Below are 57,671 nucleotides of genomic sequence, written 5' to 3' on the forward strand. Positions count from 1 at the left end.
GTCAATATTCATTTCTCGAATAGGTTTAATGACTGGAACATGATCCAGTTCTAAAAAGATTTGTTCCTCTCTCGGCTTAACCGCTTTAGGTTCTGTAAAACCTGTGGGAATTAATTCTTGTGCCTTAAATGCATTCTTAATTGCACCCGTCACAAGTTCATTTAATTCCTGTTCTTTACTCAGGCGCACTTCCATTTTAGATGGATGGACATTGACATCTACAAGAAGCGGGTCCATCTCAATATTCAAAAGGACAATTGGGTAGCGCCCAATTGGCAGCAATGTATGATACCCCTCTTGAATCGCCTTAGCGAGCGGATAATTTTTGATAAAGCGTCCATTGATCATTGTGGAAATATAATTCCGTGAAGCTCTAGTAATTTCAGGTAACGCCGCATACCCGCTAATATGAAAATCGAGGGAAGTGGCTTTGACCGGCACCATTTTTTTTACGATATTCATTCCGTATATAGCTGCTAATACTTGCCTTACATCCCCGTTCCCGTTCGTATGCAGAAGTTTCCGTTCATTATGGATGAGGCGAAAGGAAACTTCCGGATGAGCAAGAGCCAACCGATTGACCACATCGGTAATATTTCCAAGTTCTGTATGAATCGTCTTCATATATTTAAGCCGTGCTGGTGTATTGAAGAATAAATCGGACACAGTTAAATCTGTTCCTTTTCGTCCAGGAGCTTTTTCAACAGCTTCCACTTTTCCACCCTCAACCTGTAAACGCGTCCCTATCTCACCTGTCGATGTTTTCATTTCAATTCTTGAAACAGAAGCGATACTTGGCAAGGCTTCACCACGGAACCCTAACGTTCGAATTCGAAAAAGGTCTGTTTCATCTTTAATTTTACTAGTTGCATGGCGTTGGAATGCTGTCATTACATCGTCTTCCTCAATTCCATCTCCATTGTCAATGATGCGAATTTTTGCTAATCCCGCTTCTTCCGTCTCAATTTCAATGATTGTGCTGCCGGCATCAATTGAATTTTCCACTAGTTCTTTTACGACGGAGGCTGGCCTTTCGACTACTTCCCCAGCAGCGATTTTATTTGAGAGTGCATCATCTAGCTGAATAATTTTGGACATTGCCTACACCTCCATATTCAAACAGGTTTACCCTTTTAATTTTTTGTGTAATTCATATAGCGTATTTAGTGCTTCCATTGGTGTCATATCTAAAATATCAATATCTTTGACTTTTTCAATAATCCGTTTTTCTTTCGTACTTAATACAGCAGTTTTCTTTTCAGTTGGTTCATCAAAGAAGGAAAGCTGGGCCTCATTTTTTTCTGCTATTTTATTCTGATTCTTCACAGTGGAAGGCTGCTTTATCTGTTCATCTGTCTGTTCAAGTTTAGCTAAAATTTCATTCGCCCTTGTAATCAGCTCTTCAGGAAGCTCAGCAAGCTGTGCTACGTGAATTCCATAGCTTCTGTCTGCTGCTCCTTCTTTTATTTTATGAAGAAAAACAACTTTTCCATTTTGCTCGATTGCACTGACATGTACATTTTTGACCATTGGAAGTTCTTCCTCTAAGACAGTCAATTCGTGATAATGAGTAGAAAATAAAGTTTTTGCACCTAGACGATTATGAATATATTCGATAATTGCTTGTGCTAACGCCATGCCATCATAGGTTGATGTTCCACGGCCTATTTCATCAAAAAGAATAAGGCTGTCCTGAGTAGCATTAACAATCGCATTACGCGCTTCGAGCATCTCTACCATAAATGTACTTTGACCGGAGATGAGATCATCTGCTGCGCCAATTCTTGTAAATACTTGATCAAATATAGGCAGTATGGCTTCTGATGCAGGGACGAAGCAGCCAATTTGTCCTAAAATAGCAGTTAAAGCAATTTGTCTCATATACGTACTTTTACCAGACATATTCGGTCCCGTTATAAGCAGCATTTCACGATCTGCATCCATATAACAATCATTAGGCACATACTCTTGCGCGTTCATAACCTTCTCAACAACTGCGTGTCTGCCATCCTTAATTACAATTTTTCTTTCCTTAGTGAATGAAGGCTTCACATAATGTCTCTCTTCACTTACTGTTGCAAAGCATTGCATGACATCGAGTTCACTTATTGATTTTGCCAGAGCTTGCAATCTTGGGATAAATTCCTTCACATGCTCACGGACTGAGGTAAATAATTGGTATTCCAACTCCACACTTTTTTCTTCCGCTTGCAAAATAAGTGCTTCTTTTTCTTTTAAATCAGGGGTTATAAAACGTTCCGCATTAGTTAATGTTTGCTTCCGCTCATATTGCCCTTCCTTTAAAAGGTGCAAATTTGCTTTCGTGACTTCAATATAATAACCAAACACACGATTATAACCGACCTTCAAAGATTTGATGCCTGTTTTTTCCCGCTCCTGTTTTTCAAGCTGAGCGATCCAAGTTTTCCCATTTCTTGTAGCATCACGATATTGGTCCAATTGCTCATGGTATCCATCCTTGATCATGTTCCCGTCTTTAATCGACAGTGGCGGATTTTCTACAATTGCACGTTCTAGGAGATCGACAACCTCTTCACAGGCATCTAGCCGTTCTGCAAGCATTTCCGCTTCATGATTAGAAAGCTTTCTGAGTACTTCTTTCAAATTAGGAATCTGGAGCAATGAACGTCTTAATTGAACTAAATCACGCGCATTTACATTGCCGAATGCTACTCTGCCAGCAAGGCGTTCAAGATCATAGACTTCTTTCAGCTTCTCTCTTAATTCTTCACGTTCAAAAAAGGCTGCTATTAAGGTTTCAACAAGTGTTTGTCTGCGAATGATTTCCTGCTCATTCACAAGAGGACGGTCAACCCATTGCTTTAAAAGCCGACCACCCATGGCCGTTTTTGTTTCATCAAGCAGCCATAGCAAAGATCCCTTTTTCCCTTTAGAACGAATTGTTTCTGTTAACTCCAAGTTCCTCTTGGAAAAATAATCAATTTTCATGTATTGATTTGTTTGATAGGTAGAAACCTTCTGTAAGTGATCTAAACTTCTTTTTTGTGTACGGTATAAATAGTTAAATAGTCTAGCTGTTGTTTGATGAAGCTTGTCCTGACTAATCTCCTCAAGTAAAGGCTGATAGCTATCTTTACCCGTGCAATCTTCTTCGAACGAGATGGTTAGAATAGACCTTTCTTTCATTTTCCGCTGCCAATCTCCATTGAAATCCCGGGCAATAATTAGTTCTTTCGCACCTGAAATGGATAGTTCATTCAATACTTCATCAAAACCTGAGCTAAGCATGGTGACCTTCGTTTCTCCAGTCGAGAGGTCATTGTAAGCAAATCCAAAGGTGTTATCAGCAAAATAACTGATTGTCGCAATAAAATTATTTTCCTTCTCATGAAGGCCCTTGCCTTCCATCATTGTTCCCGGCGTTATTAACTGAACGACTTCCCTTTTTACGACACCCTTTGCCTGTTTCGGATCCTCCGTTTGTTCACAAATGGCTACTTTATATCCACGATCAACTAATTGTTCAATGTATTGTGGTGCAGAGTGATACGGAACTCCGCACATCGGAATTCGGTCTTCTGAGCCGCCTTCTCTGCTCGTTAATGTAATTTCTAGCTCTTGTGATGCTTTAATGGCATCATCGAAAAACATCTCGTAAAAATCTCCAAGACGAAAAAATAAAAAGGCATCCTCGTAATCTGCCTTTACTCTCAAGTATTGCTGTATCATAGGCGTATAAGCTGCCATAGTGTCCTCCAAATGTTCAAATGTAACTTTTTTTATAATCCTATTATAGCATAAGTATTATTTAATTTTGTTTCTCAAAACAAAGAAAAGCAGGATCTTAAAAAATAGACCGCTGCTTTGTTCAAATCAATTATTAATATACTTTTCAAATACAAACCCGAAATCTTTTACATTGTATTTCTTTCTGCTATTCATAAGCCAATTAAATGCTGTTTCGTTTAATACTCTGAAGTTATCTACGAAATTATTATCCTGAGGAACTGCTGAACGGCTGAATGTATTTGAAGTTAATTCCAAGCTCTTCTCTGCGTAAGACATGGATACTTCATTATCATGGCAAATTTCCGATATACGAATGAGTGCTTTATATAAATCTTTCAATTCTTCAATATGTTTCTTATGAACATCAATAGAAAAATGGACAGAACCGATCACAAATTTAATCTCTACATCCAAATCGACCGTGCCTGCAGTCTCAAGCATCACATCTGAAATCGTGTATTCTTTGTATGTGTAGCGTTTTAAAGTCCGTTTTTTACTCATTGCGCTCGTGCCATCTAAATGAATTAACGCTTTATTTGTAAAGCAGTATTCATCAGATTTCGATTTAATTAAGAAGTAAATCTTTTCATTGTCCTCGTGAAGAACGTAATCATCTGCATCTACTTTGTCATAATCAACAGGCTTAATTACACTTCCAACATCACTTAACCCTAATACGTCTGATGCAACTTTCTTGAACATAAACCTACCCCCTAGACTTCTTTCACTTAAATATTTTAGCATGTGAAGGAAGATAATGGGATACATAGATTTCAAATGAGGACTTTTTAACTATACACTAGTTTTTTTCCAAAGCTAATTTTAACCCAAATAGAATTAATACAGCTCCTGTTAGCCCTTCTACAGCCTTCATCGTAGTAGGCTTCTTCATAAAATCACTTACAAAATGAATTAAGTATATATAGAAGAAAAACCAGATCAATGTTAATAAGGTGTAAGTCAATCCTAGTGCTAAAAATTCAAAAAATGCATGATCTCCTTTTCCTGCAAATTGAGGCAAAAAGGTGAGGAAGAAAACTGCTACTTTTGGATTTAGTAAATTCGTTAAAAATCCTTGCCTGAAGTTTGATTCTTTTGCAAATTTATTGACTTGTTCTGGATCTGAAGGAGCTTGCGGCTGTTTTTTTATAATAAAAAGGATGGATTTGCAGCCAAGATAAATAAGGTATACAGCACCTGCATATTTAAGAATAGAAAAGAGAAAAGCTGATTTAACAATAAGAGCGGATAATCCAAACACAGCTGCCATTGTATGAATGAGCAATGCTATCAGTGTACCCGCTGTTGTTTGTAGCCCTGCAGCTTTACGTTTAGAGATAGTATTCTTTGTGATAATGGCAGTGTCTGGCCCAGGCAGTATAATCAGCATAAATGCCATGAATATAAATAGAAAATAATTCTCCATGATAATGACCTCCATTATTGAATTTTCCATCTATTATAATTTAAATTTACAGAAAATTAAATACAAAAAAGAAAAAACTAGGAAGCAACACCTCCTAGTTATTACTCTTCTTCATCTCCAACTAAAAAGTCGGGGTTTAAATCTTCAAATGCCTCATCTTCAACTTCATCAAAGCCCCATTCCTCGTCATCACAATCACATTGATCATGATGAACAGCTACACATACTTTCGTTTCACCAATCACTTCAACGAGAAATTCTCTTTCTACGTGAACGATAATTTTATTTCCATTTGGTGAAATCACACATTCACAGCAGTTAGGCTGCTGCAATACGCGTGCTACTACTTCGTGGTCATCAAGGCAATCAGGATCACGGTATTTTAATTTAATGACATCTTTATAATCAACACGTTCAGTAACAACCTCTGTTTTCGTATTATTATCAAAGGAATACCAAACGTTAATGTCATAGTAGCCGCGAACCTCGACTGTTTTTCCGACCTTTTTCGCCTCGTACGTATGGTTTATAATCCAGCAGCCAAGGATGCTTGACGGATGGTGTTTAGGGCATATCGTATGATTGGACTGGGTAAACTTTCGTCCCTTTGCAACGACCGCCTTTGTTATTATCTCTCTGTATTCTCCCATTGCGAGCGAACCTCCTCATTCATTTTCAATTCATCCTATGCGGGATATTAGACTAGTGTGCGATATTTCTTGATGAATGTTAGGTAAATGTATTGGCATAATCCATAGTATGCTTTTTCAGGGCGAATGTGCCATATTACTAAATTAGTGAACACATATCTTAAGGTAATTTCTTGGAGTAAATTACTATAAAATTGTCCATTTCTTAAAATTTTGCCCTCAAGGCTGTCTAACATATTTTATACCTTCGTCAGTTTCTCCCAGCTAACATTTCAAAAAATTATATGTTTGTCCTAATTAAAACGCGGATACAGCTTGGCTTTTTCACCAATATAATACATTAACGAGAAGGAGGTGATCAGGATGACCAACTTAGATAATTCCAACTTCAAAATAAATTTTAATGGCAAAGAAATAAATGGAGAAAATGCCAGAGAATTTGCGGATAAAATTTCGAAAAATTTAGGGGAGACACTAAACGGACTTGTTTCTAATAAACTTAGTAACTTATCAGCAAATCCAATGAGCGGAAACTTATTCAACGCGGCTAACCCGCTAAAAAACTTAAACGGGATTTTCAACCAAAATCCTTTAGGTTCAAACGGAGTTCAGAATATGATCCCTGCTCTAAGCAAATTGCTGCCAGTATTTGAAACATCTGATGATAATAAGAAAATAAAACTTTCACTAAATGGTGTATCGTTACTTGACTTAGATCTTACTGATCTTACAAGTAGTAATTCTACTGAAGAAAAATAAGGAAAAAATAATGCTTTGGAGGAGGTGAGAAATATGTTGTCAAATAGATGCTATGAAGAAAATCATACTAGCCCTGTTCAGAATCGTCCTGAAGCAGTAAACGGCGTCAGCAGCAACGGAGATGCCTTCAAGGCCTTTACTTTCGCAGCACAAGGAAATAGCCCACAGGTAAACATCCCTGTACAAATACCAGTTTCACTTGGTGGTTTTGCAGTTAATGCATCACTAATCAATATTCCAATCCTATCTGCTCAATTCAACGTAGCAAATGGCGGTGATTCACAAGCAATTTCAGTGAACAACGCAAATCAAGTAGAAAGCAACCACTCATAGAAAAGCCAAGGCACCTTGTTCGCACTGCCAAGCACAAGACAAATCTTGCTATATGGTGTTCTATGCCTTTCTTGAAGATTGGCTTATGACCTAGAGTGGCTAGAAGCTGCAGCAAGACTAATAGAAATGCAGAGGCGACTAGTTTAGCCTCTACCCAAACTAAGTAAAATAGAACCACAGATTGTCCAAGAGAAGGGAGGTATGGAAAATGATTGATAGAAGTAAAAAGAAAGAGAAGTTACAATTAGATCCTGAAGTGCTCAAACAACTTGGGGTTCCTGAAGAACTGCTTGAAATGGCTGCGGAAGCTGGTATCCCCTCTATTAATAACCATGCTGCAGGCGGTATGGGTGGCCGTGCCATCAATTTAACTTACGTTGATAATTACTCAACCTTGCTTCTCGTATATACCTTCCTTCTCAACTATTTGGGCAATGATTCAAATCAAAATGGTACGAGAATTTTAAATGAGTCTCTACTTTCAACTCTTAATGCTGCGTTACAAGAACAGCAAGAGTACCGGAAAGAGTTTTTAAGGGCAGTTGAACTGCTTAGAAATAATTAGCCTCCACAACCCAAACCAGGCCGATTATACCTCCTTTTTTATATAGAGAAACCCCCTGACATAATGTCAGGGGGTTTTCCGGCTAGAAAGGCGGTTTCACACTTCTAATTCTGTCTTGCTACAGCGCCTATCGCCTATCGTACTTCAGATCCCCTCCCTACGATAAGTCAACATCGATTCGCCTACTGGCTTATCGTGTTTCCTTTATCTCAGTCAGGGCTCTTCCAGTCCGTACGGCGATGAGCAAGGCGCTTCCGCATTTCTAATTCTGTCTTGCTACAGCGCCTATCGCCTATCGTACTTCAGATCCCCTCCCTACGATAAGTCAACATCGATTCGCCTACCGGCTTATCGTGTTTCCTTTATCTCAGTCAGGGCTCTTCCAGTCCGTACGGCGATGAGCAAGGCACTTCCGCATTTCTATTGATGATGTGAGCAATCGCTATTTTTTATTTGTGAGCCTGTTTCACCGCTTAACAAGTCTCCACCTGTTGAAAGGATCACTTCGTCGGTCACGGTGTTGGAAATAGTGTTAGCAACCATTTGCAGCAATTCATTCACTTCAATTTGAGATTGCTTAAATTCCTGAACAACTGGAATTTCATCTAATTCATTTTGAAGGGCTTCTAGCTTATCTTCTGTTTTTTTCAATGCTTCTTTCTTACCAAAGTGCTGAAGGTTTACCGCTTGTTTTTGCAACCCTTTAATATTCGAAATCGTCGCACGTACTTTTTCATTTTCGTTGATTTGTGCTTCCGCACGCTTGAAAAAATCTACTTCTTCAGTTTCTGCAATCATTCGTGCAAGCTCTCTTGCTCGGGCAATAATGTCATCTTTAGTATACTTCGCCATTTTACTCCACCTCTACCGCATTAAGTTCTTCTATCATTTCTCCGTTTAAGGACCATGTTTTCGCATCAGTAACTTTTACCTTAACCATTTTACCAATAGCTGATTTTGGTCCAATAAAGTTGACTAGTTTATTTTTTCTTGTATATCCTGCGAGTACATCCGGATTATTCTTGCTTTCACCTTCGACTAGAACTTCGACGATCTGGTCTTGATATTTTTTCATCGCTTCAGCAGAAAGCTCATTTACAAGTGCATTTAAACGCTGTAGACGCTCTTTTTTCACTTCCATCGGAACATTATCCTGCATTTTTGCAGCAGGTGTTCCTTCCCGTGGGGAATAGATGAACGTATAAGCAGCTTCATAGCCAACTTCACGATAGAGTGAAAGTGTTTCTTCAAACTGCTCATCCGTTTCATTTGGATAGCCAACAATAATATCAGTCGTAAATGTTGCCCCTGGAACAGCGGCTTTGATTTTACGAATAAGCTCTAAATAATGTTCTCTCGTATATTTACGTGCCATGATTTTAAGAACTTCATTTGATCCAGATTGAACTGGCAGATGAATATGTTCAACGAGATTTCCGCCTTTTGCCAATACTTCAATTAATTGATCATCAAAATCGCGAGGATGACTGGTTGTAAAACGGATACGTGGAATATCAATTTTACGAATTTCATCCATTAGATCCCCTAGACCATATTGAATATCTTCAAAGTCTTTCCCGTATGCATTCACATTTTGTCCAAGAAGGGTTATCTCTTGATATCCTTGTGCAGCTAATTGTCTAACCTCTTGAATGATATCTTCGGGACGGCGACTGCGCTCTTTCCCACGTGTATAAGGAACAATACAATACGTACAGAACTTATCACAGCCGTACATAATATTAACCCATGCTTTAATATTTCCTTGACGAACCTTCGGAAGGTTTTCAATAACATCTCCTTCTTTAGACCATACTTCTACAACCATTTCCTTTGACATATATGCTTCATGCAATATGTTTGGCAGGCGATGAATATTATGTGTTCCAAAGATAATATCTACTTGATTATACGTTTTCAAAATTTTGTTAACTACTGACTCTTCCTGGGACATACATCCACATACACCTAGAAGCAAGTCTGGTTTTTCTTTTTTCAAGTGCTTTAAGTGACCAAGCTCACCAAAGACTTTATTCTCTGCATTTTCACGGATTGCACATGTATTTAATAATATTACATTAGCATCCTCTACAGTATCCGTCGGTTCATAGCCTAGTCCTAGGAAAATCCCCGCCATAACTTCCGTATCATGCTCGTTCATTTGACAGCCATACGTACGGATATAGAACTTTCGTCCATTCCCCATCCCATGAAATTCTTGTGGAATATCAAAATCCTTATGATAGGCTACTTCTTCTTTTCCGCGCTTCTTCGCTTCCTTTAATGATGGAGGAGTATACACCGCTTCAAAATATTTGCTATAATCCTTTTCGGATTTTTTGTCCGATGGATTAGGTGTTTGCACTTGTTGACCTTCTAGTCGTTGTTTTTCATTCATTTTTTTGTCCCCTTTCTCTCTTTTGTACCTGCGAGAAAATCTATTGGAATACCTAAGCTTTTATAATAAAAAATATTATCGTAATTAAGATTAACTACACACATTATTATAGTATAAAGCCTTTATGCATTGAAAACAATAGAAATCCTCCTATGGGACTAGTGATCACTCGCTGCTGTAAACTCAATTCAAACAAATGGTATGTACCTATTCACAAATAATAATATTATACGAATTCATCTAATTTGAACGTGACGATTATCACATATAATAAAAGTTATTAAAGAACAGTCTTAGTAAGCGTTCATAAAAAAATAACCCAGGAATTTACCCTGGGCTATCTTCATTTTCTTACATAAATTCGTCAACAAGTTTATCAAAATGTGCTTGATCTAGAGTTAAGTCCGCGTCAACTAACGGAGCTTCTGAATAGCCATTTAGCAGCTCTTGATAAGATTTACGCTCTGTATCTTGATAAATGAGTCCAGTTACTAAGCCATTATGCTTCATTAAAGTTTGCATAGCCATTGATTTATTAGAAGAATCATAGCCTTCAACATCGCTTAATTTTGTTAAATTCTCTTTAAACCAGTCATAAGTGTTCACTTTATTATAAGTAACACAAGGGCTAAACACGTTAATTAAAGAGAAGCCTTCATGTTTAATACCAGCTTCGATTAATGCCGTCAGATCCTTAAGGTCAGTAGAGAAGCTTTGGGCAACAAATGTCGCACCAGCAGTTAATGCCATTTCCATTGGAGCAATTGCTTGTTCAATGGAACCTTCAGGTGTTGACTTCGTTTTGAAGCCTGTAGCTGACCTTGGTGATGTTTGTCCTTTTGTTAAACCATAGATTTGGTTATCCATAACAATATATGTGATATTTACATTTCGGCGAATCGCATGGATTGTGTGGCTCATACCGATTGCATATCCATCGCCATCACCGCCAGAAGCGATAACCGTTAAGTCTCGGTTAGCCATTTTCACACCCGTTGCGATTGGGAGTGAACGTCCGTGGATACCATGTAATCCATAAGAATTAATATATCCTGAAATACGGCCTGAACATCCAATTCCAGAAATAACAGCTAAGTTTTCAGGTTCTAGTCCTACATTTGCTGCAGCACGCTGGATCGCAGCTTGAACGGAGAAGTCTCCACAGCCGGGACACCAGTTTGGTTTTATACTATTACGAAAATCTTTAAATGTTGCCATTTAGACCAACTCCTTGCATCTTGTATGAATTTCATGCGGCAAGAATGGATTTCCGTCGTACTTTAACATCTTTGTAATTTTTTCAGCATTTCCGACGTTCATCTTAATCATATTTGCCAATTGCCCAGTCGCATTATTTTCAACAACCACGATCTTTTTCGCTGAATTTACGAGGGGCAGTAATTCATTAGATGGGAATGGATAAATTAAACGGATATGTGCATGATTCACCTTTAATCCGTCTTTTTCCAAACGGCCCATTGCTTCTTCAATTGCTCCGCGAGTTGAATTGAAGCCAACAATCAAAATGTCTGCTTCTTCATGTGGAGCGTTTTTATAAACAGGAGTATCGAATTTAATATTTTCAATTTTACGGAAGCGCTTGTCCATTTGTGCATTTCGATTGGCTGCAGATTCGGACGGCTTGCCCTGTTCATCATGTTCAACACCAGTTACATGGTGTATACCATTTTTCATTCCAGGTATCGTTCTTGGAGAAACGCCATCCTCTGTTACTTCATAACGTTTAAAGTAACCTTTATTTTCAATTTCAGGCAATTCTTCTGTCACTAACTTTCCGCGGCGAATTTCTACTTTATCATATTCAAGAGGTTCTACAGTTTGTTTACCTAAAGATAATTGAAGGTCAGATAAAACAATGACTGGACATTGGTATTCTTCAGCAAGATTAAATGCTTCTGCTGTATCATAGAATGCTTCTTGAACAGTACTTGGTGCCATAACAATCTTCGGAATCTCACCATGTGTACCATAAATCATAGCCATTAAATCGGATTGCTCCTGCTTTGTTGGCAGACCTGTTGATGGCCCCCCACGCTGTGTATCAACAATGACAAGCGGAGTTTCCGTAATACCAGATAAGCCGATCGCTTCCATTTTTAATGAAAGTCCAGGGCCTGATGATGCAGTTAGTGCACGTACTCCACCATAGTTAGCTCCAATAGTCATTGTTACTGCAGCAATTTCATCTTCAGTCTGAATCACTGCTCCGCCAACTGGAGGAAGCTTTTTAATTAAATATTCCATAATATCGGAAGCAGGAGTAATTGGATAAGCAGCCATGAAGCGGCACCCGCCTGCCAATGCGCCAAGCGCAATCGCATCGTTACCAATCATAAACATACGTTTCTTCCCGTCTGCTTTCTCAAGTTCCATTAATTCTGCCGTATTTTCTAGATGTTCTTGCATATTATCAAAGCCTGACTTAATGGCTTCCATATTTTTTTCAACTACTTGCTGACCCTTACGTCCAAAAATTTCTTGCACAACTTCCTTAAAAACGTTAATATCTAAATTTAAGACTGCACATGTTGCACCAACAGCAACCATGTTTTTCATAAGGGATGTACCTAATTCCGTCGCTAATTCCGTAAATGGAACCGCAAACATCGATGCTTTAGTATCTTCTGGCTTTATTGGGTTGAACTTTGCATCCGCAATAATAACACCTTTTTCATGGAGCTCTTTGTAGTTCAAATCGATTGTTTCTTGGTCGAATGCTACCAAAATATCAAGATCGTCTGAAATGGAACGAACTTGTGTTGTGCTTACACGAATCTTATTGTTCGTATGACCGCCTTTAATACGAGATGAGAAATGGCGGTAACCATACAAGTAGTAGCCTAATCGGTTCAATGCAATGGCAAAAATTTCACCAGTACTTTCAATACCTTCCCCTTGTTGCCCGCCAACTTTCCACGAAAGTTGATTGATCATGACTTACACCCCTTTAGATACGTTAGAAAAATATGTAAAAACAATATAATAATTAAAGTGTAGCACTCTTTCAGAAACCTTATTTACGATATAAAGAACAACCTTTTATTAAGGATTTTGAATGGGTACTAAACGCTTTCAATTCTAGACCTAAGTCTAAAAAAAAGCAACCCTTTCATACTAATTATTGTCGAAAATATGAATATTTTACAACTAATTAAACAATAATAGATTTATGCCATTTTGATTGCCAAATGATCGATTAAACTTCCTACTTTTTCGTAATGATAAATCTATTAGCTATCTATTCATTTTCATTTTCTCGGATATCTTCTAATAAAGTTTCTATACATAAAATTCTCCACTTGTATACTAGAATAATATTTTACCAACTCATTCATTAATTGGTGAAAGTCCTTCACATTCATTAAGCCTTTTGGCAGCTTTCCATTGGTTCCATCAAAATCTGATCCGAAGCCGACATGCTCTTCTCCTCCAAGTGAACAGACATATTCAAGATGTCTTAATACATCAGTCACTGTTGCCGTTTTTCTGCTTGTTAAAAATTCAGGGACAAACGTAATCCCTATTACACTGTCACGATCAATAAGTGCTTCAATCTGATCATTCATTAAATTACGGGGATTTGGACAAAGCGAATAACAATTCGAATGGGAAGCAAATGGATAGTCACTGTATTCGATCACATCCCAGAATCCACGTTCAGAGAGGTGGGAAACATCACACCATGTTTGGGTCGTATTCAAAATGCTGACTACTTTTTTCCCAAAGGTTGATAATCCTGCACCTCTTTCTTCAAGGATCCCATCAGAAACATAATTGCTATAATTCCATGTTAGCCCAATTGAAGTAACACCTAATCTGAGTAGCGTTTTTAATTTGACTAAATCATAGCCAATGGCATCGCATCCTTCTAAAGTTAATATAGCACCTATTTCATCCGCTGCAAGATTTTCGAGATCTATCCGATTCGAAATCACACGTATTTGTGAGAAAGGCTTAATTATCTTTTCATAAAAGAGCTCAATCATATATAGTGCTGCATTAAATCGCATATCGGGATGGACAGAATCAGGTATAAATATAGCAAAACATTGCACTTTTACCCCCCCTGATTTCATCCCATTTAAATTGACTTCAAGTTTTTCAGAATCGTTAAAATTAATAGTTGAGTCTAAAAACATTTTGTAAAGGACGTCACAATGGGCATCAAATATTTTCATCTATATTTTCATCCTTTCATCTATGTTAAGACCTGATTATGAAAAAAAGAACCCGCTTGCTTTTATGGCAAACAGGTCATCTATAGTTGATTACAATATATTTCTCTATTTTGAAAAAAGAATAGATCATTTCCGAGAAACATCTCCTGCTGCCTTACGTAATTACCTAGGTTCAACGATTAGTTTTATTGCGGTTCGTTCTTCCCCATCAATTTTAATATCTGTAAATGCAGGGATACAAATCAAATCCACTCCGCTAGGCGCTACAAATCCTCTTGCAATTGCTACTGCCTTTACCGCCTGGTTTAATGCACCTGCACCAATCGCTTGGATCTCGGCACCGCCTCTTTCACGCAGAACACCTGCAAGAGCACCTGCTACAGAATTAGGATTAGATTTTGCTGAAACTTTTAATATTTCCATTCCTAGCTCCTCCTTGTTTTCCCCTCCCGCGTGCCCATAACCTCTTCTTAAAGACAGCTATAATCCCATTTCAGTGATATTCTTTCACTTAGAATAGGGCGTGTTTTTAGATAATGCCTTATCGGAAATGAACACGTCAGTATAAATCATTCCATTGCTACTATATTCAGTTCTTAAATCACATATTCCGGCTTGGACAAAATAAAGTGAAACTCGGTCAGTGTGGGTTATCCTTCAACCCATACTGATTGTTAGTTGTACCAATCGGGCTATTACGAGCTGTTAAATTCTCCACTTAGAATGTTTATTCCTATAACTCCTGAAAGTTGAAACTTGCAGCCCGTTAATCTGCGTTATTGACTTAATTCATTGCTTAAACGAAGTCCGAAAGTACGAGAAACTAATTTACCCATAGTTATTCACAATATTGGGATATAAAAAAAGACTGAATCCGATTGCCTAAATTGCTATCGGATCCAGTCTTGCTATTATGAAAAAAACGGATGATCATCATTAATTAATATACGATTAATTTTTTTTGCTTTTCCGCTGGCTTTGTCAATTTCGATTAACACTGCACTTAACTGCTTACGTCCTTCTTTTGGAACTTCAAATCGCACAGGCAAGTTTGTTAAAAACCTTTTTAACACTGCATCCCTTTCAACGCCTAAGATCCCGTCATATGGTCCAGTCATACCTACATCTGTTAAATAGGCTGTTCCTTGTGGTAAGATCCGATTATCAGCTGTTTGTACATGTGTATGTGTGCCTACAACTGCAGACACTCTCCCATCTAAATACCAGCCCATCGCTTGCTTCTCGCTCGTTGCTTCAGCATGAAAGTCTACAAAGATTATCGACGTTCTCTTTTTTGCTTCTTGAATTAATTCATCCGCCTTTTTGAATGGACAATCAATAGAAGGCATGAACGTTCTTCCTTGCAAACTTATTACTGCAATTTCCTCTGTATTAAATTTAAGATAAACAATTCCCTTTCCAGGATTCTCAGCTGGAAAGTTTGCTGGTCTTACTAAATATTTTGCCTCATCGATAAATTCGAAGATTTCTCTATTATCCCATGTATGGTTCCCAAGAGTCACTGCTTGTGCTCCAGCCTCTAAAAATCCACGATAAATTTTTTCCGTTATTCCTTTGCCGCCTGCCGCATTTTCGCCATTAATAATCGTAATTTGAGGACGGTATTTCTCTTTAAGCTTCGGGACATATTCTGTAATCATCTCACGACCTTGTGAACCGACAACATCCCCTACAAACAAAATATTCATTGTACTGCCCTTTCTTTATATGTATTTCTTCTATTTATTGTATCACATTCTCTATCTTCCCACTCCAGTCAACAAAAAAAGTAAAGCGATGCAATTAGCATCGCCTTACTTCGCATATTCCACGGCCCGTGTTTCACGAATAACCGTTACTTTAATATGTCCTGGATAATCAAGCTCTTCTTCAATTTTTTTGCGGATATCTCTAGCTAGTCGATGAGCTTCAAGATCGTCGATTTGCTCAGGTTTTACTAAAATTCGAATTTCACGCCCTGCTTGAATAGCAAAAGACTTTTCAACACCATCATAAGATTCAGAAATCTCTTCAAGCTTCTCAAGACGGCGAATGTAATTTTCGAGAGTCTCTCTTCTTGCTCCAGGCCGTGCGGCTGATAGCGCATCTGCTGCAGCAACAAGTACAGCAATAATTGATGTAGGTTCAGTGTCTCCATGATGGGAAGCGATACTGTTAATCACAATTGGATGTTCTTTATACTTCGTAGCTAATTCTACTCCAATTTCAACATGGCTTCCTTCTACCTCATGATCTATCGCCTTACCTATATCGTGCAGTAAACCTGCTCGACGAGCTAATACTTCATCTTGACCAAGTTCTGCTGCTAGTAAACCTGACAGCTGTGCGACTTCCATTGAGTGCTTAAGTACATTTTGACCATAGCTTGTCCGGAATTTAAGGCGGCCAAGGATTTTAATAAGATCTGGATGGAGGCCATGAACACCAACTTCAAAAGTCGTCTGTTCTCCAATTTCGCGGATATGCTCATCCACTTCACGGCGAGCTTTATCAACCATTTCTTCAATCCGTGCAGGATGAATGCGTCCGTCCTGTACAAGTTTGTCTAAAGCTAAACGAGCGGTTTCTCGGCGAATTGGATCAAAACCAGATAAGATGACTGCTTCTGGCGTATCATCAATAATGAGATCAATACCTGTTAAGGTTTCAAGTGTTCGAATATTTCGACCCTCACGTCCAATAATTCGTCCCTTCATCTCATCATTCGGAAGGTTTACCACAGATACTGTTGTTTCCGCCACATGATCAGCAGCACAGCGTTGGATCGCTAGTGACAAGATATCCTTCGCCTTCTTATCTGCTTCCTCTTTCGCACGAATTTCGCCCTCTTTTATCATTATCGCGACATCATGAGCTACTTCCTGCTCGACTCGCTCCAAAATGATGGACTTCGCCTCTTCACGAGTTAAGCCCGAGATGCGTTCCAGCTCAGCTTTTTGTGCACGTACCATCTCGTCCACTTTGCTTTCCATCTCTTCAATATGCTGTTGTCTTTTGTTAAGAGAATCGTCCCTCTTCTCTAAAAGTGTTTCACGTTTATCTAACGTTTCATCTTTGCGATCAAGATTTTCTTCCTTTTGCAGTAAACGATTTTCTTGTTTTTGCAATTCATTTCTTCGATCACGAATCTCACGCTCTGCCTCTGTTCGAAGCTTATGAATTTCATCCTTCGCCTCAATCAGAGCTTCTTTCTTTATTGCATCCGCTTCTCGCTTTGATTCTTCTAAAATCTGCTCTGCAGCATCTTTAGCTCCTGCAACTTTTGCCTGAGCAATGGACTTACAAACAAAATAACTAACAACCGCACCAACGAATAGGCCAAGCAAACTGGAGATGATGATTGCTGTTAAAAGTTCCATCATTTCACCTCCTCTTGCTATGAACTTTTTGTGTTACGTCTTTAAAGTGTCGGCATGTATATTGAAATACAACATACAGCACTAAGGCTTTTCAACGTTTTTCATATCATCATAAAATGTAAAATATACATTTTTAATTGTAAAGCTGTGGTATTTCATTGTCAAGGCTTACTCTGATAGACATACATGTTATTTATCCTCATAGAGAAAAAAAAAGCAAAGCACGCAGCTTTGCTTTTTTCACCACTATATTAATCAATTAGCTGTAATTCCTCTTGTTCATCATCACCGCTTACAACATGTTCCCCATCGAGTCCATAATGATCACGGATTTGTGTTTGAATTTGCTTACGGATTTCAGGGTTTTCTTTCAAGAATAGCTTAGCATTTTCTCGACCTTGACCGACACGCTCATCATTGAAGGAATACCATGAACCACTTTTTTGAACAATGTCCAGTTCAGAGCCTATATCAATAATTTCGCCTTCTCTTGAAATACCTTCTCCATACATAATATCAACCTCCGCTACACGGAATGGAGGTGCAACTTTATTTTTAACAACTTTAATTTTTGTTTTGTTACCTACAATATCTTGACCTTGCTTTATTGCTTCAGCACGGCGCACTTCAAGACGGACTGTTGAGTAAAACTTCAACGCGCGTCCTCCTGGAGTTGTCTCTGGATTTCCAAACATAACTCCAACTTTTTCACGGATTTGGTTTATGAAAATAGCAATTGTTTTTGATTTATTGATTGCGCCTGATAGTTTACGAAGGGCTTGAGACATTAGACGTGCTTGTAATCCGACATGCGAGTCTCCCATTTCTCCTTCAATTTCCGCCTTAGGTACGAGTGCTGCAACAGAGTCAATGACAAGGATATCAACTGCACCACTTCTTACAAGCGCTTCAGCAATCTCCAATGCTTGCTCTCCCGTATCTGGCTGTGAAAGCAATAATTCATCAATATTAACTCCCAGTTTTTGCGCATAAACTGGATCGAGTGCGTGTTCTGCATCGATAAATGCTGCCTGTCCGCCAGCGGCTTGTACCTCTGCGATTGCATGAAGGGCAACCGTTGTTTTACCTGAGCTTTCTGGTCCATATGTTTCAATAATACGTCCTCTTGGATATCCGCCTACCCCAAGTGCTATATCGAGGGCAAGTGATCCGCTTGGAATTGTTGAAATTTTCCGGTCTGTTTGCTCTCCAAGCTTCATAATTGAACCTTTACCAAATTGTTTTTCTATTTGTTTTAACGCCATCTCCAGTGCTGCTTGACGATCACTCATTCATACTTCCTCCTCTTCAACATTCAAAAAATCTAAGTTTTGCTCTCGTTCAAAACCTAACTCTACTATAACTGTTTTCTTATCGTTTGTCGAGAAAAAAAGCGAACATCTATTCTTCTTTTTTCAATGCCTATTCTTTCATAAAATGAAAGAATAGAATGAGAGAAATGATATTTTTAAAGAATTTTCCTTTAAGAAAAGAGCAAACTTACTATAATTAAAAAATCAGAATGCACTATTTGGCATTCTGACTTCCATTTAATCTCTTTATTAAAAAATGACATCCATACTTTACACTTCTTACCCGGATGGCTTCTCTTGTTCCGCCAAAATTTAGCTTTTCAACTTGAACAGGCTCATTCTTTATTGAAATACCAATGTATACAGTTCCAACTGGTTTGCCTTCTAATTCATCAGGACCCGCAACGCCTGTAAAGCTAATGCCAATATCCGCGTTCATAAGGGAGGCAACGTTTTTTGCTAACTCACGTGCACATTGCTCACTTACGACACCATTTTCAGCAATTGTTGATTTCTGGACGTTTAGCACATTTGTTTTAACTTCATTTGTATAACAAACAACACCGCCTTTAAGAAGGTCTCCTGCCCCAGGAATTGCTGTAAACTCCTGCTGGAACATACCTCCTGTCAGACTCTCAGCGCAAGCAATTGTCAGCTTTTTTTCCTTAATATGTTTAATTAACTCACGCATTAAGGAAGTTTCATCATATCCATAGAAATATTCTCCGACTCGAGAGAGAATGTTATTTTCAGTCTCATCTAGAAGTCTTAAAGCTGTATCCATTTGCTCATACTTGGCTGTTAAACGAAGAGTTACTTCCCCATCCGATGCAAGTGGCGCTATCGTCGGATTCGTCTGTGCATCAATTAAATCTTCAATTTCTGTTTCGAGCATCGCTTCTCCAATCCCAAAAAATCTTAATACACGGGAAAGGATCACATCTTCCTCTAGTAGCAAGGAACGAAGAGCTGGGTAGCCATATTTCAAAAACATTGGTTCCATTTCTTTCGGTGGTCCGGGTAGAAGCATATAGGTATGGTTTCCACCATCAAGCAACATTCCAGGAGCCATCCCATGATCATTCGGCAAAATATGTGAATCCTCTAAAACAATTGCCTGCTTCTTATTATTTTCCGTCATCTGTCGATTCGTGCGCTCGAAATAAAGTTCAATCGACTGAAGAGCCTCATTATTCATAATCAGTTTTTTATTTACATGCTTTGCGATCGTTTCCTTTGTTAAGTCATCTTTTGTTGGTCCTAATCCTCCAGTAAATATAAGAAGATTCGAACGCTCCTCTGCCATTTTAATCACTGCTTTAAGGCGATCAGGGTTATCACCAACACATGTATGATAAAAAACATTAATCCCTAAATCGGCAAGCTGCCTGGACAAAAAGCGCGCATTTGTATTAACAATTTGACCAAGCAATAATTCAGAACCAACTGCGATTATTTCTGCATTCATGCAAACGCCCCCTCGTTTGTATAGGATGAAACAAGAAATTCATTATTTTGAATTGACAAAGGCATCCTTATTCTTAGCAAAATAATCCCAGCCAGACCAGATCGTAAAGACAAGTGCTACCCAAAGAGCAATATCAGCAAATGGAATCGAAATCATTTCAAAAATAATGTTATGCAGTAATAGAGCAGAAATAGCGACAATTTGCGTCCATGTTTTGATTTTCCCTAATTGATTGGCTGCTACAACTTCTCCCCCACCTGCAAGAATAAGCCGTAAACCTGTTACCGCAAATTCTCTGCTAATAATAATAATAACAATCCAAGAGGGAGCGTAGCCAAGCTCTACTAAAACAATTAATGCTGCAGAAACGAGGAGCTTGTCCGCAAGCGGGTCAAGAAACTTTCCTAAGTTCGTAACCAGGTTATATTTCCTTGCAAAATGCCCATCCACCCAGTCAGTTGCTGAAGCGATAATAAAAATGAGTGCACCAACTAAATGTGTAACAGGAAGGGTAGCTCCTAGGATTGAAAGCTCTCCCCACGAAAAAGGGACAAGCATAATAATTAAAAATAATGGGATTAAAAAAATTCGAGAAATAGTAATTTTATTTGGCAAATTCATGATTTTACCTCCAATATAGTAATAACGCGAAAAATAGTCATCAGACGATGACTATTCGTTGTTCGGTAAGTAGCGAATGGTTATATTCTGCGTAACCGATTGAGTCGGAGGAATAGCATACTCAACTTTTTCATCATTTACATAAATCTCAGTTTCAGTTGATTTACCAATGACAATAACAGCCTCAATTTCCTTAGAAAAATCAATTACCTGACTTTCATTTTCGCCCTTTTTCAACGTACCAGAAAAAAAGGAAGTTCCTTTTCCATTTAAAATATTGACCCATGTTTCTCCAGTAGAAACTACCTTCAATTCAAACCGGTCTGTATTTTTCAATTCATATACAGTTTTTTTGCCACTTGACTGGGCAACAGTGACCTCTTGCTTAGGAGCTTCAATCTCTTCCTCATCGGTCTCTTCTTCATTCGTCTGATCTTCTTGCTTTACTGAATCTTCACTAGAATCTTTCTCTTTTTCTTTATCAGTATCCTTCGCAAAATCGTCTGATTCCTCAATACGTACGGGTTCCTTTCCGCTGTTATCAACGGATTCCTTTGTATTTTCTCCACCATTGGCCTTTTGAAAAAATACATAAGCGGCAGCCAATGCACCAATAACAAAAATAGCAATTAATACTTTCGGAAGAATATCAAAAGCTTTGGATCTTCCTGGAGAAACATTTTGCCTAGATTGAACACGTGAAAGCTTTTCTGGAATATCTTCATTTATTGTGGAAGGAATATCACTTTTAAACTCTTCAAAGATTTCTTCCGGTTCCATTCCTACTGCTTCTGCGTATTGCTTAATAAACGCCCTTACATAAAACTTTCCGGGCATCATACTATAATTTCCTTCTTCAATTCCAATTAAATATCGCTTTTGAATCTTTGTTACTGCCTGCAGGTCATCAAGACTCATGTTTTTAGCCAATCGAGCTTCTTTTAGTCGATTCCCGAGTTCTGTCAATTTACAACACCTTCCAACTCACTTAAAAATCAAATCCGCCAAATTCAGAATCAGTAAACATCTTGTTTTCATTTACAATGTCATATTTTATTTCTTCTTCTGGGTCATGGCGAAGCTCAATAATATAATCGAAGTCATCGATAGAATATTGAGTGTTTTCCACAAAAATATCTGGATGCTCCACCACTTTTATTGCGGGGAGGCTCATTATTTCACGGACAAGCTGCCAATGCTTTTCATTTGCTCTTCTAGATGAAACAATCCCATCGATAATGAATAGATTGTTTTCATTATATTCATCATGAATGAGCTGATTGCGAATCGTTTGTTTCAAAAGAGTTGAAGAAACAAATAACCATCGCTTATTTGCACATACACTTGATGCAACAATTGATTCTGTTTTTCCTACTCGCGGCATTCCCCGTATTCCTATTAGCTTGTGCCCTTCCTGCTTAAATAATTCTGCCATAAAGTCAACTAATAATCCAAGCTCGTCCCTTACAAACCTAAAAGTCTTCTTATCATCTGCATCTTGTTGTATGTATCTCCCATGACGGACAGCTAGCCGGTCCCTTAATTTCGGAACACGCAATTTAATTAGTTTTATTGTATCCATCGTATGTAAAATTGACTCTAACCGAACAATTTGTTCATAGTTTTTCGCTAAAATTAACAAGCCTCTTCGGCCCTGTTCCACACCATTAATCGTTACAATATTAATCGAAAGCATTCCGAGAAGGGAAGAAATATCACCAAGCAACCCGGGACGGTTCTTTGTTATTTCATATTCTAAATACCATTCTGTTTTACTCATAAAAACCTCCTTTTAACCGTTGCTAAACGATTTTTCTTACCTCCTATATCATAAATGATTTCACTGAAAGATGAAAGGATAAACCTATGCAAAAAATGTCATTACCCATTTTTCGAAAAATTAAAAAAGAGAGGAGCTTGCCTCTCTTTTTTAAACGATTTATTTTTGTGTACCATTATCCTCTACAAGCTTTACCATCATGCTTGCAATGGCTTCCTGCTCCTCCTTACTCGCAACGGACCAAAGATCTGAGAGGATTTTTTCCTGTTCATTTTTTGGCTCTACTTGTTTTGCTAAGTAATCACCAATCTGGTAAGCAAAATTATTAACCGTGTCTTTATTCATTCCCTGCTGCTGTCCCTGATCGAGACGATCACCAAGAAAGTCTTTCCACTGCTGCCAATTATCAAGTACAGACATGATATTATCCTCCTTCATTAACAATGTTGTACACCATAGTACATTGTTATTTTGGATGTTGGAAAGATAAAATATGCATGTTATTTATTGACTGTTCGTTGAACATTTTATGTATGCCAGCCGCCGTTTACAGCAAGTACTTGACCAGTAATATATGAAGCTTGTGAGGATAAAAGAAAAGACACCGCATCAGCAATATTTTCTGGGGACGCAAGCCTTCCCATTGGTATTTCGTGTTTTAACTCCTCAAGCTCTTCAAAGGAAAAGCCATCAAGCATAGCTGTCTGTACGGCCCCAGGAGCAACCGCATTCACTCGAATCCCGTTAAATGCCACTTCCTTGCTTAACGCTTTTACAAACGCAATTTGCGCCCCTTTAACAGTGGAATAGGCTACTTCACATGCAGCACCAGTCTGTCCCCAAATAGAGGAAATCACAACAACATTCCCTCCTCCTTTAGAAAGAAGCTTAGGTAAGAGATCCTTAGTTAGTAAAAGTGGTGTTCTTACATGAATATTTATCAATGTATCCGCCTGTTCCTCGTCTAACTCATAAAGAAGACCATAATGACTAGTTCCACTATTATGAATGATTGCATCAAGTGAAAAAATGTTTTCCACTATTTTTTTATAGCCTTTATTTGTTGTGAGATCTGCTTGTATCGGGATATATTCTCCGTCAAAGAACTGTAATTGCGCTAAGAGCTGTTCGATTGCCTTTTTATTTTCATTATAGTGCAAATATAAGGAATATCCTTCCTCTGCTAATTTAATAGCCATTGCTCCCCCAATTCCCCCGCTTGCCCCTGTTATTAATGCAAACTTTTTCATTTTTCTACACCCATTTCCACGAACAGAAGAAAGCGCCACAATACCGGCGCTTCTTCATTCTTATCATCTTATTTATTTTTTTGGCACAACTAGACAAACAGTAAATTGTTCTTCAGAAATAAGCTCATCAGCAGCCCGTTCTATATCTGCTATTGTTATGCCTTCAAGTGTCGGCACCACTTCAAATAAATCCATGTCATTAAACGCATATCTAGTAAATTGATTGGCAATATATTCTGGTGAATTAACCGCTCGTAAAAAGGCACCAATCTTCTTCTTTTTCGTTCGCTCTAAACTTTCATCAGAAATCGTTCCCTTAGCTTCCAACAGAATTCTTTTTATTGTGTCTGCAAGCCTATCTGGATCACTTGTGTCTCCTCCAACCATCGCAAATCCGAAACCTTTCTCCTCCGTGTAATCAAAAGAAAACGTTTCATCAATTAATCCTTCATTATATAATGAACTGTAATGATCCGAACTCTTTCCAAATAAAATGTCGAGCATCACATTTAAACTTAATTCTTTCTTTAGCATTTCTTTTCCAGATTGATTGGCATTTGGTGCTTTAATTCCTACTAAACATTTAGATGTTTGTACATTCATCTCTAGTACCAGTTTTTTCTCAGCAACCGCCACAGGCTCCTCTTCAAATTTCCGTTTGATTTCTGGCAGCTCTTTGTAATCCTTACGATCTTGATTATCCCTTACCATCTTCATCATTTGATCCTGATTGACGGGCCCAACTATAAATAACAGCATATTACTCGGATGGTAAAACGTTTTATAACATTCATAAAGCATATCTTTTGTAATATGAGAAATGGATTCAATTGTTCCAGCAATATCAATCTTTACTGGGTGGTTTTTATACATGTTTTGGATTAGTCCAAAATACAAGCGCCAATCTGGATTGTCATCATACATTGTAATTTCCTGCCCAATAATGCCTTTTTCCTTTTCGACCGTTTTCTCTGTAAAATATGGCGCTTGAACAAAATCAATTAACGTTTCAAGATTTTTTTCCACATTAGATGTACTTGAAAATAAATATGCCGTTCTTGTAAAAGAGGTGAATGCATTTGCCGAAGCTCCCTGCTTGCTAAATTGCTGGAATACATCGCCATCTTCTTTTTCAAATAGCTTATGCTCTAAAAAGTGGGCAATCCCGTCGGGAACCTTTACAAAATCCTCTTTTCCTGGTGGCAGAAAATGATTGTCTATCGATCCATACTTCGTGGTAAATGTTGCATAAGTTTTATTAAAACCGTGCTTCGGAAGGATATATACATCAAGTCCATTATTCAGCTTTTCATAATATAATTCTTCCTGCAGTTGATCAAATATGATTTTTTCCATTATTTTGTATCCCCCTTTCCTGTTAAAAAGTAAACAGTATCTAAATGTATCTTATTTGCAACGGCAATAATATCTTTTTTTGTCACAAGATCCATTTTCTCCATCCATTCATCAAGAGAGATATCTTTTTTGGAAACAACATTATGATAGAGGATTTCAACCATCCCTCTTGAAGTATCTATCGTTTCAAGAAGCTGATTTTTAATAACTGCTTTCGTTTGCTCCATTTCCTCCTCTGTAAAATCCCCTCTTTTCATTGCGTCCATTTGCTCGTTAATAATCTGTATAGCCTGATCATAATTTTTATTATCTATCCCTGACATAACCATCATTAATCCCTTATGACTTTCAAGCCTGCTCGTTACATAATAAGCAAGACTGGCTTTTTCCCTTACATTAAGAAATAACTTGGAATGCGAAAATCCTCCAAAAACCCCATTAAAAATCTGAAGTGCGTAATAATCTTCATCCCCATATTTGATATTTGTCCGGTAGCCAATATTTAATTTCCCTTGTTTTACCTCTTGCTCTTCGATAACTTCATGAACATTGTTTTTCGAAACATAATTTGAAGAATGAATAATTTTAGGGGTGCGTTCTGAAAATTGTAATTGCTCGCTTCCAAATACTTCTTCTTCACTTACATCGCCAATTATATATAAATCAAGTTCATCCTGCTTCAAAGCGTTTTGATAATAATCGTATAAGATTTCAGGTGTGATAGAATCAACTGCGTCCATGTCTCCATGAACATGAAGGGAATATGGCTCCTCTTTGCACATTTCTTGTATTAGACGGTAATTGGAATAACGCATTTTATCACCATAAACGGACTGTATTCTTTGTTTCAAAGTTCGTTTTTCATTTGCTACCGTTTCCTTATGAAAAGCACTTTCATCAGCATTTGGTTTCATTAATAAACCTGCTAAAAACTCAATTGCCTTTTTCAAAAGGGGCGTCGGGTCTGATAAAAACTTTTCATTGGCCATTTCCAACGAAAAACTAATAATGTGGAACTCACCTTTTTTGGCCAAGTCCACGTATAAACTAGCTCCGTAAAGTTCATCTAAATAAGATCGTAGTGTTCCCGTTGTCGGAAATTCTTTATTGCTGCTCTGCAAAACATACGGCAAAAGTGCCCGTAGGGTTGCTTCTTCCTTTCTTAATGGCGCTTTCATTTTCCAAACGATCGTGTTGGTTTTATACTTATCGGTTTTTACAATATGAATGTTATAGCCAGTCATTGCTTTAACCGTTTCTGAAATTATATTCATTTGATATCCTCCTAATCGTTTTTATGTATCTCATCCAAGATTATTTTCTGCAAACACCTTTAAATTAAATCATATTCTAACTATAACTTGCCCTATTTCTTATTTTCAAGTTATTGCCATCAACAGTATGTTTACAAACTGCTAATCAAATTTAATAGTGATTAAATTTGCTCCAGGTTAGGCAGCGAATCGGAGTGGGCAGTGAGCCTCCTCAGTAATGAATTTTTTCATTCAAAATACATAGTGGTGTTTGCAAGTAGGTAGTCTTACTTATAATTGGATCTAAAATCAAACCTCATATAGAACTTAAAGATTACTAAATATTTTATTGGAATAATATATTGTGTTCATTATCCTGATATGTTATTTTATTAAAGCAATATATCAATACGGTTCGAAAGGTGGCAGAATTTTTAAAAAGTTATTTTTAAATAATAATTTTCAGAATAATTGATTATATCAAGGGGAAATTAGTAGAAGGGGGTAGTGGTTGTGAATCAAAAGATTTCAACTTCTTATATTATTGTTTTAGGGTTAATGCTTTTTGCACTATTTTTTGGAGCAGGCAATTTAATATTCCCAATCATGATGGGCCAGGAAGCAGGAGTAAATATCTGGGTAGCTATGGCTGGATTTGTTATTACTGGTATTGGACTACCAATATTAACTGTTATCTCTCTAGGTTACTCCAGGGAAAGTGATATTCAATCGTTAGCAACTAGAGTACATCCCATGTTCGGGTTAATATTCTCTATTATTTTATACTTAGCTATCGGACCTTTATTTGCGATACCAAGAGCAGGAACGGTATCCTTTGAAATTGGTATTCGTCCATTAATCCCAGAATCTTGGGATACGATTGGGTTATTTATTTTCTCAATCCTTTTCTTTGCAGTTGCAACATTACTTTCACTTAATTCTTCAAAAATTGTTGATATCTTAGGTAAATATTTAACACCAATTAAAATAAGCTTTTTGTCTCTCTTAGTTATTGTGGCAATTTTTAAACCACTTGGCGCTCTTCAAAAACCTATTGGTAAATATACAGAAAATTCATTCTTCAGCGGTTTTTCAGAAGGATATTTAACGATGGATGTTTTAGCAGCTTTCGTATTTGGAATTATTATTATCAATTCCCTTCGCTCTAAAGGTGTGGAATCAGGTAAAGTGATTATGGTATCTACGATGAAGGCTGGTTTAATCGCTGCAGTTCTTTTAGCTTTCTTTTATAGTGCTTTGGCATTTATGGGAGCAAGTAGTGTTTCGGAATTAGGTATTTTAGATAATGGTGGCTCAGTTTTAGCTGGGGTAGCCAATCTCTACTTTGGATCATTTGGTGGAGTAATACTTGGCGCTCTCATTACTGCGGCTTGTATGACTACTAGCGTCGGTCTGATCAGCTCTTGTGCTTCCTATTTTAATAAAATTTTGCCTAAAGTTTCTTATCGTAGTTTTGTTATCATTTTTGCTATCTTTAGTACGGCTGTTGCAAACTTCGGATTAAGTCATTTGATTTCGATTTCAACACCAGTGTTAACAACCATTTATCCTTTAGCAATCGTTTTATTAATATTAACCTTCTTCCATAATGCATTTAAGGGTAAGAAGATAGTGTATCAATTGGCTATGTTATTCACATTTATCGTAAGTGTATTTGACGGATTAAATGCAGCTGGATTGGGAGTAAAACCAGTTGATCAATTATTTTCTTCTATCCTTCCATTATATGAAGTTGGATTAGGCTGGCTATTACCTGCGTTTATAGGTGTAATTCTGGGGATTATAATTGGCTTTTTTAAGCTAAGCAGTAAAGAAAAAGAGGAAGAACAATTAATATAATATCGATTAAAAAGAACCACCAATTATTAAAGAGTTTTCTTTAATGATTGGTGGTTTTTTCATTTAGAATAACTGGGAAAAATTCTATCATTTTTATAAAACTACAAATCACTTAATTCTTTAAAATAAAATAATATAACATCCACAGATAGGACAAGGTTTTAAAATTAGCAACCAGAGGTTGTACCTTGATGCAGCTACAATTATCTTTACTTAAACTATACACTCCACCAATACTGGAAACAAACTTTATATAACCCAAAGAAAAAGACCCCACTCTTCATCTAAGAGTAAGGTCTTTCAACTACTTTATCGATTTCCCTTAATATAAGGTACCCCAGATGCTTTCGGTGCGTCAGCACGGCCGATAAAGCCTGTTAACGCAAGGATCGTCAGTACATATGGAGCAATTAATAAATACACATTTGGAATGTTTTCAAGGAACGGCAAGCTTGAACCAATAATACTTAAGCTTTGGGCAAAACCAAAGAATAACGCTGCGCCCATTGCACCAAGCGGATGCCATTTACCAAAGATCATTGCTGCTAGTGCCATGAACCCTTGTCCACTAATCGTTGCATGGCTGAAATCAGATGTAATCGATTGTGCATAAATTCCACCGCCAATTCCTCCAAGTGCTCCAGATAGAATAACAGCAATATAACGAATTTTTGTTACATTGATCCCCATAGTATCAGCAGCCATCGGATGTTCACCGACAGAACGAAGTCTTAAACCAAATGGTGTTTTGAAAATAACATACCATGCAATAAATGCAATTATTATTGCCACGTAAGATGTATAGTATGTGTTAGAGAAAAATATCTTTCCTAAAATCGGTATATCACTCAGGATTGGAATATCCACTTTACTGAAGCCTTTTTGAATGATATCTGTTTGACCTTTATCGTACATAAATTTCACAAGAAACAATGATACACCTACTGCTAATAAGTTAATAGCTACCCCAGAAACCGTTTGGTCTGCTCTAAATGTAATAGAGGCAACCGCATGAATAACAGAGAAAAGTCCGCCTACAACCATTGCTGCCACTAGGGACACCCAAGGAGTCATATCCCCAAACACATCAGCAAATGTTAAGTTAAAGACAATTGCGGTGAATGCGCCAATAACCATTAAACCTTCGAGACCGATGTTAACAACACCTGAACGCTCTGAAAAGGTACCGCCAAGTGCGGTAAAAATAAGCGGAGCAGCCCATAGCATAGTTGAAGGGATAACAATTGATAGTATATCCATTAAGCTCACTTACTTCGCCCCCTTTTTGCCGATACGATCAATAAAGATTCGGATCATATAACTTGCAGCTACAAAGAAAACGATTAATGCAATAATAATATCAACAAGTTCATTTGGTACACCTGCTTCAAGCGGCATGTTCAGCGCTCCTACTTTTAAAGAACCGAACAAAATCGCAGCTAAAATGATGCCAATTGGTGTATTTCCACCAAGTAATGCAACGGCGATTCCATCAAAGCCGACACCTGTAAAGCCGCCTCTTATAGATGCGTAGCCAAATGTACCTAGACCTTCCATCGCACCAGCAAGACCAGCAAATGCTCCAGAAATAACCATTGATAAAATAATGTTTGATTTTACACTCATACCCGCATATTCCGATGCATGCTGATTAAAACCAACTGCTTTCAACTCATAGCCTCTGGAAGTTTTTTCTAAAATAAACCACATAATAAATACACATATAAGTGCAACAATAATTCCCCAATGCAGTCGAGAATAGTCTGTTAGACCTTCAAGAAACGGGGAGCGTAGAGAAGCTGACGGGAAAACATCCGCTGTCCGGTCACTCTTTTCTGAAAGTACAGTACGGATAATATAGTTTGCTACATGTAATGCAATATAGTTCATCATAATCGTTACAATTACTTCATGAACACGAAACTTCGCTTTTAAAAGGCCAGGTATAAATGCCCATAGTGCTCCGGCTGCGGCAGCTGCTAACACAGCTAATGGAAGGTGGATGACTTTAGGTAGTTCAAACGCCACTCCAACCCATACTGCAGCCAGCCACCCAACAATTAATTGGCCCTCTACTCCAATATTGAAAAGACCTGTTTTAAAGGCAAATCCAACTGCAAGTCCTGCAAGAATATATGGGGTAACCTGCCGAATTGTTTCTCCAGTATAATATATATCACCAAATGCTCCATCCCAAAGAGCAATAAATGCTGCACCAGCATCATATCCTGTTATTAACATGATAATCGTACCGACAATTATCCCTAATAGTACGGCAAGAATCGGCACGATAATATTTTTCATGCGACTAGACATCTGCTTTTTCACCTGCTTCCTTCCGTTTAGAACCGGCCATTAATAACCCTAATTCTTGTTCTGTCGTTTCTTTCGGATCAACAATCGCAACGATTTGTCCTTCATAGATTACAGCAATGCGATCACTTACATTCATTACTTCATCAAGTTCAAATGATAGTAATAGAACCGCTTTTCCATTATCACGCTGTTCGATTAGGCGCTTATGAATAAATTCTATCGCCCCGACATCAAGACCGCGTGTAGGCTGTGCCGCAATAAGCAGGTCTGGATTTCGATCGACTTCACGTCCGATAATAGCCTTTTGCTGATTACCACCTGATAATGCCCGTGCAGGTGTAAATTCACTTGGAGTACGGACATCAAACTCATCAATTAAGCCTTTTGCTTTTTTGTAAATTTCTTTATAATTCAGGATTCCACCTTTTGAATATGGTTTTTGGTAATACGTCTGAAGGACCATATTTTCCCCAATTGGAAAATCAAGAACAAGTCCATGTTTATGACGGTCCTGTGGAATATGCCCTACCCCAGATTCAGTAACCTTTCTTGGTGAAAAATTGCGAATTTCCTTCCCATTTAACAAGATTGAACCACTTTCAGACTTTCTTAGGCCTGTGATTGCTTCAAGCAATTCGGTTTGACCGTTGCCATCTACCCCTGCAATCCCAACAATCTCTCCTGATCTGATTGTGAGATCTAAACCATTAATTGCTGGCAGCCCGCGGGCGTCCTTTACTCTTAAATCTTTTATTTGAAGCACTTCCTGTTTCGGACTTGCTTCTATTTTTTCTGTTTTAAATGTAACTTCACGGCCAACCATTAAGCTAGCTAAATCATTAGGATTCGTTTCACTAACATTAACCGTCCCGATACCTATGCCTTTTCGAATAACCGTTACACGATCACAGACTTCCATTATTTCTTTCAACTTGTGTGTGATTAATATGATCGATTTTCCTTCTTTAATCAGGGTTTTCATAATTTGAATCAGTTCATGAATTTCTTGAGGAGTGAGAACAGCTGTTGGTTCATCAAAAATTAAGATCTCTGCACCACGGTATAGCGTTTTCAAAATTTCAACACGCTGTTGCATCCCAACAGATATATCCTGGATTTTCGCACGCGGATCGACTGCTAAACCGTATTTCTCTGAAATTTCACTAACTTTTTTTTCTGCGGTTTTAATATCAATTTTTCCGCCTTTTGTAATTTCGCTTCCAAGGATAATATTTTCTGTAACGGTAAAGGGGTCAACAAGCATAAAGTGTTGATGCACCATTCCAATTCCCAAATCATTTGCAATATTAGGATTGGTAATTTTTACAGACTTGCCTTTTACTTTTATTTCTCCTTGTTCAGGCTGATAAAGTCCAAAAAGGACGTTCATAAGCGTAGATTTTCCTGCTCCGTTTTCACCAAGCAAAGCATGGATTTCACCCTTTTTCACCTGAAGTGTAATGTTATCATTTGCTACGATCCCAGGAAATTCCTTGCGAATACCTAGCATTTCAATTACGTAATCCATTTTTTCACTCCTTTAAAAATAAGGAAATTTTTAGTAGTAAGAGGTCAGACTTTTAAAACTGAAAAAATAAACTATAGAAATAAATTCTATATTATTAAATCAATACTAGTCTATAGTTGATTAACCTAAGTGAAAAGTTGAATAGCTTCAACACTTCAATTAAATTACCAAAATAGAAACTGTCTGAATAATTGCTTAAAAAAGGAATAAGGGGTCAGTTCTGCAACCCGCTTATTCCATTTTTATTTCAATTATTATTCTGCTTTGAAATTTGCTAGCTCATCTAATGTACCAGGAACAGTAATGTCACCATTCTTGATTTTATCTGTCCATTCTTTTACAGCAGTTTCGATGTCTGCTTTTGTTGTTACTTCTTCATTAATAGGAGCTAAGCTAACACCATCTTCAGCTAAACCATAAACAATTGTTTCTCCGCCAGGGAACTTTCCATCCATAGCCTTTTTAGAAATATCTTGAACTGCATGGGAAACACCCTTCATTGCAGATGTAATGATTACATTATGTTCTTTTCCGTCGATTTCAACTACACCTTCGCCTGATTGGTCAGAGTCAACACCGATTGCCCAAACTTCTCTTGTTGGGTCTTTTTTCTTAAGGTCTTTTGCTTCAGTAAATAATCCGTTACCAGTACCACCAGCAGCGTGGAAAATTACATCAGCACCAGAAGAATACATTTGTGCAGCAGTTGCCTTACCTAAATCCGCTTTATCAAAAGCGCCAGTATAATGAACGTCTACTTTGATATCAGGGTTTACAGCTTGGATACCAGCTAGGAACCCAGCTTCGAAACGCTCAATAACTGGGCTTTCCATACCGCCGATAAAGCCGATATGATTTGTTTTCGTTGTTTTTGCAGCAGCAACTCCAGCAAGGAATGCAGCCTCTTGTTCTTTAAATAATACGCTTACAACGTTTGGCTGTTCAACCACATCATCAATAATTCCGAAGTGAACATCTTTTTGTTGCTTTGCAATTGTATCAACGTCAGCTTTTAATTTAAAACCAATTCCGAAAATTAGAGAGAAATCTTCACGAGCAAGCTTATTTAAGTTTGTCGCATAGTCTGCATCTGATTTAGACTGAAGGTAGTCATATCCGCCTTTTCCTTGCTCAAGTCCATTTTCAGAACCGAAAGCTTTAAGACCTTCCCAAGCAGATTGGTTGAATGATTTGTCATCCACACCGCCAACATCTGTTACCATTGCAACTGAGAACTTGCTTTCTTTATCTCCGCCGTCCTTAGCTGTACCTTCATCCTTTTTGTCACCATTTCCACAAGCACCTAAAATCGTTCCGGCTGCTAGTGCAAGTGACAAAACTAGACCAAATTTGCGTTTTTTCAAGGTATGTACCCCCTATTATTTTTTTACCCGATAGTAGAAATTATTAAAGTCACGATTGTTTAAATCCTTTTTAGCCTTTTCTTTTAAATTCTTTTTCTAAGGACTTGGAAGCTAAACTTATCGGCTCTAAAATAATTGACTGAATAGAGAATAGGCTCGTCCATTTCATCGAAATGCATTTGCTTCAGTACAAGCAATGCAGTTTCAGGATCACATTCGAGGATTGGCGAAACTTTTTCGTGGTAGCCGATCGGTTCTATTGAAGCAACCGCATATGTAATCCTCCGGCTTGTTCCATTTTCAAGCATATTGAAAATGGATTCTTGCTCGTGAGAAAAAGTACCAGTTAGTATTTTATCAGGAACTTTATCAATACAATACACTACTGGTTCACCATTAGCGGTTCTAACCCTTTCAATCACCACAATTTCTTCATCCATCGTACATGAGAAACGGCGGATATCCTCTTCTGTCGGTCCTATTGTTGATGAACTTAAGAAAATGGTCCCAGGCTTCATCCCTGCTTGCAATATCATGTCAGTAACGCTGCTTAGCTGTTCAATTCCTGAAGTAAACAAAGGCTTTGCATTTACAAATGTACCAACTCCATGACGTCGAATGATAACGTTTTCTTCTTCGAGAATTCGAAGTGCTTCCCGGAGTGTTGCTCGGCTTACCCCAAGCTGCTTAGCAAGATCGAATTCAGAAGGAAGTTTTTCTCTTTCCTTATAAATCCCGTTTTCAATATCTTGCTTCAAATGGTCAATCACTTGTAAATATAAATGCCGGTTATCTGACTTAATAGACATTCAGTGTTCCTCCAACCAATTTTCGTAAAGGACATCAGACCTCTGATGTTCAATCATTCCTACTAATCGAAAATACTATAACACTTTTTACCTAATAATGAAATAGTATTTTCAAAAATGACTTAAAAAGGTGATTAAATTTTCACTCCCATTTTCAGTATTAGAACGAAAAATGAATATTGTCTTGAAAACGGTGTCATCGGGATTACAACTTCTTTTTCACTAGGTCTAATATATTTATTAAATGAATATTTCCCCTCTATTTTTTCAAGCTATTCTCATTAAAATTATCCCATTTTTAATCATGTTGATTAGTATAGCATAAAAATAGATCCATCTACTGATGGACCTTTTTTTTATTTATGAACTCGCTTCATCAGAAGGCTTACCAAGCAGAACTGCCCTTGGCTTACTGCCTTCATATGGACCAACGATCCCTCTTGCTTCCATTTCATCAATCAGTCTTGCTGCCCTTGAATAGCCAATTCGGAATCGTCGCTGCAGCATGGAAACAGAGGCTGTTTGCATTTCAAGTATAAGTTCCACTGCCTCATCATACAGATCATCGTCGACTTCCGTTGTTGTTTCTGGTATATCATCTGGAATCATTTCTTCCTGATATTGCGCCTTTTGCTGATCAATGACAAAGCTGACAACTTCCTCAACCTCTTCATCTGATAAAAATGCCCCTTGAACCCGAACAGGCTTGGATGCACCGACTGGCAGGAAGAGCATATCTCCTCTTCCCAGCAATTTTTCGGCACCACCCATGTCTAGAATAGTACGTGAATCAGTTGCAGATGAAACGGCAAATGCAATTCGGGAAGGAATATTGGCTTTAATGACTCCTGTGATAACATCAACTGAAGGACGCTGTGTTGCTATGATTAGATGGATTCCCGCAGCTCTAGCCATTTGTGCAAGCCTTGTGATAGCATCTTCAACATCAGAAGAGGCAACCATCATTAAATCTGCAAGCTCATCCACAATTACGACAATGTATGGCAAGAGGGGCTGCTGGCCTTCCTCTTCTGCATTATATCTCTTCACATAATCATTGTACCCTTCAATATTTCTTGTACCTGAATGGGAGAATAATTCATAACGTCTCTCCATCTCGCTGACAACCTTTTTAAGTGCTTGAGAAGCTTTCTTGGCATCAGTTACAACTGGTGCCAGTAAATGAGGAACCCCATTATAAACATTTAATTCTACCATTTTCGGGTCAATCATCATCATTTTGACTTCGTGCGGTTTTGCTCTCATTAAGATACTCGTAATAATGCCATTAATACAGACACTTTTTCCGCTTCCAGTTGCACCTGCCACAAGTAAATGTGGCATTTTATTTAGTTCTGCTAATACAGACTCACCTGTTATATCACGGCCAAGTCCAATTAATAGTTTTGAATTCGGCTGATCATTTTGCTTTGATTCAATCACTTCTCTTAACGACACCATGGCAACTTCAGAATTAGGAACTTCAATTCCAATGGCTGATTTACCAGGGATCGGCGCCTCTATCCGAATATCCTTAGCGGCCAGCGCAAGTGCTAAATCATCATTTAAGCTGACAATTTTGCTCACCTTCACCCCTACATCTGGGTGCACTTCATATTTCGTTACAGCTGGTCCTAAATGCACCTGGGTAACCCGTGCCTTTACACCAAAGCTTTGGAAAGTCCTTTCCAGCTTGGCTGCATTTGCATGGATTAATTCATATTCCCCACTTTGATCGGTCTGCCGAGGGAGCTTTAATAATCTCATTGGCGGCAATTCATAATCTTTATTTTCAACTTCTGTAAATTTAATCTGAGGCGAGGAATCTACTTCTGATTCTGGAGCTGATTGCTGCTTCTCCTTTTTTTGCACAGAATCTTCTGCTTTCTCATTCGCATACGTAGCCTTATGTGTAAAACTAGAGATGATAGGTTCAGGATTAGGCTCTTCGAAGGATTCTTTTCCGCTATTAATCGTAATTAAAGGCTCTGATGCCTTTTTCTCCGCCTCTTCTCTTTTCTCTTGTGCTTGGGCCTGTTTAACTAATTTTTTTTCTTTTTGCGATCCCTTAAATTCTTTCAAATCGCTGATAAAAGCGTCCAATTGTCTTTTCCAGAAATGCCATATGGCTGTTCCCATGTTGCCTAAAACATCCCCAAGAGTTTTTCCGGTTAAGAGAATGAAACCTATAATAATAAAAACAAAGGAAATTATTTTTGTGCCTGCTTCATCAAACAGAAAATAAAAGAGAGCAAAAAGGGTTGCTCCAACCATGCCTCCACCTAAATCTGTTGTACTTGTTTCTCCATTTACTTCCATCCAAAACAATTCCCATGTATTCGCAATGACACTTGGGTCCTGAAATTTCCCATCATTTGATAACAGTTGAAAAAGACTAACATGACTCAACAATAGGAGAGAGCATAGGATTAAGTAGATGCCGATTAATCTCGTATGTAATAAATATGGGATGGTTCTTTTCCACATGAGGTAGCCCGCAAAAACGATTAAACATAATAGACTTAAAATATACCATTCACCCATGAAGAAACGAAAAAACATGACTGTTGCTTTTCCCACCGCTCCGAGTTTTGCCATCGCTATGGCGGATAATGCAATTAGTCCTAAAGCAAGCAACTCATATTGGATTGTTTTCTTTAAATTTTCTTTTTTCCTTGTTTTTCTTCGCTTTTTCTTGGCCATTTAATCACCTTATTCAATTTCATCTTATTCTCATTTTAAACAAAAATAGCATTTGACATCCATTTTTCTGATTGAATGAAGAAAGCAGCCACTTGATGGCTGCTCTGAAGTTTCTCTTAATTATATCATATTGCATCAATACACTGTTAAGCTAATGTTATTTTTGTTCCGGGTGTATATTTTTCATCCATGAAATGTGTAGGATCACTGCTCATAACCCGGATCACCGTACATTCCTTGCCTCCTTCCATTTCAACAAGCAATGGGATTCCATTATGCGTAACCATCATTTGTTTATTATATTCAGCTGCCTCCGTTGGAAAAACAAGCTCATGGGGCATTGAGGTATAAAGTATCATTGGACAATCCCTTCATTCCCTTGTTTATTATTTTCTATCAATTCTTCTAATTTTTTTATCGCAGGACCAATGCCCCCCACATTATCAATTAGCCCATATTTAACCGCATCCGTACCAACTACATTTGTCCCAATGTCCCTTGTTAGGTTGCCTTTTGCAAACATTAAATCTTTAAAACATTCCTCAGTGATATTTGAATGTTTCGTAACAAAATTAATCACCCGATCTTGCATTTTATCTAAATATTCAAATGTTTGCGGGACGCCGATTACTAGACCTGTTAACCGGATTGGATGGATCGTCATTGTTGCTGTTTCAGCAATAAATGAATAATTGCATGAAACAGCAATAGGCACGCCAATCGAATGTCCTCCTCCAAGTACAATCGAGACAGTTGGTTTTGATAAAGAAGAGAGCATTTCTGAAATAGCCAAGCCAGCTTCTACATCTCCGCCTACAGTATTCAATATGACAAGCAATCCTTCAATTTTTGGATTTTGTTCAATAGCAACAATTTGTGGAATAAGGTGCTCGTATTTGGTCGTTTTATTTTGCGGCGGCAGTTGGAGGTGACCCTCAATTTGTCCAACAATTGTTAAACAATGGATTTTTGAATCTTGCGAAAGCTGCGGGACATTAGTTTGGCCTAACTGCTGTATTTTATCAATGATACTTGGCGGCTGTTCTTCCTTTGTTTGATCCTGCTGTTCATTTAAAGAATCATTTTGTTTTTTATCATTTCCCATCATTTTTTCTCCCTTCAATCCTTATAAGTCTGGAAATTTCAAGCTATATAGGTTTAGTATGGTCGATAGAGGGGATTTAATGCGGGAAATCAATTAAAGAGCAAATGCAGAAGCACCTTCAGGACATTAAAGAACTGCTTAACTGCTTGGTCCTGCAAAGCTTACTCTAAGGAACTTTCCTTTGTGTGCTCACCACTGACAAGGACAAACATGCCCCTCAGAAAGTTGTCCTTTACCTTTCTGAGGGGCTTAACTGAAATGTGTAGGCGTTGAAGCTGAACGGACATAGATAGCACAGCAAAGAGCTGTGCCATTTTGTTTAGACTATACCTCCATAATAATCGGTAGTATCATTGGTCGTCGTTTTGTTTTCTCAAATAAATATTGGTTCAGTTCATCTCTCATATCTTGTTTGATGCCTGTCCAATCGAAAGAATCTTTCGAGATGCTTCTTTCTACAATATCGCGCACTCTTTTTGTTGCTTCCACAAGTAGCTCTTCCGACTCCCTTACATAAACAAAACCTCTAGAAATGATTTCCGGTCCTGCTGATATTTTTTTCTCTTTTTTATTTAAGGTGACAACCACTAATAAAATTCCATCTTGTGAAAGGAGTTTACGATCTCTTAGGACAATATTTCCAACATCTCCTACCCCACTCCCATCAATGAGCACATTCCCGGCTGGAATACGGCCTGCAGGACGTATTTTTTCATCTGCCAGCTCTGCCACTTCGCCTTTTTCAGGTATAAAAATCTGATCATTTGTTAAGCCACATTCCAAGGCTAACTTTGCATGTGCCTTTAACATCCGGTACTCACCATGAACTGGAATAAAAAACTTCGGTTTCATCAAGTTGATCATAAACTTTAATTCTTCTTGGCTTCCATGACTTAACGTATTGAAGGTTCCTTTTCCAGAAATCACGCTGGCACCTGCACGATATAGCTTATCAATGGTTCTAGCAATGAATACCTCGCTTCCCCTTATTGGCGAACCTGCAAGAAGAACGGTATCTCCTTTTTTTACATTTACTTGCTTATGGGTCTGTTTAGCCATTTTCTGAAGAACTTCTATCGGTTCACCTTGAGTGCCTGTCGTTAAAATTACAAGCTCATCATCAGCATATGCTGATATTTCTGTTATTGAGATCATCGTGTCTTCAGCAACGAGTAAATATCCATTCTGGAGAGCTATATCAACTGCCGTTTGCGTAAATCTGCCCACGATTGCTACTTTTCTTCGACTTTCAAAAGCTGCATCAAAAACATGCTGAATTCTTATAATATCTGAAGCAAATGAAGCAGCAATAATTCTTCCCTGTGCCCGTTGAAATACATCTGTTACCTGTTTTACTACTTTTGATTCTGATAAAGTATACCCAGGTTTTTCTGCCTCCGTACTGTCAGATAAGAGACAAAGAACACCTTCATCACCAATTTGCGCCATTTTGCCAATATTTGTTTTGTATCCGTTTGATGCTGCTTGATCAAATTTAAAATCCCCCGTATAGACAATACTTCCTTCCAGCGTGTGGACACAAATGCCCACACTGTCAGGAATGCTATGGGTAGTATGAAAAAAAGATACTTTTGCTGAGCTGCATTCAACTTTTGTATCTGTATTAACCTCGATAAATTTCGGACTTCCTTTAAATTCTTGTTCCTTCACTTTTGCTTTTGCCAGTTCAAGTGTAAGTCTTGTCCCATACACAGGAACATCAATTTCTGTTAATATATAAGAAAGAGCACCGATATGATCTTCGTGTCCATGTGTCAAAAATATTCCTTGTACTCTCTCCTTATTTTGTATCAGGTAAGTGATGTCAGGAATAACAATATCAATTCCGAGCATTTCATTTTCTGGAATCATTAGTCCTGCATCCAGTACAAATATGTCCCCATCTACTTCCACAAGGTACATATTTTTACCGAATTCCCCTACTCCTCCTAATGCCATTAACTTGATGCTTGTTTTTCGTTGATTGTTCAATGTAAACTTCCTCCTACAATATGTTGTCCGACCATAGATCAGTTACCAATATTATACTTGAATGAGGAAATAAATAAAATATTTAAAAAACCAATCAGAATGGATCACTGATTGGTTTTTCCTGATTCACTATTCTTTTGTCTTAAATAATGCCACTAATGCCGTTCTTTCTTGCTCTGATAATGGAACAAGTGGCAGCCGAACAGAGCCAACATTAAGCCCCTTAAGCTGCAGCGCCGTTTTTACTGGAGTCGGGCTCGGAGCTGCAAATAAACCTTCCATTATTGGCAGCAGTTCTCGATGAATGGAAGCGGCCTTTTTATTATCTCCATTTAAAAATGCCTGGATCATCTCCTGCATTTCATTCCCAATTACATGTGATGCAACAGAAACGATGCCATCACCGCCAATTGCTAACACCGGGATTGTTAATCCATCATCGCCGCTATATAGAAGAAAGTCTTCATCTGTACCAGCAATAATTTTAGCCATTGCATTCAAATCTCCGCTAGCTTCCTTAACAGCAACGATGTTTTGAATTTTAGAAAGTCTGATGACGGTTTCTGGAAGTATATTTACTGCGGAACGTCCAGGAATGTTATAAACCATGACTGGCAGTTTCGTATTTTCAGCAATGGTTTTAAAGTGTTGATAAAGTCCTTCCTGATTGGGTTTATTATAATAAGGGGCTACTGCCATAATCCCATCTACCCCTATTTGCTCAGCCTTTTTTGTTAACTCGATGGAGGCATACGTATTATTGCTCCCAGTACCTGCAACAACAGGGATCCTTTTGTCAACCACTTTTACCACATGCTGAAATAATGCAAGTTTTTCTTCCTTTGATAAAGTTGGTGACTCCCCAGTTGTACCTGCAACAACAAGGGATTCTGTTCCATTTTCAATGAGATGATTAATAAGCTGCGTTGTTTTCGAAAAATCGATATGACCTTTCCGATCGAAAGGTGTAACCATTGCTGTTGAAACTCGGCCAAATTGAATCATTGCTACACTCCCTTTTAAAACTTAAAAGATCTATTCCTATTTATTATGCAAAACAATTTCTTTCTCTAATTGGAAGGCATCATGCAGGGCATTGACTGCTTTTCCTAAATCTTGCTGTTTGACAAGGACCCATATTGTTGTATGACTATCAGCAGATTGTAATATACGAATGCCTTGTTCAGATAGAGCTGTTACAATTTTAGCTGCAACCCCTGGGACACCTTGCATTCCTGCTCCAACTACAGAAACCTTTGCACAATCGAATTCCACCATGGGATTATGTCCTAAGTTCTTTAATATGCTAATTGCTTTTTCGGACATTTCTTCAGTTACTGTATAGTTGACACCATTCGGATATATATTGATGAAGTCAACACTGATTTCTTCATTTGCCATTGCCTGAAACACTTCAGCTTGTAAATTGTACTGGTCCTTTTTCGCAATAACTTTAATTTGTGTGACATGGGAAAGATGAGCGATTCCAGTAACTAATCGTTCCCTTATATCAGTGCCCCGGCCTTCTTTGTTTATTGCAGTCACTAATGTTCCAAGACCATCAGAATAATTGGAACGGATGCGTATAGGAATTTTTGCCTGCATAGCAATTTCTACGGCTCTTGGGTGAATAACTTTAGCACCCTGATAAGCCATATTACACACTTCTGTATAAGTGACAACAGTTAATGGACGAGCATTTTCAGCTATTCGCGGGTCGGCAGTCATAATTCCATCTACATCTGTAAAAATCTCGATCCATTCCGCATTCAATGCAACACCTAATGCGGCTGCAGAAGTATCACTTCCACCTCTGCCAATCGTTGTCACATCCCCATTTTTCGAGGCTCCTTGAAACCCTGCAACAACGATACAGTCATTCACTTCTAATTCCTTAAGTAGTCTTTCACATCTCATATCAATGATTTTAGCATTTGTGTGATCATTGTTTGTTCGAAAACCTGCTTGAGCACCTGTTAAGGCTGTCGCTTGAATGCCATGCTCTAAAAGCATATTCGTAAAGACAACACTCGATATAATCTCACCACAAGACAATAGGAGATCATTTTCTCTTTTGTTAATCATCATCTTTTTTGTATCTATTAGAGAGAGCAATGTATCCGTTGCATAAGGGTCCCCTTTTCGTCCCATTGCTGAGACAACAACAACTAGTTTATATCCATCTGATATTGCTTTTTTAATATGTTTTAATGCATGTTCTCGACTATCGCTATCACGGACAGATGTGCCTCCATATTTTTGCACAATAATTTTCATTGTTACACCTCTGGATATCTCTTCATTTAAAGTTAAAAGCTAAAAAAACGCCTAACTTAGCAAGTGCAACGATTAGAATATGATAGAGGCTATTTTGTACAAAGATAACGAAGCTTAGGCTTATTCAAAAGAAAAGCAGAAGCGCCTTGGTCATCACCGTACAAACGCAGAAGGGCCGGTTCTTTCGATAAAGGAGACACAATGAGCGATTGCGAATTGATGTCGACTTATCGTATGAAGGGGACCTGAAGTTTGATAGGCGATAGGCGCTGGAGCTAGACAATTCTCAAACTCCAAAATTATATTTCATGTAGTTATTTCACGATACCTAGATTAATTAAACTTTCTGCTATTTGGACTGAATTCCACGCAGCCCCTTTAAGTAGATTATCAGAAACAACCCACATATGGAAACCTTTTGATTCATCTAGATCCTTGCGAATTCGTCCAATAAAGACATCACTTTTGCCAACACAATCAGCCGGCATCGGATAGATTTGATTTTCTGGATCATCCTGCAACACAACTCCAGGTACGGTGGCCAGTAAATCCTTGACTTCTTGTACGCTTATACCTTCTTCTTTTATTTCAAAATAAACTGATTCCGAGTGACCTGTTGCAACAGGCAGTCTCACACATGTTGCAGCTACACGAAGATCAGGCAGACTCATAATCTTCTTCGTTTCATTAATCATTTTCATTTCTTCAAATGTGAATCCATTTTCCACAAACTTATCAATTTGCGGAATCGCATTAAACGCAATTTGATAATGCTTCTTATCACCTTTTACAGGAAGTATAGCAGGTTCATATGATTCGTTATGAACAATAGCCTTTGTCTGGCTAAAAAGCTCTTCAACAGCAGCAGCTCCAGAGCCAGAAACAGCTTGATAGGTTGAAACAATAACTTTATTGAGTCCATATTTTTTCCTAATAGGCTCTAGGGCAACAACCATTTGAATGGTTGAACAGTTTGGATTTGCGATAATTCCTTGATGGTTATATAAAGCTTGTTCGTTTACCTCAGGAACGACTAATGGAACGTTTTCTTCCATTCGAAAAGCACTCGTGTTATCAATTACTATCGCTCCGTGCCTAACAGCATATTCAGCATACTCTTTTGAAACGCCGCCCCCTGCACTGAACAAGGCAATATCTACACCAGAAAAACTATCCGGATTTACTTCCTGAATGGTATGCTCCACACCTTTAAATGTAAGCTTCTTACCCGCTGAACGCGGAGAAGAGAGCAAAGTAAGTTTAGAAATAGGGAAGTTTTTCTGCTCTAGCGTTTTTAACATTTGCTGCCCTACCGCACCAGTCGCTCCTAATACTGCTACATGAAATCCATTTTTCTTTTCCATTGTTTTTATCCCCTTCCTATTTAAAACTATTTTTCTAGCAAAAAGACGTATTAAACATATGAAAGAATTTTCTTATAATATCATTCATTCTAACATATCCATTCTTTAAAGTAATAAACTTTTTGCTAGAAAAATGCAGGGGTTATTTTAGTCTTTATACCTCTCCACAATGACTGGCTGCAATTGTTTTCCTTCAATAGCCATTTCAACAGTATCAGAAAGTTGTGTCATCCTTGCTACCATCGAGTTTGGTTTTTTTACCGGATCGTCTTGGCCATACGGAATAAAATAAATATTTTTCGTTGCCATCAATCTCATTAAATTGACCCCATTCAGTCCAAGTGCATCATTTGTTGATATCCCTAACACAACTGGCTTTTGATTTCTTAATGTTGCTTTAGCTGCCATCAAAACTGGATTATCTGTCATGGCATTAGCAAATTTGCTCATTGAACTTCCTGTTAATGGCGCAATGACCATACAATCTAATGGAATTTTCGGTCCAAGCGGCTCTGCTTTAACGATGGAATCAATTACTTTATTTCCTGTTAAATCCTCTATGCGCTGAATCCAATCCTCACCCTTGCCAAATCTTGTTTCTGTATTTTTTACTGTAAAAGTGACAACTGGCAGAACCTCTGCTCCCTCGTTTACAAGCCTTTCGATTTCTGGAAATACTGCATCATACGTACAATGTGAACCTGTCAGTCCAAAACCGATCCGCCTACCCTTTAGACTCATTTGATTCGATGCCCCCTTCACTTTTTTACATCCTCTTTTATTAATTGTGACAGGACGTTCGCTAAAATTTTCCCTGCTGTTTTCGGAGCGACAATCCCTGGAAGGCCAGGTGCAAGCAATGCCTTTACGCCTCGTTTCTCTGCATATCTGAAGTCTGTTCCTCCTGGTTTAGAGGCAAGATCAATAATTAATGTATGAACAGGCATCTTTGAAATGACGGATGCCGTGACGATCAAATATGGGATTGTATTTATACAGATATCTACATCCTTTACCTCATCATCCAAATTACTTAAATAAAATGGGGTAAGACCCATTTCTGTAATTCTTGCAATATGCTCACTTTTTCTTGCTCCAACCTTTACCTTAGCTCCAAGTGCTTGGAATGTCCTTGCAACACTCATCCCTACTCTCCCTAACCCTAATACTGCAATGTTAGAGCCGTGAATTGTAGTGTCAGTATGTTGGATTGCCATCATAATCGTTCCTTCAACGGTCGGAATGGAGTTATAAATAGCCACATCATCCCGTTCAAATAATTGAACGAGGCGCCGATTCGCCTGCTTCGTTATTCCGTCTAAATAAGAGTTGCTGATGCCTGAATAAACGGTACAATGCGGAGGTGTTTCATTCAGCATTTCTTTTCTTAAATACACCTTTTCATTTGAAAAGATTGTTTCAATTTGACCATCAGTGCCAGTTCCAGGTACTGGCAAAATAATAACATCTTTATTTGAAAACTCCACTTCATCTATTTTTTCCTTAACCGCTCCCGTAAAGGCATGATCCAATTGTTCGAAGCCAATTAAAGAAAGCTTTGCATCAAGATCTGTTAGTTTGCGAATGATCTCAAGTTGCCTTGCATCTCCGCCGATAACTGCTATTTGTATCCCTGTCAGCATGAAACCCTCACCTTCTTCTAAAGATTCGTACAGGAATTTTATATTAGAACTACTTCAACATCTTATGTATCAAAATGAAAATCGGTGAGTTTTCCACGAAAGAAAAACGTGTTCATTTCCCTAGTGTAAGTTTTGATTAGTTAAGTACGAAAAAAACAGACTGGCTATTCCAGTCTGCCTCACTTTCAACAGTTATTCCTCTTCTTCTGATATATCGAGAATAATCATATCATTTCCGATTTTTTTTATATGACTCCATGGCACCCTTATTTCATCGCCCTGTCTTTTTAGTCCAAACCATTTCAATGAGGGAATAACCAATGCTTGTATTTGTCCATTTTTCTCGTTAATTTCTAAATCCGTTTGGCCAAGTACCCCTAATCTTTCTGCTTTCTTCACATCTACAATTTCTTTTCCACTTAATTCACTTAATCTCATACCTCAGCCCTCCATTTCATTTCCTCCTTATAAACTTATCGTTTCGCTTTAAAAAATAGACTATAGAAAAACAGCCTGCTGCAAGCAACAGGCTGTTCTATTTAATTATTACAATTCTTTCGGCATTTCTCCGTCCGGACTGATTAAGGCAATTGAATAGTTATCAGTAAAAATTTCATTTGCCATATTATCTACGCCCTGTTTCGAAACTGCATCAATCTGTTCAATGATTTCATCTAATGAACGATGACGGCCTAATAAAAGTTCATTCTTTCCGTTTCTGCTCATACGGCTGTTCGTACTCTCTAAACTTAACATCAGACTGCCCTTTAATTGCTCTTTGCTATTGTTTAATTCTTTTTCTGTTATGCCTTCTTGTTTCAGCTTACTTAATGTTTCTTGCATTGTTTCAAAGAGAACATCCAGCTGTGCTGCCCCTGTTCCCCCGTAAAGAGTTACAATACCGCTGTCCTGGAATGCGGAATGGTAGGAAAATACAGAGTAAGCAAGTCCTTTTTGTTCCCTGACATCCTGGAATAATCGGCTGCTCATGCTGCCCCCAAGTATATTATTTAAAATAATTAGATCATACATATCATCATGACCAACCTGCAGGCCGTCAAAACCTATACATAAGTGTGCCTGTTCTGTATCCTTTTTCCTTGCTATTTTGTTTGAATGAAATATTGGTTTAAGTTCTGATTTTTCTCGTTTTCCACCTTCGTATGACCCAAAAAATTGTTCAACCTCACGGATAAACGATTCAGAAATATTTCCAGCAATAGAGATAACAACATTATCAGGTGTATACATATTATGTACATACTGCTTTAATGTATCGCCATTAAAGGTAGCTAATGTTTCTTCTGTTCCAAGAATCGGGTAGCCTAACGGATGATTTTCGTAGATCGCTTTACTAAGCAGATCATGAACAATATCATCAGGTGTATCCTCATACATTTTTATTTCCTCATAGACAACTTTCTTCTCTTTATCCAATTCTACTTCAACAAAAGTAGAATTAAAAAACATATCGGCTAACACTTCAAGTGCAAAGTTTGCATGTGTGTCTAATACTTTTGCATAGTAGCATGTATATTCTTTTGATGTAAAAGCATTCACTTGTCCGCCGATACTATCAAAGGACTCAGCAATCTCTCTAGCAGTCCGTGTTTTCGTTCCTTTGAAGAACATATGTTCAAGAAAGTGAGATATCCCATTATTCTCCGGATTTTCATCCCTCGAACCCGTTCCGATCCAAACGCCTATGGCAACGGAACGAACTGTTGGTATATTTTCTAATACAACTCTTACTCCATTATTGCAAGTATACTTCTTTATCAAAAAAATTCCTCCTGTTCCAGTACTCTGCTGCATCCCTCTAGTTTATACTATCTTCGTAAAAATTTCCAAAATATTTGTCTTTTCCACTTTTCTTAAGGCAAAGGAGTAAGTCGGCCCTAAAACAATTATTTATCTTTTTTCCATCGTCCGCTCAGTATTTAAAACGTCAGAAACCGTTCCTATTTGCAAATTCCTTTGTTTAATTTGCGTAATTAAACGATCAAGAGACTTTGCTGTTGAATCTGTAGGATGCATTAAAATTAATGCACCGTTATGCACTTTACTCATTACACGCTGGATTAATTGATCAGGTGTAGGCTTTTTCCAGTCAACCGTATCAACCGTCCACATTACCGTTCCAAGGTTTTCTTGTGCGGCAATTTGGACAGTTTCGTCTCTATAGCTTCCGCTCGGAGGTGCAAACCATTGGACTGGCTTTTCCGTGATAGCTTTAATGACCTCATTTGTCTTTAGAATTTCTGCTCTTGTCTTTTCAGGAGAAATTTTTGCCATTTCCGGGTGAGTATAGGAATGATTCCCCACTTCATGTCCAGCATCATAAATCATTTTTGTTAAATCGGGGTTATTTTGTACCCATCTCCCCTCTAAAAAAAAACTTACTGATATATGATGCTTTTTCAGAGTTGCAAGAATATCTGGTAAATATTCATTTCCCCAAGCCACATTAATGATAAAGCTAACCATTTTTTTATCTGGATGGCCCTTATAAATCGGGCTTGGCGGCAAATCACTGATATTTATTTTCGGTTTAATTTGCTTGAAGACTAATTTGTCTTTATCATATTTACCTTTAGACTTCATTTTTTTATAAGAGGCTTCTAAATCCACTTCTAGTCCATTCAATCCAGGGATTGCTTTCCACACACGATCAATGATCGCATCCTGTGGAGGTATATAATAATCAGCTGATTTGTTTACAATTTCAGTATATAATGAATCTTTATGCTTAACCACACTTTCAGATTCAGACCTTAAACCAAAAACATATTGAGTTGTATATGGATTATTCACGAGCAAAAAAGCAAATAAACAAATAACGGCAAAGTGAGTCACCTTTCTCATCCTTACAGCCTCCTTCACTTAACAGTATGTTTTGAAGGGACAAGGTAGAACGCCTAAGTCCTCACTATCTAGTATGCAATATTTGCTTATTTTTAAAACACGAAATTTTTACAGTGATAGACATACAAAAAGCCAGGAGTGGACTCCTGACTTTCATATTCACACCATTACTTTTCAGCTTTTTCTGCTTGTTCACGCTGTTCTCTAAGAACTGCTTTACGTGATAAATTCACACGTCCCTGTTTATCAATTTCTGTTACTTTAACAAGTAATTCGTCCCCTATAGAAACAACGTCTTCCACTTTCCCTACGCGTTCCTCAGCAAGCTCAGAAATATGTACAAGGCCATCTTTTCCATTGAAAATCTCAACAAATGCACCGAACTTTTCAATTCGTTTTACTTTACCTAGATACATTTGTCCAACTTCCACTTCACGAACAATATCCTCAATGATTTTCTTCGCTTTTTGATTCATTTCTTCATTAGTTGATGAAATAAAGACCGTTCCATCTTGCTCAATGTCAATTTTTACGCCAGTTTCTTCAATAATCTTATTAATTTGCTTTCCACTAGGTCCAATCACATCACGAATCTTATCTGGATTAATTGCCATTGTCAGGATTTTTGGTGCATACTTTGAAAGCTCAACACGCGGCTGTTCAAGCGTGCTCAGCATTGAATCTAAGATTTGCATACGTCCTTTTTTCGCCTGCTGAAGTGCTTCCTCTAAAATTTCACTCGAAAGTCCTTCAATCTTAATATCCATTTGTAGTGCTGTTACCCCTTTTGCCGTACCAGCCACTTTAAAGTCCATATCTCCTAAATGGTCTTCCATTCCTTGAATATCCGTTAAAATAGAATAGTGTTCACCTGACTTAATGAGGCCCATTGCAATCCCAGCTACAGGTGCTTTAATTGGAACCCCAGCATCCATCATCGCTAATGTACTTGCACATATACTTGCCTGAGAAGTAGAACCATTTGATTCTAATACTTCAGAAACGAGACGTACTGTATATGGGAAATCCTTTTCTGAAGGAATAACTGGCTCTAATGCACGCTCTCCTAAAGCACCGTGACCTATTTCACGACGGCCTGGACCTCTGATTGGACCAGTTTCCCCTACGCTAAAGTTAGGGAAATTATAGTGGTGCATGAAGCGCTTTTCTTCTTCAATTCCCAGTCCATCAAGAATTTGAACATCGCCAAGTGCACCTAATGTACAAATGCTGAGTGCCTGTGTTTGTCCGCGAGTGAATAGTCCTGAACCATGTGTACGTGGCAGCAATCCAACTTCTGAAGATAAAGGTCGAATCACATCTAAGCCACGTCCATCAGGACGGATCTTATCTTCTGTAATCAAGCGGCGTACTTCACCTTTTACAATTTTATCAAGAATTTGCTTTACTTGTTTGATCTTGTCGTCGTCAGCTTCTTGCTCTTCATATTTAGCAATGATTCCATCTTTTACAACTTTAATAGCTGCTTCACGTGCATGCTTTTCCTGCACTTGGATAGCAACAATCATATCCTTCTCACAAATGCCTCGTACTTCAGCTTCTAATTCAGGATCTACCTGATATAAAACGATTTCCATTTTTTCCTTACCAATTTCAGCAACAATCTCTTCTTGGAAAGTAATTAAACGTTTAATCTCTTCGTGACCAAACATAATCGCTTCAAGCATGGTTTCTTCAGGTACTTCCATCGCTCCAGCTTCAACCATATTAATGGCATCCTTTGTACCTGCAACGACTAAATGGATATCACTTTTTTCTGTTTGTTCAACAGAAGGATTAATAATGAATTCCCCATCTATTCTTCCTACAGTTACACCAGCAATTGGACCTTCGAACGGAATATTTGAAACACATAATGCTAAGGAAGATCCGAACATTGCTGCCATTTCTGAAGAGCAATCCTGATCAACACTCATAACCATGCTAACAACTTGAACATCGTTACGGAATCCATCTGCAAATAACGGACGAATAGGTCTGTCAATTAACCGGCTTGCTAAAATGGCTTTTTCACTCGGACGACCTTCTCTTTTAATAAAGCCTCCTGGTATTTTACCAACTGCATATAGACGTTCCTCGTAATTCACAGTTAAAGGAAAGAAATCTAAATTCTTTGGTTCTTTTGATGCTGTAGCTGTACTTAGAACAGCCGTATCTCCATAGCGGACTAACACCGCTCCATTCGCTTGCTTCGCTAATTGGCCGATCTCTACGGTTAATTTGCGCCCAGCCCAATCTATGGAATAGGTATGCTTATCTTGCCCCATTTTCGTAACCCCTCTCTATCGTATACTTTAAAGGCTGTACACCCTTAATATTATAAAATGAAAATAAACATGTTAAGTATGAAATCATACGCATTCATAGTATGTACACTTTTTCCACTAGTTAAAATGCTCGTTTATGTATGTAAACATGTGTTCTTTTTAAAGCTAATAAAAAAGCGGGATAAATCCCGCTTTTCTAATTATCGACGTAAGCCTAGTTTATTGATTAACTCACGGTAACGTTGAACATCTTTGTTACGTAGGTAAGTTAAAAGGTTACGACGTTTACCTACCATTTTTAAAAGACCGCGACGTGAGTGGTGATCTTTCTTATGTGTACGTAAATGCTCGTTCAATGTGTTAATTTCTTCTGTAAGGACAGCGATTTGAACTTCTGGAGAACCAGTATCGCTCTCATGAGTTTTAAACTCATTGATTAGTTCATTTTTACGTTCTTTAGTGATTGCCATCCGTTTCACCTCCTAATTTATCAATCCCCATTTACTGAGCAAGCGTCGGTGACTCGACATGCCAAGCAAAGGTTCATTTAATACGTTTATAAGAATACAACTTTTTATGACAAAAAGCAAGGCTAAACCTTGTTTTTTTCAAAGTAATGCAGAGCATTTTGTTTATCTTCCTCAATTTGTGCCACAAGTTCATCCACACCAGAGAATTTTTGCTCTTTCCTTAAATGCAAATGCCATTCAATTGTAGCCTCTTGACCGTATATCTCTTGGTCGAAATCAAAAATATGGACTTCAATTGATGGAAGACCAACTGTCTGATTTTTAAATGTTGGTTTATGACCGACATTGCATACCCCTTCATGCCAATTGCCATTTACAAAAAAACGAACACAATAAACTCCGAGTGGAGGGATGATATAATCGCCTGTTAATTGTATATTTGCAGTTGGAAAACCAATTGTACGGCCACGCTTGTCCCCATGAATGACAATGCCTGTTGTTTGATAATTTCTGCCTAACAGCTGAGGCAATTCTTCCATTTTCCCTTCGCGAAGCAAGGAACGAATTAATGTGGAACTGACCTTTTCATTTTTATTTGTCAGTTTAGGAACAACTGTATAACTAAATTGATCCCGTGAATGAAATGGCAATGTTTCCATTGTCCCCTTTCCCATTCTGCCATAGGAATAGTCGAATCCTGCAACTACATGCTGGACATTAAGCCCAATTATATATTGATCGACAAACTCTTGCGGCAATAAATGAGCAAAATCCTTAGAAAAATGGACAACAAATAAGTAATCGATGCCTAATTCTATAAGCAGCTGCATCTTGGCTTTAAGTGGCGTAATATATTCAATATGCTTGACGCTTTTTCCTAGAACAACGGACGGATGAGGATCAAAGGTCATTACTGCACTCTTCATTCCTTTTTCCATCGCCATTTTTTTTGCTTGGAAGATCACTTCTTGATGTCCTAAGTGGACGCCATCAAAATATCCAAGTGCTATAACTAATTCAGGAAAATCTATTTTTTCTAGTTGATGTGGATGTTCGATTGATATAACTTCCATTGATCGTTCACCTTTTTTCTATTTAGAGCCTTCTTCTTGTGATTCATTTCTTAAAACTTTAGCCGGCTTCATCACACCTTGCTTTTGGGGATGATGTTCGTATATTGCTAGTGCCATGCCTTCTCCTGTTTCAAGCACAATTGGCCCCTTTGTGTCTTTTAATTGCTCAGGAATGTTTAAAACAGCCCCGTTTTTTACTTTCTTAGCTACTGTATCATTTATCCTATATTTCGGCAAATGAGAAAGGGCTGTTTCTAATGGATAGATCTTTTCAGAAAGAGTCCCAGTCTCTACTTCTCTTTCAATATCTTCTAATGATAAGCAATCAGAAATGGCAAAAGATGCAGACTGAATCCGAACAAGCTCAGACATATGTGCAGGAAGGCCGAGTTCATCGCCAATCATCACAGCTAACGTCCGGATGTATGTTCCTTTGCTGCAAGAAACACGAAAGCGGAAGCGTATCGGATCCCCGGTAAAAGTTGTTCGCTCGTCCAGGAGTTCTATGGAATAAATCATGACAGATCTTGAAGGCCTCTCAATTTCTATTCCTTGTCTTGCATATTCATAAAGGCGCTTCCCATTCACTTTTACAGCAGAGTACATCGGTGGCGTTTGTGTAATTTCTCCAGTCAATGTCTCCAAAACAGCTAATATCTTTTCTCTTGAAAAAGATTCTTTCACTTTTATTTTTTCTACAATATCACCGGAAGCATCCTCTGTCGTTGTTGAAAAGCCAATTGTAACCTCTCCCTCATATGACTTTCCAGCATCTGTTATGTATTCAGCCACTTTAGTCGCTCTTCCTAAACAAATCGGAAGAACCCCTGTCACATCGGGGTCAAGAGTTCCTGTATGACCAATTCGTTTCATTTTTAAGATTTTGCGCAACTTAAATACACAATCATGAGAAGTCAATCCTTTTGGTTTAAGTAAAGGCAATATTCCTTCCAAACCGATACCTCCATTCATTTTTATTCAAAAAAATGGATAGACGAATGTCTATCCATTAAAAGTAGTTACTCACTTTCAATCCTCATTCTCTTTCGAACGCTCTTCATCATGAATTTGATGGAGCAATGTATCAATTCGATTACCATAATCAATAGATTCATCGAATTCAAAGAAAATTTCAGGTGTTTTTCGCAAGCGGATACGCTGTCCAATTTCTGAACGAATAAAGCCCTTTGCTTTCGCTAAGCCTTTAAGCGTGTTTTCCTTTTGCTCATCATCACCGAGAACTGAAATAAATACGGTTGCTTGTTGGAGATCTCCAGTAACCTGAACATCAGTTACTGTCACAAACCCTACCCGAGGGTCTTTAATTTTTCGGCCAATTATTTCGCCTAATTCCTTTTTCATTTGTTCTCCAACTTTATTTGCTCTAAGGCTCATTTATATTCACCTCTTCTTAAAGCCACTCAATGTCTGTTATTGTCCGTTCGATTTCCGGAAAAGAATCAATGAACGTAAGGGCATTCTGTAATTCATGTTCCGTTGTTACCTTAGAGGAGGAGACGGCAACGATCACTATTTTTGTCCGTTGCCACACATCCTGAAAATCCACCTCAGAAACAGAAATATTAAATTTCTGCTTCAATCGGGTGAGAATACGCAGCAAAACTGCTCGTTTTTCTTTCAAAGAATGTGCATCATAAATGATACATTCACAGGCTGCTAAGCCAATGATCATTTACGCTCAATCTCCTGCATAATAAACGCTTCAATAATGTCTCCTTCTTTTACATCATTAAAGTTTTTAATGGTTACACCACATTCATAGCCTTGGTTTACTTCCTTCGCGTCATCTTTAAAACGTTTTAATGCATCAATTTCCCCTTCAAAGACTACAATGCCATCTCTAATTAGACGGATGCCACTGTCACGGGTAATTTTCCCGTCGATAACATAGGATCCTGCAATAGTACCAACTTTTGATACTTTGAACGTTTGACGAACTTCTGCTTGGCCAATAATTTTCTCTTCAAATTCTGGATCAAGCATTCCTTTCATAGCCAATTCAATTTCTTCGATAACTTTATAGATAATGCGGTGTAAACGGATTTCTACACCTTCTGTATCAGCTGCACGTTTCGCATTAATATCAGGGCGAACATTGAACCCGATGACAATCGCATTAAAAGCAGCGGCAAGGGTAATATCAGACTCATTAATTGCACCCGCACCGGTATGCAGAATACGTACATTTACGCCTTCTACATCAATTTTCTGTAATGCTGTTGTTAATGCTTCTGCAGATCCTTGTACGTCTGCCTTCACAACAAGATTAAGCTCTTTCATTTCCCCTTGTTTCATATGTTCAAACAGGTTATCTAAGCTTACACGCGTTTTTTCACTACGCTGTGCTTGTAATGCTTGTTGTGCACGTGACTCACCAACTTGACGAGCTGTTTTCTCATCATCTAATACAACGAAGCGATCTCCAGCTTGCGGAACTTCATTAAGCCCAGTAATTTCAACAGGAGTCGAAGGACCGGCTGTCTTCACACGACGGCCTAAATCATTGACCATCGCACGAACACGTCCGAAAGTATTCCCTACAACAATTGGATCTCCCACTTTTAATGTTCCATTTTGAACAAGCAGGGTTGCAACTGAACCGCGGCCTTTATCTAATTGAGCTTCAATAACCGTACCTACAGCGTTACGATTTGGATTCGCTTTGTATTCTTCTACTTCGCTAACTAGCAGAATCATTTCAAGCAGGTTATCAATACCTTCCCCTTTTAAGGCAGCTATAGGTACAAAAATAGTATCCCCGCCCCAAGCTTCGGGAACTAATCCATATTCAGTCAATTCTTGCATCACTCTGTCAGGATTTGCTGCTTCTTTATCCATTTTATTAACCGCTACAATAATTGGTACTTCTGCAGCTTTTGCATGGTTGATTGCTTCAATTGTCTGCGGCATTACCCCGTCATCCGCTGCAACGACAAGAATGGTAATATCGGTCACTTGAGCACCACGAGCACGCATGGTTGTAAACGCAGCATGTCCCGGAGTATCTAAAAATGTAATCTTCTTTCCATTTTCTTCAACTTGATAAGCACCAATATGCTGGGTAATTCCTCCAGCTTCACCAGCAGTTACCTTTGTATTACGAATGGAATCCAATGTTGTTGTTTTCCCGTGATCTACGTGTCCCATGATTGTTACAACAGCAGGACGTTCCACTAAATCTCCATCATCATCATTAGTGAAATACACTTCTAAATCTGTTGTATCAATAATTACTTCTTCTTCAACTTCTACCCCATACTCACTAGCAATTAATTCAATCGCATCTTTATCTAGATCCTGATTGATTGTCGCCATCACACCAAGCATAAATAACTTTTTAATTATTTCGGATGGTTCACGGTACAGCTTTTTCGCTAGCTCGGCAACAGTCAAGGATTCAGTAAAGGTAATTTTTGCTGGTAATTCCTTAACCTTCTTAGGAGCAGGTGTAACAGGTGCTTGCTGCTGCTTGCCTTTATTATTTTTGTTTTTATTTCTATTATTGTTGTTAAAGTTGTTGCCTCTTTGATTGTTATTATTTTTATTGAAAGTTTTATTTTCTCTCGTTTGGTTACCCTGGCCTGCCATTTTTGCTGCTGGCTTAGAAGAAGTACCTTTGTTTGCAGATGAATGATTTCCATTATCTGCAGAATTATTCGTTTTCACTTGTCCATTTTGCTGTGGTTTCTGTTGTGTGTTTGATTGTTTATTCTGCATTTGAGGTTGCTTCTCTTCCTTCTTGCCATAGATTCCGTCCAATTTTTGAACGGCAGCCGCTTCAATTGTTGTCATATGATTAGAAACCTCAATATTCATATCTTTTAATTTCGTTATGACATCTTTACTTGAAACATTTTGTTTTTTTGCATATTCGTAAACGCGCATTTTACTCATACTTTCACCCCCGCTGGAATTAATCGAGCAACGACTTCAGCTTTTTGGCAAATCCATCATCTAATACCGCTACGACAACACGGGCTTCTTTTCCGATCGCATGACCAAGTATCTCCCGATTCTCAACAAGCTTGTATGGTACATGATAGGATTTACACTTATCTGTCACTTTTTTTGCTGTGTTAATAGAAGCGTCTGCAGATAGCAATATGAGCTTCGCTTTACCGTTTCTAATTTCTTTGATAGTAAGTTCTTCACCCGAAGTAACTTTCCGTGCCCGATTTGCTAAGCCAAGCAATGACATCCATTGATTTATACTCATATGGATTATCGTTTCTCTTTCTCTATTAGCTCAAGAAGTTCATCATAAATAGAATCCTCTATTTTCACTTCTAAATGATTGGCTAATACATTTTTCTTCTTTGCAAGCATCACTGCTTCTTTCTCTTTTGAAAGATAAGCACCACGCCCGGATTTTTTCCCGGTTAGATCGACCGATACTTCTCCTTCTTTTGAGCGAACGATGCGAACGAGTTCTTTTTTCGGTCTCATTTCACCGGTTGCGACACATTTACGCATGGGAACTTTTTTACGATTGTTCACGCTCATTCACCTCTGTTATTCCATATCATCCGATAGATCAAAATCTTCATCCGCGAAATCATTATCATCGTAATTTAATAATGTTTCTTCTCTTGGATAAATGCCAGACTCTCTTGCATCCGTCTCTGATTTAATATCAATTTTCCAGCCTGTCAGTTTTGCTGCTAAACGTGCATTCTGACCGCGTTTCCCAATTGCAAGTGAGAGTTGATAATCAGGAACGATGACGGTTGTTGCTTTATCTTCCTCATTCACAATAACATCTAATACTTTTGATGGGCTTAAAGCATTCGCTACGAAAACAACCGGATCCTGCGACCATTTGACAATATCAATTTTTTCCCCTTTAAGCTCATTGACAACGGCTTGAACCCTTGTACCTTTTGGTCCAACACATGAGCCTACTGGATCTACCTCTTCATTATCAGAATGGACAGATATTTTCGAACGATCGCCTGCTTCACGTGCAACTGATTTAATTTCAACTGTTCCATCATAAATTTCTGGAACTTCAATTTCAAAAAGTCTTTTCAAAAGTCCAGGATGTGTTCTTGATACAAATATTTGCGGACCTTTTGTTGTCTTTTCAACCTTCGTAATAAATACTTTAATACGATCATGAGGTTTGTAATGTTCATTAGGCATTTGTTCATTAGCAGGAAGAATTGCTTCGATTTTTCCAAGGCTAACGTAAATAAATTTGGAATCTTGCCGTTGAACAATTCCAGTCATAATATCTTCTTCACGGTCAATAAATTCAGAATAGATAATTCCTCTTTCTGCCTCTCTCACACGCTGTGTAACAACTTGTTTTGCTGTCTGTGCCGCAATTCGGCCAAAATCCTTCGGTGTCACTTCTAATTCTACGATGTCTTCTATTTGGTAATTAGGATTCAATTTACGGGCATCTTCAATCGAAATTTCAAGTCTAGGATCAAATACTTCATCAACCACTTCTTTACGCGCAAAGACCC

The 57,671-nt window shown here is 38.1% G+C and carries 53 protein-coding genes (2 of these 53 only partly in view); 4 read left to right on the forward strand and 49 right to left on the reverse strand.

Features of this window, described 5'->3' with window-relative positions:
* The 5 genes from mutL to FI644_RS24385 form a co-directional block, all read right to left on the reverse strand.
* A protein-coding gene (mutL, locus tag FI644_RS24365; RefSeq protein WP_142108916.1) for a DNA mismatch repair endonuclease MutL crosses the window boundary here: on the reverse strand, window positions 1-1,098 show its 5' portion. 777 nt of this gene lie to the left of the window's left edge; 1,098 of the gene's 1,875 nt are visible here — the first part of the coding sequence; it begins with the start codon at window positions 1,096-1,098; the stop codon falls past the left edge of the window.
* Between the two features lie 27 nt (window positions 1,099-1,125).
* A complete protein-coding gene (gene mutS / locus FI644_RS24370) occupies window positions 1,126-3,729 on the reverse strand; it encodes a DNA mismatch repair protein MutS (RefSeq protein WP_142108917.1) in 2,604 nt (867 codons plus the stop codon).
* Window positions 3,730-3,855: 126 nt separating this feature from the next.
* Window positions 3,856-4,473 carry a PH domain-containing protein gene (locus FI644_RS24375; protein WP_053475747.1) on the reverse strand — a complete coding sequence of 206 codons (618 nt, stop codon included), beginning with the start codon at window positions 4,471-4,473 and terminating at the stop codon, window positions 3,856-3,858.
* A 97-nt stretch (window positions 4,474-4,570) separates the two neighbouring features.
* On the reverse strand, window positions 4,571-5,200 hold the full coding sequence (locus tag FI644_RS24380) for a LysE family translocator (RefSeq protein ID WP_053477509.1): 630 nt from the start codon (window positions 5,198-5,200) through the stop codon (window positions 4,571-4,573).
* Window positions 5,201-5,298: 98 nt separating this feature from the next.
* The gene (locus FI644_RS24385; RefSeq protein ID WP_053475746.1) at window positions 5,299-5,847 is read right to left on the reverse strand and encodes an outer spore coat protein CotE; all 549 of its coding nucleotides are present in this window, start codon (window positions 5,845-5,847) and stop codon (window positions 5,299-5,301) included.
* 363 nt (window positions 5,848-6,210) lie between these two features.
* Between FI644_RS24385 and FI644_RS24390 the strand changes: the two genes are divergently transcribed.
* From FI644_RS24390 to FI644_RS24400, 3 genes are all read left to right on the forward strand, one after another.
* Complete coding sequence (locus tag FI644_RS24390) at window positions 6,211-6,606, forward strand: hypothetical protein (RefSeq protein WP_053475745.1); 396 nt, start codon at window positions 6,211-6,213, stop codon at window positions 6,604-6,606.
* 33 nt (window positions 6,607-6,639) lie between these two features.
* The gene (locus FI644_RS24395; protein ID WP_053475744.1) at window positions 6,640-6,939 is read left to right on the forward strand and encodes a hypothetical protein; all 300 of its coding nucleotides are present in this window, start codon (window positions 6,640-6,642) and stop codon (window positions 6,937-6,939) included.
* 208 nt (window positions 6,940-7,147) lie between these two features.
* Window positions 7,148-7,504 (forward strand): hypothetical protein, encoded by a 357-nt coding sequence (locus FI644_RS24400; RefSeq protein ID WP_053475743.1) that lies wholly within the window; start codon window positions 7,148-7,150, stop codon window positions 7,502-7,504.
* Window positions 7,505-7,924: 420 nt separating this feature from the next.
* On the opposite strand, the gene FI644_RS24405 is transcribed toward FI644_RS24400, so the two are convergent.
* From FI644_RS24405 to yfmF, 17 genes are all read right to left on the reverse strand, one after another.
* Window positions 7,925-8,356, reverse strand: a complete 432-nt coding sequence (locus FI644_RS24405) for a YlbF/YmcA family competence regulator (protein ID WP_056684210.1) — start codon at window positions 8,354-8,356, stop codon at window positions 7,925-7,927.
* Window position 8,357: 1 nt separating this feature from the next.
* The gene (gene miaB, locus FI644_RS24410; protein ID WP_142108918.1) at window positions 8,358-9,902 is read right to left on the reverse strand and encodes a tRNA (N6-isopentenyl adenosine(37)-C2)-methylthiotransferase MiaB; all 1,545 of its coding nucleotides are present in this window, start codon (window positions 9,900-9,902) and stop codon (window positions 8,358-8,360) included.
* 351 nt (window positions 9,903-10,253) lie between these two features.
* Window positions 10,254-11,120 (reverse strand): 2-oxoacid:ferredoxin oxidoreductase subunit beta, encoded by an 867-nt coding sequence (locus FI644_RS24415; RefSeq protein ID WP_142108919.1) that lies wholly within the window; start codon window positions 11,118-11,120, stop codon window positions 10,254-10,256.
* The gene (locus tag FI644_RS24420) at window positions 11,121-12,857 is read right to left on the reverse strand and encodes a 2-oxoacid:acceptor oxidoreductase subunit alpha (RefSeq protein WP_142108920.1); all 1,737 of its coding nucleotides are present in this window, start codon (window positions 12,855-12,857) and stop codon (window positions 11,121-11,123) included.
* 314 nt (window positions 12,858-13,171) lie between these two features.
* Window positions 13,172-14,101, reverse strand: coding sequence for a dipeptidase (locus FI644_RS24425; RefSeq protein ID WP_053475738.1), 930 nt, complete (start codon window positions 14,099-14,101; stop codon window positions 13,172-13,174).
* A gap of 162 nt (window positions 14,102-14,263) precedes the next feature.
* The gene (gene spoVS / locus FI644_RS24430) at window positions 14,264-14,524 is read right to left on the reverse strand and encodes a stage V sporulation protein SpoVS (protein ID WP_009791522.1); all 261 of its coding nucleotides are present in this window, start codon (window positions 14,522-14,524) and stop codon (window positions 14,264-14,266) included.
* Window positions 14,525-15,012: 488 nt separating this feature from the next.
* Window positions 15,013-15,810, reverse strand: coding sequence for a 2',3'-cyclic-nucleotide 2'-phosphodiesterase (gene ymdB, locus FI644_RS24435; protein WP_053475737.1), 798 nt, complete (start codon window positions 15,808-15,810; stop codon window positions 15,013-15,015).
* Between the two features lie 105 nt (window positions 15,811-15,915).
* On the reverse strand, window positions 15,916-17,481 hold the full coding sequence (rny, locus tag FI644_RS24440; RefSeq protein WP_053475736.1) for a ribonuclease Y: 1,566 nt from the start codon (window positions 17,479-17,481) through the stop codon (window positions 15,916-15,918).
* 251 nt (window positions 17,482-17,732) lie between these two features.
* Window positions 17,733-18,773 (reverse strand): recombinase RecA, encoded by a 1,041-nt coding sequence (recA, locus tag FI644_RS24445; RefSeq protein ID WP_053475735.1) that lies wholly within the window; start codon window positions 18,771-18,773, stop codon window positions 17,733-17,735.
* 235 nt (window positions 18,774-19,008) lie between these two features.
* On the reverse strand, window positions 19,009-20,262 hold the full coding sequence (locus tag FI644_RS24450; RefSeq protein WP_053475734.1) for a competence/damage-inducible protein A: 1,254 nt from the start codon (window positions 20,260-20,262) through the stop codon (window positions 19,009-19,011).
* Window positions 20,263-20,304: 42 nt separating this feature from the next.
* Window positions 20,305-20,883 (reverse strand): CDP-diacylglycerol--glycerol-3-phosphate 3-phosphatidyltransferase, encoded by a 579-nt coding sequence (pgsA, locus tag FI644_RS24455; RefSeq protein ID WP_053475733.1) that lies wholly within the window; start codon window positions 20,881-20,883, stop codon window positions 20,305-20,307.
* Between the two features lie 51 nt (window positions 20,884-20,934).
* The gene (locus FI644_RS24460) at window positions 20,935-21,849 is read right to left on the reverse strand and encodes a helix-turn-helix domain-containing protein (protein WP_056684204.1); all 915 of its coding nucleotides are present in this window, start codon (window positions 21,847-21,849) and stop codon (window positions 20,935-20,937) included.
* Between the two features lie 22 nt (window positions 21,850-21,871).
* On the reverse strand, window positions 21,872-22,663 hold the full coding sequence (locus tag FI644_RS24465; RefSeq protein WP_142108921.1) for a DUF3388 domain-containing protein: 792 nt from the start codon (window positions 22,661-22,663) through the stop codon (window positions 21,872-21,874).
* A 159-nt stretch (window positions 22,664-22,822) separates the two neighbouring features.
* Window positions 22,823-23,083 carry a DUF3243 domain-containing protein gene (locus FI644_RS24470; protein ID WP_142108922.1) on the reverse strand — a complete coding sequence of 87 codons (261 nt, stop codon included), beginning with the start codon at window positions 23,081-23,083 and terminating at the stop codon, window positions 22,823-22,825.
* Between the two features lie 107 nt (window positions 23,084-23,190).
* On the reverse strand, window positions 23,191-23,913 hold the full coding sequence (ymfI, locus tag FI644_RS24475; protein WP_053475729.1) for an elongation factor P 5-aminopentanone reductase: 723 nt from the start codon (window positions 23,911-23,913) through the stop codon (window positions 23,191-23,193).
* Window positions 23,914-23,985: 72 nt separating this feature from the next.
* Window positions 23,986-25,269 carry an EF-P 5-aminopentanol modification-associated protein YfmH gene (yfmH, locus tag FI644_RS24480; RefSeq protein ID WP_053475728.1) on the reverse strand — a complete coding sequence of 428 codons (1,284 nt, stop codon included), beginning with the start codon at window positions 25,267-25,269 and terminating at the stop codon, window positions 23,986-23,988.
* Entirely contained in the window at window positions 25,269-26,543 is a 1,275-nt protein-coding gene (gene yfmF / locus FI644_RS24485) for an EF-P 5-aminopentanol modification-associated protein YfmF (protein WP_142108923.1), read from the reverse strand. The genes yfmH and yfmF overlap by 1 nt, the downstream gene beginning before the upstream one ends.
* Window positions 26,544-27,035: 492 nt before the next feature.
* Here yfmF and brnQ point away from each other — a divergent pair, with 492 nt between their 5' ends.
* Window positions 27,036-28,382 (forward strand): branched-chain amino acid transport system II carrier protein, encoded by a 1,347-nt coding sequence (brnQ, locus tag FI644_RS24490; protein WP_053475726.1) that lies wholly within the window; start codon window positions 27,036-27,038, stop codon window positions 28,380-28,382.
* A 309-nt stretch (window positions 28,383-28,691) separates the two neighbouring features.
* Here brnQ and FI644_RS24495 read toward each other — a convergent pair whose 3' ends face one another.
* The 27 genes from FI644_RS24495 to nusA form a co-directional block, all read right to left on the reverse strand.
* Window positions 28,692-29,651, reverse strand: coding sequence for an ABC transporter permease (locus FI644_RS24495; protein WP_053475725.1), 960 nt, complete (start codon window positions 29,649-29,651; stop codon window positions 28,692-28,694).
* Window positions 29,652-30,698 (reverse strand): ABC transporter permease, encoded by a 1,047-nt coding sequence (locus tag FI644_RS24500; RefSeq protein WP_053475724.1) that lies wholly within the window; start codon window positions 30,696-30,698, stop codon window positions 29,652-29,654. It lies immediately after the preceding gene.
* Entirely contained in the window at window positions 30,691-32,226 is a 1,536-nt protein-coding gene (locus FI644_RS24505; protein ID WP_142108924.1) for an ABC transporter ATP-binding protein, read from the reverse strand. Before FI644_RS24505 ends, FI644_RS24500 begins: the two co-directional genes overlap by 8 nt.
* A gap of 254 nt (window positions 32,227-32,480) precedes the next feature.
* The gene (locus FI644_RS24510) at window positions 32,481-33,590 is read right to left on the reverse strand and encodes a BMP family lipoprotein (protein ID WP_053475722.1); all 1,110 of its coding nucleotides are present in this window, start codon (window positions 33,588-33,590) and stop codon (window positions 32,481-32,483) included.
* A gap of 83 nt (window positions 33,591-33,673) precedes the next feature.
* Complete coding sequence (locus FI644_RS24515) at window positions 33,674-34,399, reverse strand: GntR family transcriptional regulator (RefSeq protein WP_053475721.1); 726 nt, start codon at window positions 34,397-34,399, stop codon at window positions 33,674-33,676.
* A gap of 360 nt (window positions 34,400-34,759) precedes the next feature.
* Window positions 34,760-37,102, reverse strand: a complete 2,343-nt coding sequence (locus FI644_RS24520; protein ID WP_142108925.1) for a DNA translocase FtsK — start codon at window positions 37,100-37,102, stop codon at window positions 34,760-34,762.
* 146 nt (window positions 37,103-37,248) lie between these two features.
* The gene (locus FI644_RS24525; protein WP_053475719.1) at window positions 37,249-37,461 is read right to left on the reverse strand and encodes a YlzJ-like family protein; all 213 of its coding nucleotides are present in this window, start codon (window positions 37,459-37,461) and stop codon (window positions 37,249-37,251) included.
* Window positions 37,458-38,207 carry a ClpP family protease gene (locus FI644_RS24530; RefSeq protein ID WP_053475718.1) on the reverse strand — a complete coding sequence of 250 codons (750 nt, stop codon included), beginning with the start codon at window positions 38,205-38,207 and terminating at the stop codon, window positions 37,458-37,460. Before FI644_RS24530 ends, FI644_RS24525 begins: the two co-directional genes overlap by 4 nt.
* Window positions 38,208-38,531: 324 nt before the next feature.
* A complete protein-coding gene (locus FI644_RS24535) occupies window positions 38,532-40,199 on the reverse strand; it encodes a ribonuclease J (RefSeq protein ID WP_286676671.1) in 1,668 nt (555 codons plus the stop codon).
* A 129-nt stretch (window positions 40,200-40,328) separates the two neighbouring features.
* A complete protein-coding gene (dapA, locus tag FI644_RS24540) occupies window positions 40,329-41,204 on the reverse strand; it encodes a 4-hydroxy-tetrahydrodipicolinate synthase (RefSeq protein ID WP_053475717.1) in 876 nt (291 codons plus the stop codon).
* A gap of 36 nt (window positions 41,205-41,240) precedes the next feature.
* Window positions 41,241-42,476, reverse strand: a complete 1,236-nt coding sequence (gene dapG / locus FI644_RS24545; protein WP_142108926.1) for an aspartate kinase — start codon at window positions 42,474-42,476, stop codon at window positions 41,241-41,243.
* Window positions 42,477-42,790: 314 nt separating this feature from the next.
* On the reverse strand, window positions 42,791-43,840 hold the full coding sequence (asd, locus tag FI644_RS24550) for an aspartate-semialdehyde dehydrogenase (RefSeq protein ID WP_142108927.1): 1,050 nt from the start codon (window positions 43,838-43,840) through the stop codon (window positions 42,791-42,793).
* A 147-nt stretch (window positions 43,841-43,987) separates the two neighbouring features.
* Complete coding sequence (gene dpaB / locus FI644_RS24555; RefSeq protein ID WP_056687154.1) at window positions 43,988-44,581, reverse strand: dipicolinate synthase subunit B; 594 nt, start codon at window positions 44,579-44,581, stop codon at window positions 43,988-43,990.
* A gap of 17 nt (window positions 44,582-44,598) precedes the next feature.
* A complete protein-coding gene (gene dpaA, locus FI644_RS24560; protein WP_053475714.1) occupies window positions 44,599-45,483 on the reverse strand; it encodes a dipicolinic acid synthetase subunit A in 885 nt (294 codons plus the stop codon).
* A 192-nt stretch (window positions 45,484-45,675) separates the two neighbouring features.
* On the reverse strand, window positions 45,676-45,921 hold the full coding sequence (locus FI644_RS24565) for a YlmC/YmxH family sporulation protein (RefSeq protein WP_053475713.1): 246 nt from the start codon (window positions 45,919-45,921) through the stop codon (window positions 45,676-45,678).
* A 108-nt stretch (window positions 45,922-46,029) separates the two neighbouring features.
* A complete protein-coding gene (locus FI644_RS24570; protein WP_142108928.1) occupies window positions 46,030-47,265 on the reverse strand; it encodes a M16 family metallopeptidase in 1,236 nt (411 codons plus the stop codon).
* A gap of 129 nt (window positions 47,266-47,394) precedes the next feature.
* Window positions 47,395-48,348 (reverse strand): polysaccharide deacetylase family protein, encoded by a 954-nt coding sequence (locus tag FI644_RS24575; RefSeq protein ID WP_142108929.1) that lies wholly within the window; start codon window positions 48,346-48,348, stop codon window positions 47,395-47,397.
* A gap of 167 nt (window positions 48,349-48,515) precedes the next feature.
* Window positions 48,516-50,636 carry a polyribonucleotide nucleotidyltransferase gene (gene pnp, locus FI644_RS24580; protein WP_142108930.1) on the reverse strand — a complete coding sequence of 707 codons (2,121 nt, stop codon included), beginning with the start codon at window positions 50,634-50,636 and terminating at the stop codon, window positions 48,516-48,518.
* Window positions 50,637-50,836: 200 nt separating this feature from the next.
* Entirely contained in the window at window positions 50,837-51,106 is a 270-nt protein-coding gene (gene rpsO, locus FI644_RS24585; protein ID WP_053475709.1) for a 30S ribosomal protein S15, read from the reverse strand.
* A gap of 122 nt (window positions 51,107-51,228) precedes the next feature.
* Window positions 51,229-52,179 carry a bifunctional riboflavin kinase/FAD synthetase gene (gene ribF / locus FI644_RS24590; RefSeq protein ID WP_142108931.1) on the reverse strand — a complete coding sequence of 317 codons (951 nt, stop codon included), beginning with the start codon at window positions 52,177-52,179 and terminating at the stop codon, window positions 51,229-51,231.
* Between the two features lie 18 nt (window positions 52,180-52,197).
* Window positions 52,198-53,133 carry a tRNA pseudouridine(55) synthase TruB gene (truB, locus tag FI644_RS24595; RefSeq protein WP_142108932.1) on the reverse strand — a complete coding sequence of 312 codons (936 nt, stop codon included), beginning with the start codon at window positions 53,131-53,133 and terminating at the stop codon, window positions 52,198-52,200.
* A gap of 75 nt (window positions 53,134-53,208) precedes the next feature.
* Entirely contained in the window at window positions 53,209-53,574 is a 366-nt protein-coding gene (gene rbfA, locus FI644_RS24600) for a 30S ribosome-binding factor RbfA (RefSeq protein WP_053475706.1), read from the reverse strand.
* Window positions 53,575-53,590: 16 nt separating this feature from the next.
* Window positions 53,591-53,872, reverse strand: a complete 282-nt coding sequence (locus tag FI644_RS24605) for a DUF503 domain-containing protein (RefSeq protein WP_142108933.1) — start codon at window positions 53,870-53,872, stop codon at window positions 53,591-53,593.
* Entirely contained in the window at window positions 53,869-56,094 is a 2,226-nt protein-coding gene (gene infB, locus FI644_RS24610) for a translation initiation factor IF-2 (RefSeq protein ID WP_142108934.1), read from the reverse strand. The genes FI644_RS24605 and infB overlap by 4 nt, the downstream gene beginning before the upstream one ends.
* A gap of 19 nt (window positions 56,095-56,113) precedes the next feature.
* Window positions 56,114-56,416 carry a YlxQ family RNA-binding protein gene (locus FI644_RS24615; RefSeq protein WP_053475703.1) on the reverse strand — a complete coding sequence of 101 codons (303 nt, stop codon included), beginning with the start codon at window positions 56,414-56,416 and terminating at the stop codon, window positions 56,114-56,116.
* Between the two features lie 5 nt (window positions 56,417-56,421).
* A complete protein-coding gene (gene rnpM, locus FI644_RS24620) occupies window positions 56,422-56,697 on the reverse strand; it encodes an RNase P modulator RnpM (RefSeq protein ID WP_142108935.1) in 276 nt (91 codons plus the stop codon).
* A gap of 15 nt (window positions 56,698-56,712) precedes the next feature.
* On the reverse strand, window positions 56,713-57,671 hold the 3' portion of the coding sequence (nusA, locus tag FI644_RS24625; RefSeq protein ID WP_142108936.1) for a transcription termination factor NusA. It continues 169 nt past the right edge of the window; the window shows 959 of its 1,128 coding nt (coding positions 170-1,128); its start codon lies beyond the right edge, outside the window — the gene reads right to left on this strand; its stop codon occupies window positions 56,713-56,715.

The organism is Cytobacillus solani (assembly GCF_006704205.1).
GTDB lineage: Bacteria > Bacillota > Bacilli > Bacillales > Cytobacillaceae > Cytobacillus > Cytobacillus solani.

What these genes read in the sequence shown, in the direction of transcription:
- mutS (WP_142108917.1), bottom strand. Translation starts at nt 3,729, where the DNA reads ATGGCAGCTTATACGCCTATGATACAGCAATACTTGAGAGTAAAGGCA.
- FI644_RS24375 (WP_053475747.1), bottom strand. Translation starts at nt 4,473, where the DNA reads ATGTTCAAGAAAGTTGCATCAGACGTATTAGGGTTAAGTGATGTTGGA.
- FI644_RS24385 (WP_053475746.1), bottom strand. Translation starts at nt 5,847, where the DNA reads ATGGGAGAATACAGAGAGATAATAACAAAGGCGGTCGTTGCAAAGGGA.
- FI644_RS24390 (WP_053475745.1), top strand. Translation starts at nt 6,211, where the DNA reads ATGACCAACTTAGATAATTCCAACTTCAAAATAAATTTTAATGGCAAA.
- FI644_RS24395 (WP_053475744.1), top strand. Translation starts at nt 6,640, where the DNA reads ATGTTGTCAAATAGATGCTATGAAGAAAATCATACTAGCCCTGTTCAG.
- FI644_RS24400 (WP_053475743.1), top strand. Translation starts at nt 7,148, where the DNA reads ATGATTGATAGAAGTAAAAAGAAAGAGAAGTTACAATTAGATCCTGAA.
- FI644_RS24405 (WP_056684210.1), bottom strand. Translation starts at nt 8,356, where the DNA reads ATGGCGAAGTATACTAAAGATGACATTATTGCCCGAGCAAGAGAGCTT.
- miaB (WP_142108918.1), bottom strand. Translation starts at nt 9,902, where the DNA reads ATGAATGAAAAACAACGACTAGAAGGTCAACAAGTGCAAACACCTAAT.
- FI644_RS24415 (WP_142108919.1), bottom strand. Translation starts at nt 11,120, where the DNA reads ATGGCAACATTTAAAGATTTTCGTAATAGTATAAAACCAAACTGGTGT.
- FI644_RS24420 (WP_142108920.1), bottom strand. Translation starts at nt 12,857, where the DNA reads ATGATCAATCAACTTTCGTGGAAAGTTGGCGGGCAACAAGGGGAAGGT.
- FI644_RS24425 (WP_053475738.1), bottom strand. Translation starts at nt 14,101, where the DNA reads ATGAAAATATTTGATGCCCATTGTGACGTCCTTTACAAAATGTTTTTA.
- spoVS (WP_009791522.1), bottom strand. Translation starts at nt 14,524, where the DNA reads ATGGAAATATTAAAAGTTTCAGCAAAATCTAATCCTAATTCTGTAGCA.
- ymdB (WP_053475737.1), bottom strand. Translation starts at nt 15,810, where the DNA reads ATGAATATTTTGTTTGTAGGGGATGTTGTCGGTTCACAAGGTCGTGAG.
- rny (WP_053475736.1), bottom strand. Translation starts at nt 17,481, where the DNA reads ATGGAACTTTTAACAGCAATCATCATCTCCAGTTTGCTTGGCCTATTC.
- recA (WP_053475735.1), bottom strand. Translation starts at nt 18,773, where the DNA reads ATGAGTGATCGTCAAGCAGCACTGGAGATGGCGTTAAAACAAATAGAA.
- FI644_RS24450 (WP_053475734.1), bottom strand. Translation starts at nt 20,262, where the DNA reads ATGAATGCAGAAATAATCGCAGTTGGTTCTGAATTATTGCTTGGTCAA.
- pgsA (WP_053475733.1), bottom strand. Translation starts at nt 20,883, where the DNA reads ATGAATTTGCCAAATAAAATTACTATTTCTCGAATTTTTTTAATCCCA.
- FI644_RS24465 (WP_142108921.1), bottom strand. Translation starts at nt 22,663, where the DNA reads ATGAGTAAAACAGAATGGTATTTAGAATATGAAATAACAAAGAACCGT.
- FI644_RS24470 (WP_142108922.1), bottom strand. Translation starts at nt 23,083, where the DNA reads ATGTCTGTACTTGATAATTGGCAGCAGTGGAAAGACTTTCTTGGTGAT.
- ymfI (WP_053475729.1), bottom strand. Translation starts at nt 23,913, where the DNA reads ATGAAAAAGTTTGCATTAATAACAGGGGCAAGCGGGGGAATTGGGGGA.
- yfmH (WP_053475728.1), bottom strand. Translation starts at nt 25,269, where the DNA reads ATGGAAAAAATCATATTTGATCAACTGCAGGAAGAATTATATTATGAA.
- yfmF (WP_142108923.1), bottom strand. Translation starts at nt 26,543, where the DNA reads ATGAATATAATTTCAGAAACGGTTAAAGCAATGACTGGCTATAACATT.
- FI644_RS24500 (WP_053475724.1), bottom strand. Translation starts at nt 30,698, where the DNA reads ATGTCTAGTCGCATGAAAAATATTATCGTGCCGATTCTTGCCGTACTA.
- FI644_RS24505 (WP_142108924.1), bottom strand. Translation starts at nt 32,226, where the DNA reads ATGGATTACGTAATTGAAATGCTAGGTATTCGCAAGGAATTTCCTGGG.
- FI644_RS24515 (WP_053475721.1), bottom strand. Translation starts at nt 34,399, where the DNA reads ATGTCTATTAAGTCAGATAACCGGCATTTATATTTACAAGTGATTGAC.
- FI644_RS24520 (WP_142108925.1), bottom strand. Translation starts at nt 37,102, where the DNA reads ATGGCCAAGAAAAAGCGAAGAAAAACAAGGAAAAAAGAAAATTTAAAG.
- FI644_RS24525 (WP_053475719.1), bottom strand. Translation starts at nt 37,461, where the DNA reads ATGATACTTTATACCTCAATGCCCCATGAGCTTGTTTTTCCAACGGAG.
- FI644_RS24530 (WP_053475718.1), bottom strand. Translation starts at nt 38,207, where the DNA reads ATGGGAAATGATAAAAAACAAAATGATTCTTTAAATGAACAGCAGGAT.
- dapA (WP_053475717.1), bottom strand. Translation starts at nt 41,204, where the DNA reads ATGATTCAATTTGGCCGAGTTTCAACAGCAATGGTTACACCTTTCGAT.
- dapG (WP_142108926.1), bottom strand. Translation starts at nt 42,476, where the DNA reads ATGAAAATTATTGTGCAAAAATATGGAGGCACATCTGTCCGTGATAGC.
- asd (WP_142108927.1), bottom strand. Translation starts at nt 43,840, where the DNA reads ATGGAAAAGAAAAATGGATTTCATGTAGCAGTATTAGGAGCGACTGGT.
- dpaB (WP_056687154.1), bottom strand. Translation starts at nt 44,581, where the DNA reads ATGAGTCTAAAGGGTAGGCGGATCGGTTTTGGACTGACAGGTTCACAT.
- dpaA (WP_053475714.1), bottom strand. Translation starts at nt 45,483, where the DNA reads ATGCTGACAGGGATACAAATAGCAGTTATCGGCGGAGATGCAAGGCAA.
- FI644_RS24565 (WP_053475713.1), bottom strand. Translation starts at nt 45,921, where the DNA reads ATGAGATTAAGTGAATTAAGTGGAAAAGAAATTGTAGATGTGAAGAAA.
- FI644_RS24575 (WP_142108929.1), bottom strand. Translation starts at nt 48,348, where the DNA reads ATGAGAAAGGTGACTCACTTTGCCGTTATTTGTTTATTTGCTTTTTTG.
- pnp (WP_142108930.1), bottom strand. Translation starts at nt 50,636, where the DNA reads ATGGGGCAAGATAAGCATACCTATTCCATAGATTGGGCTGGGCGCAAA.
- rpsO (WP_053475709.1), bottom strand. Translation starts at nt 51,106, where the DNA reads ATGGCAATCACTAAAGAACGTAAAAATGAACTAATCAATGAGTTTAAA.
- ribF (WP_142108931.1), bottom strand. Translation starts at nt 52,179, where the DNA reads ATGGAAGTTATATCAATCGAACATCCACATCAACTAGAAAAAATAGAT.
- rbfA (WP_053475706.1), bottom strand. Translation starts at nt 53,574, where the DNA reads ATGAGCCTTAGAGCAAATAAAGTTGGAGAACAAATGAAAAAGGAATTA.
- FI644_RS24605 (WP_142108933.1), bottom strand. Translation starts at nt 53,872, where the DNA reads ATGATCATTGGCTTAGCAGCCTGTGAATGTATCATTTATGATGCACAT.
- infB (WP_142108934.1), bottom strand. Translation starts at nt 56,094, where the DNA reads ATGAGTAAAATGCGCGTTTACGAATATGCAAAAAAACAAAATGTTTCA.
- FI644_RS24615 (WP_053475703.1), bottom strand. Translation starts at nt 56,416, where the DNA reads ATGAGTATAAATCAATGGATGTCATTGCTTGGCTTAGCAAATCGGGCA.